46 protein-coding genes and 1 pseudogene (1 of these 47 running past the window's edge) are annotated in these 57,671 nt (G+C 29.8%); 37 read left to right on the top strand and 10 right to left on the bottom strand.

Going from position 1 to position 57,671, the window contains the following annotated elements; translation table 11 throughout:
• The 13 genes from ACREV6_RS21510 to ACREV6_RS21450 form a co-directional block, all read left to right on the top strand.
• Positions 1–167, top strand: the final stretch of a protein-coding gene (locus ACREV6_RS21510; protein ID WP_431580098.1) for a hypothetical protein. It extends 598 nt beyond the left edge of the window; only the last 167 of its 765 coding nucleotides appear in the window; the start codon falls outside the window, past its left edge; the stop codon is at positions 165–167.
• A gap of 422 nt (positions 168–589) precedes the next feature.
• Entirely contained in the window at positions 590–1,693 is a 1,104-nt protein-coding gene (locus ACREV6_RS21505) for a DNA cytosine methyltransferase (protein ID WP_431580097.1), read from the top strand.
• A gap of 47 nt (positions 1,694–1,740) precedes the next feature.
• Positions 1,741–2,529 (top strand): TdeIII family type II restriction endonuclease, encoded by a 789-nt coding sequence (locus ACREV6_RS21500; protein WP_431580096.1) that lies wholly within the window; start codon positions 1,741–1,743, stop codon positions 2,527–2,529.
• A gap of 588 nt (positions 2,530–3,117) precedes the next feature.
• A complete protein-coding gene (locus tag ACREV6_RS21495; protein WP_431580095.1) occupies positions 3,118–3,357 on the top strand; it encodes a methionyl-tRNA formyltransferase in 240 nt (79 codons plus the stop codon).
• Positions 3,358–3,426: 69 nt separating this feature from the next.
• The gene (locus ACREV6_RS21490; RefSeq protein WP_431580111.1) at positions 3,427–3,831 is read left to right on the top strand and encodes an ATP-binding protein; all 405 of its coding nucleotides are present in this window, start codon (positions 3,427–3,429) and stop codon (positions 3,829–3,831) included.
• A 27-nt stretch (positions 3,832–3,858) separates the two neighbouring features.
• The gene (locus tag ACREV6_RS21485; protein ID WP_431580094.1) at positions 3,859–4,173 is read left to right on the top strand and encodes a hypothetical protein; all 315 of its coding nucleotides are present in this window, start codon (positions 3,859–3,861) and stop codon (positions 4,171–4,173) included.
• 291 nt (positions 4,174–4,464) lie between these two features.
• Positions 4,465–6,099, top strand: a complete 1,635-nt coding sequence (locus tag ACREV6_RS21480) for a DNA cytosine methyltransferase (protein WP_431580093.1) — start codon at positions 4,465–4,467, stop codon at positions 6,097–6,099.
• A gap of 18 nt (positions 6,100–6,117) precedes the next feature.
• The gene (locus tag ACREV6_RS21475; RefSeq protein WP_431580092.1) at positions 6,118–7,560 is read left to right on the top strand and encodes an ATP-binding protein; all 1,443 of its coding nucleotides are present in this window, start codon (positions 6,118–6,120) and stop codon (positions 7,558–7,560) included.
• A gap of 10 nt (positions 7,561–7,570) precedes the next feature.
• A complete protein-coding gene (locus tag ACREV6_RS21470; RefSeq protein ID WP_431580091.1) occupies positions 7,571–10,294 on the top strand; it encodes a Z1 domain-containing protein in 2,724 nt (907 codons plus the stop codon).
• The gene (locus ACREV6_RS21465; protein ID WP_431580090.1) at positions 10,294–11,232 is read left to right on the top strand and encodes a PD-(D/E)XK motif protein; all 939 of its coding nucleotides are present in this window, start codon (positions 10,294–10,296) and stop codon (positions 11,230–11,232) included. The genes ACREV6_RS21470 and ACREV6_RS21465 overlap by 1 nt, the downstream gene beginning before the upstream one ends.
• Entirely contained in the window at positions 11,223–13,298 is a 2,076-nt protein-coding gene (locus ACREV6_RS21460; RefSeq protein WP_431580089.1) for an AIPR family protein, read from the top strand. Before ACREV6_RS21465 ends, ACREV6_RS21460 begins: the two co-directional genes overlap by 10 nt.
• A gap of 485 nt (positions 13,299–13,783) precedes the next feature.
• Positions 13,784–15,175 (top strand): McrB family protein, encoded by a 1,392-nt coding sequence (locus ACREV6_RS21455; protein ID WP_431580088.1) that lies wholly within the window; start codon positions 13,784–13,786, stop codon positions 15,173–15,175.
• Complete coding sequence (locus ACREV6_RS21450) at positions 15,144–17,531, top strand: DUF2357 domain-containing protein (RefSeq protein ID WP_431580087.1); 2,388 nt, start codon at positions 15,144–15,146, stop codon at positions 17,529–17,531. The genes ACREV6_RS21455 and ACREV6_RS21450 overlap by 32 nt, the downstream gene beginning before the upstream one ends.
• Positions 17,532–18,040: 509 nt before the next feature.
• Here ACREV6_RS21450 and ACREV6_RS21445 read toward each other — a convergent pair.
• A complete protein-coding gene (locus tag ACREV6_RS21445; RefSeq protein ID WP_431580086.1) occupies positions 18,041–19,237 on the bottom strand; it encodes a hypothetical protein in 1,197 nt (398 codons plus the stop codon).
• Between the two features lie 256 nt (positions 19,238–19,493).
• On the opposite strand from ACREV6_RS21445, the gene ACREV6_RS21440 reads away from it, so the two are divergent.
• Positions 19,494–20,693, top strand: a complete 1,200-nt coding sequence (locus ACREV6_RS21440; protein WP_431580085.1) for a DNA cytosine methyltransferase — start codon at positions 19,494–19,496, stop codon at positions 20,691–20,693.
• Positions 20,694–20,799: 106 nt separating this feature from the next.
• Positions 20,800–21,588 carry a hypothetical protein gene (locus tag ACREV6_RS21435; protein WP_431580084.1) on the top strand — a complete coding sequence of 263 codons (789 nt, stop codon included), beginning with the start codon at positions 20,800–20,802 and terminating at the stop codon, positions 21,586–21,588.
• Between the two features lie 174 nt (positions 21,589–21,762).
• Here the strand turns inward: ACREV6_RS21435 and ACREV6_RS21430 are convergent, their stop codons facing one another.
• Positions 21,763–22,020, bottom strand: a complete 258-nt coding sequence (locus ACREV6_RS21430) for a hypothetical protein (protein WP_431580083.1) — start codon at positions 22,018–22,020, stop codon at positions 21,763–21,765.
• 475 nt (positions 22,021–22,495) lie between these two features.
• Between ACREV6_RS21430 and ACREV6_RS21425 the strand changes: the two genes are divergently transcribed.
• The 3 genes from ACREV6_RS21425 (at position 22,496) to ACREV6_RS21415 (ending at position 23,980) form a co-directional block, all read left to right on the top strand.
• Positions 22,496–22,705: a nitroreductase family protein gene (locus ACREV6_RS21425; protein WP_431580082.1), complete on the top strand. Its 210-nt coding sequence runs from the start codon at positions 22,496–22,498 to the stop codon at positions 22,703–22,705.
• A 395-nt stretch (positions 22,706–23,100) separates the two neighbouring features.
• The gene (locus ACREV6_RS21420; protein ID WP_431580081.1) at positions 23,101–23,280 is read left to right on the top strand and encodes a hypothetical protein; all 180 of its coding nucleotides are present in this window, start codon (positions 23,101–23,103) and stop codon (positions 23,278–23,280) included.
• A gap of 181 nt (positions 23,281–23,461) precedes the next feature.
• The gene (locus ACREV6_RS21415; RefSeq protein ID WP_431580080.1) at positions 23,462–23,980 is read left to right on the top strand and encodes an SF0329 family protein; all 519 of its coding nucleotides are present in this window, start codon (positions 23,462–23,464) and stop codon (positions 23,978–23,980) included.
• A 7-nt stretch (positions 23,981–23,987) separates the two neighbouring features.
• Here the strand turns inward: ACREV6_RS21415 and ACREV6_RS21410 are convergent.
• Positions 23,988–24,173, bottom strand: a pseudogene (locus ACREV6_RS21410) (NUDIX domain-containing protein); the annotation flags it as partial.
• A gap of 73 nt (positions 24,174–24,246) precedes the next feature.
• On the opposite strand from ACREV6_RS21410, the gene ACREV6_RS21405 reads away from it, so the two are divergent.
• Positions 24,247–25,233 (top strand): BtrH N-terminal domain-containing protein, encoded by a 987-nt coding sequence (locus ACREV6_RS21405; protein ID WP_431580079.1) that lies wholly within the window; start codon positions 24,247–24,249, stop codon positions 25,231–25,233.
• A gap of 248 nt (positions 25,234–25,481) precedes the next feature.
• Here the strand turns inward: ACREV6_RS21405 and ACREV6_RS21400 are convergent, their stop codons facing one another.
• The gene (locus tag ACREV6_RS21400; RefSeq protein WP_431580078.1) at positions 25,482–28,232 is read right to left on the bottom strand and encodes a hypothetical protein; all 2,751 of its coding nucleotides are present in this window, start codon (positions 28,230–28,232) and stop codon (positions 25,482–25,484) included.
• Between the two features lie 1,282 nt (positions 28,233–29,514).
• On the opposite strand from ACREV6_RS21400, the gene ACREV6_RS21395 reads away from it, so the two are divergent.
• The 4 genes from ACREV6_RS21395 to ACREV6_RS21380 all read left to right on the top strand — a co-directional run bounded on the left by ACREV6_RS21395 (position 29,515) and on the right by ACREV6_RS21380 (position 33,434).
• On the top strand, positions 29,515–30,393 hold the full coding sequence (locus tag ACREV6_RS21395) for an SPL family radical SAM protein (RefSeq protein ID WP_431580077.1): 879 nt from the start codon (positions 29,515–29,517) through the stop codon (positions 30,391–30,393).
• 165 nt (positions 30,394–30,558) lie between these two features.
• On the top strand, positions 30,559–31,437 hold the full coding sequence (locus ACREV6_RS21390) for a BglG family transcription antiterminator (RefSeq protein ID WP_431580076.1): 879 nt from the start codon (positions 30,559–30,561) through the stop codon (positions 31,435–31,437).
• Between the two features lie 48 nt (positions 31,438–31,485).
• Positions 31,486–31,659, top strand: a complete 174-nt coding sequence (locus ACREV6_RS21385) for a hypothetical protein (RefSeq protein ID WP_431580075.1) — start codon at positions 31,486–31,488, stop codon at positions 31,657–31,659.
• A gap of 116 nt (positions 31,660–31,775) precedes the next feature.
• Positions 31,776–33,434 (top strand): oleate hydratase, encoded by a 1,659-nt coding sequence (locus ACREV6_RS21380; RefSeq protein ID WP_431580074.1) that lies wholly within the window; start codon positions 31,776–31,778, stop codon positions 33,432–33,434.
• Between the two features lie 55 nt (positions 33,435–33,489).
• Here the strand turns inward: ACREV6_RS21380 and dhaS are convergent, their stop codons facing one another.
• On the bottom strand, positions 33,490–34,044 hold the full coding sequence (gene dhaS, locus ACREV6_RS21375) for a dihydroxyacetone kinase transcriptional activator DhaS (protein ID WP_431580073.1): 555 nt from the start codon (positions 34,042–34,044) through the stop codon (positions 33,490–33,492).
• Between the two features lie 300 nt (positions 34,045–34,344).
• Here dhaS and ACREV6_RS21370 point away from each other — a divergent pair, with 300 nt between their 5' ends.
• Positions 34,345–35,085 (top strand): hypothetical protein, encoded by a 741-nt coding sequence (locus ACREV6_RS21370; protein ID WP_431580072.1) that lies wholly within the window; start codon positions 34,345–34,347, stop codon positions 35,083–35,085.
• 190 nt (positions 35,086–35,275) lie between these two features.
• On the opposite strand, the gene ACREV6_RS21365 is transcribed toward ACREV6_RS21370, so the two are convergent.
• Together ACREV6_RS21365 and ACREV6_RS21360 are read right to left on the bottom strand one after the other, a co-directional pair.
• Entirely contained in the window at positions 35,276–36,499 is a 1,224-nt protein-coding gene (locus ACREV6_RS21365; RefSeq protein WP_431580071.1) for a metallophosphoesterase family protein, read from the bottom strand.
• Between the two features lie 276 nt (positions 36,500–36,775).
• Positions 36,776–38,719: an oxidoreductase gene (locus ACREV6_RS21360; RefSeq protein ID WP_431580070.1), complete on the bottom strand. Its 1,944-nt coding sequence runs from the start codon at positions 38,717–38,719 to the stop codon at positions 36,776–36,778.
• Between the two features lie 160 nt (positions 38,720–38,879).
• Between ACREV6_RS21360 and ACREV6_RS21355 the strand changes: the two genes are divergently transcribed.
• The 10 genes from ACREV6_RS21355 (at position 38,880) to ACREV6_RS21310 (ending at position 51,205) form a co-directional block, all read left to right on the top strand.
• Positions 38,880–40,394, top strand: a complete 1,515-nt coding sequence (locus ACREV6_RS21355; protein WP_431580110.1) for a PucR family transcriptional regulator — start codon at positions 38,880–38,882, stop codon at positions 40,392–40,394.
• A 104-nt stretch (positions 40,395–40,498) separates the two neighbouring features.
• Positions 40,499–42,253, top strand: a complete 1,755-nt coding sequence (locus tag ACREV6_RS21350) for an ABC transporter ATP-binding protein (protein WP_431580069.1) — start codon at positions 40,499–40,501, stop codon at positions 42,251–42,253.
• A 142-nt stretch (positions 42,254–42,395) separates the two neighbouring features.
• Positions 42,396–42,581 (top strand): hypothetical protein, encoded by a 186-nt coding sequence (locus tag ACREV6_RS21345; protein ID WP_431580068.1) that lies wholly within the window; start codon positions 42,396–42,398, stop codon positions 42,579–42,581.
• An 80-nt stretch (positions 42,582–42,661) separates the two neighbouring features.
• Positions 42,662–43,315, top strand: coding sequence for a response regulator transcription factor (locus ACREV6_RS21340; protein WP_431580067.1), 654 nt, complete (start codon positions 42,662–42,664; stop codon positions 43,313–43,315).
• Positions 43,316–43,361: 46 nt separating this feature from the next.
• Complete coding sequence (locus ACREV6_RS21335) at positions 43,362–44,780, top strand: sensor histidine kinase (RefSeq protein ID WP_431580066.1); 1,419 nt, start codon at positions 43,362–43,364, stop codon at positions 44,778–44,780.
• Positions 44,781–44,812: 32 nt separating this feature from the next.
• A complete protein-coding gene (locus ACREV6_RS21330) occupies positions 44,813–46,636 on the top strand; it encodes a hypothetical protein (RefSeq protein ID WP_431580065.1) in 1,824 nt (607 codons plus the stop codon).
• 250 nt (positions 46,637–46,886) lie between these two features.
• Positions 46,887–47,792: an N-acetylmuramic acid 6-phosphate etherase gene (gene murQ, locus ACREV6_RS21325; protein ID WP_431580064.1), complete on the top strand. Its 906-nt coding sequence runs from the start codon at positions 46,887–46,889 to the stop codon at positions 47,790–47,792.
• A gap of 16 nt (positions 47,793–47,808) precedes the next feature.
• Positions 47,809–49,170 carry a PTS transporter subunit EIIC gene (locus ACREV6_RS21320; protein WP_431580063.1) on the top strand — a complete coding sequence of 454 codons (1,362 nt, stop codon included), beginning with the start codon at positions 47,809–47,811 and terminating at the stop codon, positions 49,168–49,170.
• Positions 49,171–49,249: 79 nt separating this feature from the next.
• Positions 49,250–50,329, top strand: a complete 1,080-nt coding sequence (locus ACREV6_RS21315; RefSeq protein ID WP_431580062.1) for a MupG family TIM beta-alpha barrel fold protein — start codon at positions 49,250–49,252, stop codon at positions 50,327–50,329.
• A gap of 33 nt (positions 50,330–50,362) precedes the next feature.
• Complete coding sequence (locus ACREV6_RS21310) at positions 50,363–51,205, top strand: MurR/RpiR family transcriptional regulator (protein WP_431580061.1); 843 nt, start codon at positions 50,363–50,365, stop codon at positions 51,203–51,205.
• A gap of 93 nt (positions 51,206–51,298) precedes the next feature.
• Here the strand turns inward: ACREV6_RS21310 and ACREV6_RS21305 are convergent, their stop codons facing one another.
• Positions 51,299–51,424 (bottom strand): hypothetical protein, encoded by a 126-nt coding sequence (locus ACREV6_RS21305; protein ID WP_431580060.1) that lies wholly within the window; start codon positions 51,422–51,424, stop codon positions 51,299–51,301.
• Between the two features lie 927 nt (positions 51,425–52,351).
• Here ACREV6_RS21305 and ACREV6_RS21300 point away from each other — a divergent pair.
• Positions 52,352–53,224 (top strand): CPBP family intramembrane glutamic endopeptidase, encoded by an 873-nt coding sequence (locus ACREV6_RS21300; RefSeq protein WP_431580059.1) that lies wholly within the window; start codon positions 52,352–52,354, stop codon positions 53,222–53,224.
• A gap of 119 nt (positions 53,225–53,343) precedes the next feature.
• On the opposite strand, the gene ACREV6_RS21295 is transcribed toward ACREV6_RS21300, so the two are convergent.
• Together ACREV6_RS21295 and ACREV6_RS21290 are read right to left on the bottom strand one after the other, a co-directional pair.
• Positions 53,344–54,648 (bottom strand): DUF4179 domain-containing protein, encoded by a 1,305-nt coding sequence (locus ACREV6_RS21295; RefSeq protein ID WP_431580058.1) that lies wholly within the window; start codon positions 54,646–54,648, stop codon positions 53,344–53,346.
• Positions 54,641–55,198 (bottom strand): RNA polymerase sigma factor, encoded by a 558-nt coding sequence (locus tag ACREV6_RS21290; RefSeq protein ID WP_431580057.1) that lies wholly within the window; start codon positions 55,196–55,198, stop codon positions 54,641–54,643. The genes ACREV6_RS21295 and ACREV6_RS21290 overlap by 8 nt, the downstream gene beginning before the upstream one ends.
• A gap of 357 nt (positions 55,199–55,555) precedes the next feature.
• Here ACREV6_RS21290 and ACREV6_RS21285 point away from each other — a divergent pair, with 357 nt between their 5' ends.
• A complete protein-coding gene (locus ACREV6_RS21285) occupies positions 55,556–56,296 on the top strand; it encodes a hypothetical protein (RefSeq protein WP_431580056.1) in 741 nt (246 codons plus the stop codon).
• Positions 56,297–56,766: 470 nt separating this feature from the next.
• Positions 56,767–57,099 carry a hypothetical protein gene (locus ACREV6_RS21280; RefSeq protein ID WP_431580055.1) on the top strand — a complete coding sequence of 111 codons (333 nt, stop codon included), beginning with the start codon at positions 56,767–56,769 and terminating at the stop codon, positions 57,097–57,099.
• Positions 57,100–57,671 lie beyond the last annotated feature (572 nt).

The following is a 57,671-nucleotide window of genomic DNA, read 5'->3' as shown; positions in this document are numbered from 1 at the left end:
GAAAAAAATTGATTATAAGATGCAAAGATGCTTTAAATAGTGGACAAGGGTATATTATAGTTCTTTGTGATGATGATATTAAGGAATTATTAAATTATCGACAAAAAAGTGAATTTGAAGGTGTTAATAATTTTTTTAGAGATAGACTTGATGAGCTTATATTATAATGAGATTATTTTCATAATAAGAAAATGTAAATTTGCTAAAAATATTTAATGTGTTGGTAAAGAAGACAAAAGTGATTCCATTGCACTAGATTAGCATAACTGTATTTGTGTAAGGGGCATATGGGTGCGGTGTATTTAAAATTGATCCTAATGATGTATCAATTTATTTCAGAAAACTTCTACTGACTAAAAATATTTTTTCTTAACTACTTATAAAAGTTGAGATATTAGTATATAATATCAATATGAGAACTAATGTTCTATCAATGGACGTTAGAACAAAAAAATGGCAAGATTATAAGAGCCGGAGAAGTATTAGCGATATAGGTTAGGCTAACGGAAAATAAATAGTAGTGGACCTATTAAGAATAAAATGTTATAATAGCTATAGTAATAAATGTACATAAGAAGGGAAGATTTAAATGACAAATACATTAAAAGCAGTATCTTTTTTTACTGGAGCTGGTGGTTTAGATATTGGTATACATAGAGCTGGATTTGATATAAGGTTATGTGTTGAAATAGAGAAAAAGTATTGTGATACTTTAAAATTGAATCACCTTAACTGGAACGTTCGAAATGATAATATTATGAACTATGATAAAAATAGAATTTATGAGGAAGCAGGATTAGCGCTAGGAGACCCAATAGATTTAATGTTTGGTGGCAGCCCTTGTCAGAGTTTTTCGACCGCTGGAAAACGACAAGCCTTCGGAGATGTTCGAGGACAGGCGATGATTAAGTATGTAGAGCTAATTCAAGAGGTGAAACCAAAAGCTTTTTTATTGGAAAATGTTAAAGGTTTGCTTTCTGCAGCACTTAAGCATCGTAAATTAGAACATAGAGGAAATGAATTTGAATCTTTAAGTGATGAAGAAAAGCCAGGCAGTGTATTAGCCTATCTTATGAGTTATTTCAAGGGTTATAATGTAAATATGAAGGTTATTAATGCTGCTGATTATGGAGTAAGTCAAAAGCGTGAAAGAGTTATTTTTGTAGGAATTAGAAAGGATTTAAATAAAAAATTTGAATTTCCAGAGCCTACACATAATTCAGATGGGTCTGAAGGTAAAAGCAAGTGGAGCAGTTTTAAAGAAATTTCTAATAAGTTGCAAGATAAGATAAAAGAGCATCATTATGTAACATACTCGGCAGAAAGACTTAAATATATGAAAATGATACCTAAAGGTGGGGGGAATTGGAGAGATTTACCACTTGATGTTGCTGAAATTGCAATGGGAGGAGCATTTAAATCTGGTGGGGGAAAAGTTGGATTTTTTAGACGTGTAAAATTAGATAAACCTGCACCAACATTATTAACTTCTCCTGCACAAAAGGCTACGAACTTAGGTCATCCTTTAGAAGATAGGCCGTTAAGCATAGAAGAATATTTGATTATACAAGGTTTTCCTATAGATTATAAAATTTCTGGTAGTATCACGGATCAGTACACACAAATAGGAAATGCCGTTCCCGTAGAGCTAGCATATAAATTGGGTAAAGCTATTTTTGAAACATTAAAATAGCTTTACCCTTTTTTTTGTGCAATAATGGTAATGTGGGGGGTGTATAGATGAATATTAAAACGCGAGAAGAAATAAAAAAGTTGCTTTCAGAAATAATGGATAGAATTATTAAAAATAGGACAGTTAATAAGCCTTTCAAGGCTGAGGAAATAGAGTTGCAAAACCCATTTGGTTTTCGACTGGTTCCTATGGAAATTTGGAAAGGGGCGAAATTTGAGCGTTCTTTTGTAACTTCTTTAGGTCAAGGAGTTTTTGAAAAAGTGGCTAAAATCGTCGCTGAGGGTGTTGGCGCTGTTGCAGTAAATCAATACGTTGAAAAATTAACTATTAATACCTGGAGAAAAGAAAAAATCGATGAAATCTTAAGCTACCAGAGAAAGAGCCAAAGAAATCCAAACTGGAACGAAGAAGTAAAAGAGGTATTAAGTCTTAATAATAATAAATACGAAAATTTATCAGTTAGATTTGATTTATATATAAAGAGAAGTAATGGAAAAGAGGAATTTTATAGTATTAAAACGGTAAAGCCAAATTTAGACCAAACTGAAATTGCAAAACGAGACATGCTTTATACAAAGGCAGGTAAAGAATCAAGCGAAACATACTTTGCATTGCCATTTAATCCAGCGGGTGAAGGTAATGACTATAAGAAAGCACACGGTATTCCTTATAAATTATTTAATATGTCTGAGGATGCTTCAATTTTAATTGGAGCAGCTTTCTGGAATAAAATTGGAGAATCTGCAAATACATATAATGAATTATTAGAGATATTTACGGAAGTTGGGGGTGTGTATTCACCTAAGATTAGAAAAGATTACTTAGGATTAGAATAAAATATGACGCATATAAAGAGCTAACTAGATTAATAGCGGATGAAGAAAAAGGAATATTTAGTTTATGTTTGCTAATGTTTACTGAAAAAGATAGTAAGAACTTTGGAAAAAGGTTTTACTATTTTTTTTTGTAGACAAGTAATGGATAAGGAAGTGGAAGTTTAGATTGAGGATAGAATAATGGAATATTAAAGGCAAAATAAAGATTTAATTACAAAATTTGTAGTATAATGAGAAAGTAAAATTTTATATAACGATTGGACTACAATTATTACTTCCGAAAAGAGATGCGAGACTAATGATTATTATTGTTTTAAATAGATTGATAATGTTTAATTGTGAAACTAAGGAAGCACTATCCTGATATTATTCACTTTAACTAATTGCTTTAATCATACCGGTAGAAACATTGTAAAACAAATTATTAGCAATTTGTTAATTAACATAAGGGTTTATAGTGAGAAAAATGACTAAGTTTGTGAATTATTTGGTTGTAGATACATTTATACACTTCGAGATTTCATAAAATCATCAAAATTGGAGCTTTCATTATGTAATTAATAATTTTAAGAAGGAAAGGTCATAATTATGGCTTTAATAAAAGTAAATGAATTAAAGAAAATGGACAAGACTAGGAATAATGTTCACAAGGTTACCAATGGTACTTATACAGTATTTTTAGATGGGGGGAATAAATACTTTCAGCTAGATACATATGGTTCGGAAAACAGAGAAATGACTGAAAAGATAAGTCAGTCATTTCAATTTGATAGTGAAACAGCAAGGTTCTTAGTAAATCTACTAGTAAAAGAATTTAATATTCGTTAGAGGAGGTGTAATATGAGCACTATTAATTTACCACCATATGCACCAACGCTTATCTAGTCTACAAGAGCAATTGGATATTCTCTTGAAGCTACTATTTCAGATATTATCGATAACAGCATTACAGCACAAGCAACGACAATTACAATTAAATTTTTTCCGGTGGGACAACCATATATTTTAATTTTGGATGATGGGGCTGGTATGACAGGAAACGAACTTAACATAGCTATGCAATATGGAAGTAAAAATCCAAATAAAAAAAGGGAACCAAATGATCTTGGAAGATTTGGACTTGGTCTGAAAACAGCATCATTATCTCAAAGTAGGACATTGAAGGTTATTAGCTTGAAAAACGGTGAATTGTCAGGAAGAAGATGGGATATGGATTTTATATTGCAAACTGGAGAATGGTCATTAGCAAAACAAATTGTGTTCACAATTTGTTCACGATCCTCGGGCGTGTTTATGAGCTAAGCGAATTTGCTAAAACTCCCAAAGGGAATGAAATATACCGGTATGGGTACTATGGAAAGCGGTATTCATAATGTTTTAGCAGGTAGAATGAAACATAATGGAACCAGTTGGAGTAAAAACGGCGCAGAAAATATGGCAAAACTTTTAGCACTGAAACATGAAGGCAGATTGGAAGAAGTTCTAAAAAATTTATATAAAGATATAGAAGAAATTTCTATCAAGGAAAGTATAAGTGAAATGCTAAAGCAAAAATATAATGAAGCTGAATCTGCAATAAAAGAGGCTTTAAAAGGTTCAAAAAAGAAACCTAAAATATACAAGTGCAAAAAAACACATATATAATGTAAGAATTATAAGAAAATAGTTCTTCAATCTGTTTTGAAATCGCTATTTGGGATTAAGCCATTTTCACATTTAGGCTATCGTTAATTAAAAAAAATGGCTTTAAAATACCCTGTATTATTTCGGTCATTTCTAATAATGTAAAATTAAGGAATAGATTGCCTGTAAAATTAAGACAGTAACATTTATGTTGATATTTAACAATATAAAGTATTAAAAATGATATACTTATATTATATTATAATTATAATTATAGTTATAAAAATTTAAAATAGAATAGGATTGATACAAATGAGGAGATATAAATTAGTAGATTTGTTTGCAGGTGCAGGTGGTCTAAGTTATGGATTTTTGCAAACAGGTAAATTTAAAATAGAAATGGCTGTAGAGATAAATGAAAGTGCAAAAGAAACATATAGAAAAAATCATAATAATGAAAATGTTGATATAAGAGGAAATATTTTAGAAGTTGATTTTAATCAGGTGAAAGAAAAATATGGTGATATAGATTTTGTTATTGGTGGACCACCATGTCAAGGATTTTCAAATGCTAATAGGCAGAAATCTACGCTTATATCAAACAATAATAAATTAGTTAAAGAGTATATCAAAGCAATAGATGTATTAAGGCCAAAAGGCTTTGTTTTAGAGAATGTCAAAACAATGGACTCTGAAACTCATAAGTTTTATTTAGCTAAAGAAGATGTCAATGACAATATAATAAACAATCTTAATAAAAAAAATGAGAAAGTTCAAGTTGCAAATAATAGTGAGATTATAAAAGGTGCAAAAGATCTACTATTAGATATTTATAAGGGGAATAAAAACATTAATTTATATTTATTAAATGAAAATGTATTAACATTTATTAAAAATATATCTAAGACAAAACAAATAGATTCTTATATAAATAATAACAAAGGTATATGGAAAGTTACTAAAGAAAATTGGAATAAATATCATAGTACTTTTATAAGCGATAAATATGAAGAACTATTTAATAAGTTATATGACCAATTAAATAGTAACTCTTATAGTGAAGTAGTTGCAATTAGTAATGATATATCAAATCTTCAAAAGTTACTTTCCAAGTTAAAAGAAATTATTGATAATAAGATTATAATTAATAATTTAGATTTAGATGGAGAAAACGTAATATTTGAAATGTTAAGTTATAATATTTTCAATTATGTAAAGAAAAAGTTAATCTCATTAGGTTATGTGGTTGATGACTTTATTCTTAATGCAGCAGATTACGGGGTAGCCCAACAACGTAATAGGCTTATAGTAATAGGTATTAGAGAAGAATTACTGAATGGACAAGAAATTAAAGCGCCTAATGTTATATATACAAAAGACCAATATATGAAAATAGGTGATGCAATTATGGACTTAGAGGATTATGAAGTTTCATTTACAATAGATGAAAGTAGTAAGGTTACAAAATCTAAAAAATTAGGTTATGGAACGTTAAATGGATATTTAGCAGATACAGAAATAATTCCTAATATGACAATTACTGAAACTACAAAAGTCGCAATGAATAGATTTAAAGTTTTAAAACCAGGAGAGAATTTTCATAGTCTTGATGAATCACTAAAGACTACATATGCTCAGCCAGGTAGAACTCAAAGTTCAATATATAAAAGATTAGACTATGACACAACCTGTGGAACAGTTACAAACGTAAGAAAATCAATGTGGATCCATCCTAAAAAAGATAGAGCGATATCTATTAGAGAAGCAGCTAGACTACAATCATTTCCAGATAGCTTTGAATTTGTAGGAACTAAAGATCAACAATATCAGCAAATAGGAAATGCGGTTCCACCTATGCTAGCAAGGGTAATAGCTGAAAGGGTATTGAATCTTATTGGAGATAATGCAATTCAAAGTCTAGAGGAAATATTAAAAGGGGAAAAGTAAAAAAAGGGGTTTTTATTTATGAGAGATATAGAGTTACCACCGTTTGCACCGTTGTTAATGGAGTCAACAAGAGCAATTGGATATAATTTGGAGACAGCAATAGCAGATATACTAGATAATAGTATATCTGCTGAAGCTAGTAAAATAGTAATAAAGTATTCACCATATGATGAGCCATATCTAGCTATATTAGATAATGGGGTAGGAATGGATAAAGAGGAACTAACCAATGCCATGAGATATGGGAGTTATGATTCTACGAAGAAAAGAGAAGAAAAAGACTTAGGTAGGTTTGGGTTAGGACTTAAGACAGCATCATTATCCCAATGTAGACGATTAACTTTGGTTAGTAAGAAAAATAGTATTTTAAATTCATGCAGTTGGGATTTGGATTATATAAACAAAACGGGAAAGTGGAGCTTATTAATTTTAGATGATAGTGAAATCAATCAATTGCCAATGATAGAGGAATTAAACTCAAATTCTAATGGAACAGTAGTTATTTGGCAAGCTATCGATAAAATTAGTATAGATTCAAATTCTTTAAGTGATGTGATGATAGATAGAATGGAAGATGTAAGAAAGCATTTATCATTAGTTTTTCATAGATATTTGGAGGGTGAGAAAGGGATTAAAAAAATAAGTATAACTATTAATGGAAATAAATTAATACCTATTGACCCGTTTTTATCTGAAAAAAGTAATCAGTTATTTAGAGAAGAGGAAATAAAGATAGGGGAACATAAAATTGTTGTTACACCATTTTTATTACCTCATATTAATAGTTTGACAACATCTGAAATAGAATTATTAGGTGGCAAAGATGGATTAAGAAAAAATCAAGGATTCTATATATATAGGAATAAAAGATTATTGATATGGGGGGATTGGTTTAGATTAACGCGAAAAGATGATTTAAGTAAACTAGCAAGGGTAAAAGTAGACATTCCAAATACCTTAGATTCAGAGTGGACCTTAGATGTTAAGAAATCAACTGCGACACCACCATATGTAATCAGAAAGAATTTATCAGCAATTACAGATAAGATATGTAATTCTAGCAAAAATACTTGGAACTTTAGAGGTAAAAAAGAGACAAGCGATGATATAGTACATGTTTGGACTAGATGCGTTAGTAGAGAGGGGATTTACTATGAGGTTAATCAAGAACATCCTTTAATTCAAGAGATAATTGAAACAAGTGATTATAGGAAAACTTTCTTGGAAGTAATCAGAATATTGGGAAGATATTTACCTATGAATCAGATATACTCAGATTTAACACATGATAAAAAAATAAATCAAATTAGTATAAGTGATGAAGAACAAAGTGTTGAGTTATTTTTAAATGATATAGTATCAACTTACGATAGAGAGATAGCTAACAGTTATTTAGATTCATTGATGAGTGTAGAACCATTTTGTAGATATTGTAGTAAAATAGAAAAGTTTAAAAAGTAGGGGTGTTATTATGGTTAATAACAACAATGTTAAGGCGTTTGAAAGTATTATAAAAGGTCAAATTCTACATTTATATAAGGAGAATTCAATTACAGAAGCTCAAGTGTTAGAGATAGCAAATAGAAGTAGAATTATAATTCAAGTAAGTGATGAAGAATTTGAACAAGCAATAAAAAATATACATTCAAATATGTCAATAACAATGGATGAAGGGGTATTGATAAAAGGTGATGAAGAGTATATTGAGTGGTATGATTCAAGAAGAGCAGATATAGAACTTAAATTTTGGGACAGATATAAAGAATATTTAACTATTAAAAAGGGGTGGAGTGAAGGGGTCATAAATACAATTGATAAGGTTTCAAATGATATAGTAGCACTTTTAGGGGATCCAAAGGCGGAAGGTTCTTGGAAAAGAAGAGGGCTTGTAATAGGAGATGTTCAGTCAGGTAAAACTGCAAATTTTACAGCGATATGTAATAAAGCTACTGATGTTGGATATGATGCTATTATAATTTTGACAGGGACAATTGAAAGCTTAAGAAAACAAACTCAAGAGAGACAAGATACTGATTTGGTAGGGTTTGATAGTTTTAAACTTTTAAATGATAAAGGCGTGGCAAATCGAAGAATTGGCGTAGGAGAAATTAATAAGCAAATAAGATTAAATACATTTACTTCAACGAGAAGTGATTTTAGGAGTGCAATTGTTGACAATGTTGGATGGTCATTGGATCAAAATGGGAATACAGCTTTGTTTGTTGTGAAAAAGAATAAGAGAATATTAGAAAATTTGGAGAGATGGTTAAAGCATCATAATGCAGATGAAAATGGCATGATAAATAATTCGGTATTAATTATAGATGATGAATCAGATAATGCTTCAGTAAATACTAAAGAGGAAGAAGATCCAGCAGCTATAAATAAGTGCATAAGAAACTTATTAAAATGTTTTAATAGGCAATCTTATGTAGCAGTTACAGCAACCCCATATGCAAATATATTTATTAATGATGAGTCTTCAGAGAGTGTTGAAGATATTTTTGGGCAGGATTTATTTCCAAAAGATTTTATTTGTTGCTTAGCACCTCCATCTAACTATATAGGAGCGAAAGATATATTTTTGAGTGATGGTAAGTATTATGATTCATTGGAAGTAATAGATGATGCGGAAGAAATAATACCAATTAAGCATAAAAGCAGTTTTCAGATAAGTGACATACCAGACAGTTTAAGAGATGCAGTATATTACTTCATATTAGTTAATGCTGTAAGAGATAAAGATGGAGATACCAATTCTCATAGATCAATGCTGGTAAATGTAAGTAGATTTACAAATGTTCAAAATCAACTTGCAGATTATTTAGGCGATTGGCTTGAGTTAATAAGAAGAAACTTAAATGGATTTGCGTGCTTACCTATTAAAGAGAGTATAAAAAATCAATATATTAAGGACATATATGAAATTTGGGAAAAATACGATTTCGGAAAAAATAGTAGATATAAATGGGAAGAAATAAGAGGCAAATATTTAATAAAGTCTATCTTTACAATAAAAGTTCAAGCTGTGAATCAAAGTACACGAGCAATGAGTTTAGATTATAGTCAATATAAAAATGAGGGATTAAGAGTAATTGCGGTAGGTGGAAATAGTTTATCAAGAGGACTTACCTTGGAAGGGCTATGTACAACTTATTTTTATAGAAATTCACAAGCATATGACACATTAATGCAAATGGGAAGATGGTTTGGATATAGACCAGGGTATGATCATTTATTTAGAATATGGATGACGCCTACTGCTATTGAATGGTATGGAACTATTTGTAGTGCAACTGAAGAGTTAAAGAGAGAAATAAAAAAGATGAACAGGAGAAAATTCACACCAAAAGAATTTGGGCTTAGAGTTAAGGAAAATCCGGCATCGCTTATAGTAACAGCTAGAAATAAGATGAGACACACACAAGTAATAGTACAGGATATAGATATAAGTGGAAGAGTTATAGAAAGTGTAAATATAGAAGCTAAAACAAAGGTGTTAAAGCAAAACTTTAATACAATAAAAGGCTTTTTATCAGAAATTAACGGGAAAAAAATTGAACAAGAGAAGGCAGTCGATTTAATTATTCTGAGGGATGTTGATAAAAGATTAGTTGAAGATTTAATATTTAAACTAATCACTCCGGATGCTAATTTGAATAATCTTGCTTATAATAAGAATACATTAATAGACTATATTGATAACTCTACTCATTTAGGTAAATGGGATATAGTAATTCCTAAAGGAACTAAAAGTGAATTGGAAATAAATATAGATAATAAAAGTTTTTATATTAAAAAGGAAAAAAGAGCACTGACTGAGGAAGGTAAGTTTATTAGTGTTTATAAAAAGAATGGTCGTATCATAACTGGTGGCAGTTTAACTGCAGGATTAAGTGATGATGTTAAAGAACGAATTGAAAATCAGGTTAAGGCAAATGATCCTGAAGAAAAGGTTACAGATAGTGATTACTTATATATAGGTAGAAATCCACTGTTATTTATTCATTTTATAGATACAGCTGATTTTGTAAACAAATCTAGTGATATTGAATTTGAGAAAGATACATTTGCAGCAATTAGTTTAGCTTTCCCTATGACAAGTGAGTATGATAAACAGAAAGCTATTGCTAGATATAGAATTAATACTGTAGCTATTAAGCAACAATTTAGTTATGAGGAGGATGACGAATAATGGATTACAACCATTTTGTTGTAAAGTGGAAATCAGCCTCAATTGATCATATAAGGATAGATAATATGCATCCTCTAGACTTCTATTTATCAAAAGGTGTACATGGCGAAAGTAGATTAGTATTTATAGGAGGATATAGAAAAGTAAAAATTAAGGACTCAGACATAATAAAAGTTGATATTGGTAAAAGATCTGATAATAGATATTCATATAGTTTTATGCTAATGGATGAAAACTTCTCTGATCAATTTTATAGATTATGTTATGACTTAATAGATTCATCAAGGGGATGCGATAAGAATGAGGAAAGTTATAGGTATGTATTAAATTTATTTTTAAAGTGGAAAAGGATGATGAGAGCTAGCGGTAACACTAAGCTTAGCATAGAAGAAATTAAAGGTTTAATTGGAGAGTTAATGATTTTATATAGAGAGCTTAATCTAGGTCGAGATAGTGAGGAATTAATTAACTCATGGCAGGGGCCAGAGGGATATTACCAAGATTTTATCTTTTCAGATACATGGTATGAGATAAAAGCTATAACTAAAAGAAGTGAAAAAATATCTATCTCTTCCGTAGAGCAGCTGGATGTTAACATTGAAGGTATATTATATACAATTACCTTAGATAAAGTTGATAGTGTTACTAATAATACAATAGATTTAAATTCAATAATAAATATGATAAAAGAGAAATTAAAAGACTACTTAACTCAGTTAGATAAGTTTATAGTTAGATTAGATCTAATGGGATACTCTTATTCAAAGGAGTATGATGAGTATATCTTTGAAATAGGAAAAATAAAATCATATTCAGTAGATGATAATTTTCCAAGGTTAAGAAGAAAAAACCTACCAATTGAAATAGCAAAGGTAAAATATGAAATTATTATTTCCTGTATAAATGATTGGTTAGTGGGGGAAGAAGAATGGAATTAGGGGATTATAGAAAAGAGTTACTTGAAGAAATTAGAGCAACTGCAAGTGCAGAGAATGAATCTAAGGCAAATACGTTTGTGAAAACTTTATGCGACTATTTAGTTGATTTGGAGGTAATAACTTCATATGAGGAATGTTTTATTAGTATAGCAAGCGCTAAAGATAAAAGAAAAACAGTTTCAATGGATTCATATGCTTATGATTCGGTAGATAAATCACTAACACTTATAGCGGCAATATACAACGATAGTGATGATGAAGTTACTTTAAGTAAGGGCGATGCAACTAAACTATTTACTAAGGTAGAAAACTTAATGAAAGAAGTTTTTGATAATCTTTTAAATAAAAAATTTGATATGAGTACCAACCAATATGATTTCATAAATGAATTTTCAAACAAACAAGAAGATATAACAAAGATAAGAATATTGATAATTACAGACTCTATCATAAGTAAATCACTCTCAAAATTAGAAAATGGAAGCTTAAATGGGTTACCTGTAGAATATGGAATTTGGGATATTAGTAGATTTTATAATGTTATTGGAACTGGTGATTATAAAGAAAACTTAGAAGTAGATTTCAAAAAATATACTCTAAAGGGGGTACCATTACTATACGCTAACAATGAAGGCAGTAAATATAAATCATACTTAGGGGTAATACCGGCAGAGGTATTAACAAATGTGTATGATGAATATGGAAGTAGATTATTAGAAGGTAATGTTAGATCGTTTTTAAGTGTGAGAGGTAGCGTAAATAAAAATATAAGAAGAAGTATTTTAAATGAACCGGAAATGTTTTTTGCATATAATAACGGTATTTCTGCAACTGCAACCAATATAGAACTTCAATACGTTGGAAATATTGCATATTTAGTAAAAGCTAAAGACTTTCAGATAGTTAATGGTGGACAAACCACAGCATCCTTATCAACTGCAAAATTTAAAGATAAAGCTGACTTAAGTAAGGTGTTTGTACAAATGAAACTAACAGAAGTTGAAGGGGCAGATGCTCTAAAAATAATACCTCAAATTTCTAGATGTTCTAATAGTCAAAATAAGGTTAATGAAGCTGATTTCTTTGCGACAAGTGGGTTCCATATTAGAATGGAACAAATATCAAGACGTATGTATGCACCTGCAACAGGTGGTAATCAATATGATACACACTGGTTCTATGAAAGAGCAAGAGGACAATACTTACAAGAGCAATTAAAAATGACACCATCACGAAGAAATACATTTACTAATCAGAATCCAAAGAGCCAGTTGATTACAAAAACTGATTTAGCTAAATATATAAATTCTTGGGATGGATTACCACATACTGTTAGTAGAGGCGCTCAGGCTAATTTTTTAGCATTTGCAAGTGAGGTTGATCCTAAGTGGAAAGAAAGCAATGAGATATATAACGAACAATATTTTAAAGACACTATATCCAAAGCTATTTTATTTAAAAACATAGAAAAACTTGTATCATGTCAGACTTGGTATCAAAATTCATATAGGGCTAATATTGTAACATACTCAATTGCATTATTTGCTTATAAAGTAAAAAGTCAACTTATAGGATATAATTTTGATTTTTCTAAAATATGGAACAACCAGGAAGTACCTCAAGATATACTAAAAGTATTTATTGAAATTACAAAAAAGGTATTTGATAGCATTACTGAACCTGGTAGAGCTATATTGAATGTTACACAGTGGTGTAAAAAACAAATATGTTGGGATCATATCAAAGAAATTGAAATTAATTTAGATAACAGTATTTCAAAATACTTGATAGGTGGATTTGAAAAAAGGAAGAAAGTTTCAGAAGGTAAAAAAGAACAAAAATTTATGAATGAAGTAGAAGCACAGACAAAAGTAATATCATTAGGAGAAGTTTACTGGCAAAGAATTCTTAAGTTTGGTAGAGAAAAAGGATTAATTAATAATGAGGATGAGAAAGTGTTAAGTGTAGTAGTAGCGATAAATGCAATAAGAATACCTAATAAAAGACAATGTAATCAACTATTTAATTTAGTAGAAAGGTTGAAGGATGAGGGATTTATTTCATAATTAAGTATTGTTTAGGAAGATTACTGTGCAATAAAAAAACATCCACTAAGTTCAACTTTTAGAATCATCTTGAAATGTTGAAAAAATTGGAAATATAGTGGATAACTTATGTTAGCTAAAGTTAAAAATATTAAAAAATAACTCATAAGGGATAACTTCAAGAGTTATCCCTTATGAGTTATTAACAAGAGCTATATTTCGTTTGCTTGTAATTTTTATTGTTAAGATAATATCTTATGAGTTGATATTTGCCACTATTTTTAAATTTATATACATATGTAATTAGGATGAAAGAGCTGAAAATGATTTAAGCGATAGGATAGTTAATGAATTTACAACTAATAACTATAAAGAACTAAAAGGAGCTTTTTAAAACAGTCAATTTTAAAATTATTGTCTAACAAATAAATTAATAATAAGTTGGCACATATGGGTTAATAGGAGTACATATTAAACAATATATATATATCTAAGGATGGTGTATTATGGCATTAATAAATAAAAACAACCTAACCAGAATCGATAGAAAAACAAATAAAACTCATAGTGAAGTTGCTGGCTCATATACGATCTTTATTAATGAGGATGGTAATCAGTTTTTGCAAATTGACACATTTGGTTCGCCGGATAGAAAAATACAAGAAAAAGTAAGCCAAACAATACAATTTGATAGAGAAACTGGAGAGTTTTTATTAAATTTATTAAGAAATAATGAAAACTTAGTGATTAATAAAATAGATGAGTTGCATGATGTGGAAAATATTGAAAATGAAATAAAAGATATTCGAAATTGCATGAAAAGTAAATCCTTTCTTTATTCCAATAAAGCACTTTCTAATTTCTACCTCTCCCTAAAAACGAAACCCTTCGTTATTCTAGCGGGTACTAGTGGATCGGATAAATCCAAACTTGTAAGATTATTTGCACAAGCAATTGGCGCAACTAAAGAGAATGGAAGATTCAACATGATCTCTGTTAAGCCAGATTGGAATGATAGCACTGAACTTTTAGGTTATAAAAACATAAATGAAGACTTTGTGCCAGGCAAACTTACTAAAATTATTTATGAAGCTTCTAAGGTTGAAAATAAAGACAAGCCCTATTTCATTTGTCTTGATGAAATGAATTTGGCTAGGGTAGAGTATTATTTAAGTGATTATCTAAGCCTTATTGAGTCTCGTGAAGTAACTGATAGTGGTGAAATTAAAACGGATAAATTATTTTCTATAGATTATTTAGGTGAGAATAATTCTTATAGTTATTTTTGCATTCCTGAAAATATTTATATAGTAGGGACTGTAAATATGGATGATACTACTTTCGCTTTTAGTAGAAAGGTTTTGGATAGGGGTAATACTATTGAGTTTTCAGATGTAAATCTACAAAGTCTTGATTTTTCTGATGAAGATGTTCAGTGTAAAGTTTTGAATAATAACTTCTTAAAGACTTTATTTTTAACTATTAAGGATGCTGTAAGGTATGATAAGGATTATGTAAATGAAATTAATAATAAGATTATAGCTATAAATTGTATTTTAAAGATAGGAAACAAGCATTTTGGGTATAGAGTTCGTGATGAGATAGTTTTCTATATGCTTGAAAATAAAATAGCTGGGTTACTTTCAGAGGATAATGCCTTTGATTATCAAATTATGCAGAAGGTGCTACCTATAATTACTGGCAGTGAATACATAGTAAAAGAAATACTTATTCAGCTTTTTAATTTTTGTAGTCCAAGTGGTGAAATAGCTGATGGTACGGAATATTTAGAAGCTGCTGAAAAGTTTAAAGACAATGCTCTATATATTGAAAGTGCAGATAAAATTATAAAGATGTTAAGAGGTTATGAAGATGGTTTCGCTTCTTTCTGGGGATAATGTAAATATAATTTCTATTAAAACAGATGATTTTACACTGAATTTTATGGGTAGTATAAGCAATAAAAAAGCTGAGGCAATTAAGGCCAATTTAAATACTCCAGCTTTTATAAAGGTCATAAGTGATGAGTATTTAGACGTAGAAACAAAAACACTATGCACAAATGGAGAGCTTGAAGTAAATGATGGGTATAATATGTTTCCTTGTTTTTTTGAGGATGGTATTTACCAAATTTGGCTAGAGAAAAATACTGAAAGTAATATTGAGATATATCACATTAGCAGTGATATAAGAAAGAAAATTACTCCTATTGGAAATAATCTTATAGGGGCATTCTCATTCAGTGGAGAGATTGGGTATTCTACTTTTAAAATTAAAAAGCAGGGCAGAATAGTCTTAGAGCTTACCATTGAAGTTTTTCCAACAAAAATGGATTATAGAAAAGATTATTTTGAAATAATGAATGATGTAAATGAGGAGATTGCTTCTTTAGCTTTTGAATTCCTAGGTAAAACCTATCATAGTTCGGGCCTTTCTGATGTTAAACATCAAACAGCAGCGGAGTTTGTTAATATCTTAAAGATTATATTTAAAAATTTAGAGAAAGCTTTGATTCGTATTGAGAGAAATCCCAAGCATATTATGTTAAATAGCGATGTGGTTAATAAATTTGAGAAAGCTAAGAAACCATCTAGAAATTCATTGAATTATTTAAGGAAGCATCCTCATGTATTAGCGAAAATTAGTAGGGGTTTTATAAATATTAATGAGGATAAATATATACCTACGAAGTTACTAGAAAATAAGAAGATCACCACCATAGACATATTTGAGAATAGGTATGTAAAATATATTTTAAAATCTATAATAAAAAGGCTCTCTATAATTAGAAATACTGTGCAAGTAAGTTATGGAGTAGATAATGAATATTATATTTTAATATGTGATTTGAAAAAGAAGTTAGAGTTTCATTTGAATTCATTTTTCAGGAATATAGGTGAGTTAACTGGAAGAAAGAGTATGAGCTTAGTATTTCAGATGGCTCCTGGATATAAACAGGTTTATTATAATTATACACTTTTGAAAAAAGGGCTTACTCTAAGTGAGGATATTTATAATATAACTCCTAAAAAGCTTTGGAAGCTTTATGAAATATGGTGTTATATGAAGCTACATAATATTTTAAAGAATATTGGCTATGGAGTAGAAAACTATGGAATTATTAGAGTAACAGATAATGGATTGTCTCTTTCTCTAATTCAAGATAAAGAAGCTGGCATGACTTATTCTAATAATGAAGGAAAGAAAATAGAACTATGGTACAACAAAAGCTATTCAAAGCTACCAACTGCAAGCCAAAGACCGGATACGGTTTTGTGTCTTAAAAGTTCAGACAATGATGAAAGAATTTATATATTTGATGCTAAATATAGGCTGTGTGTAGAGAGTAATGGTGATATAGGACCTATGGAGGACGACATTAATGTAATGCATAGATATAGAGATGCAATTGTTGAAGAATTGGGTGAAACTATGCAATTTAAATATAAAACCTTTGGTGCTTATGTTATGTTTCCATATAGTGATGAGAGTAAATTTTCTCATCATAAATATTATGAAAGCATTGAAAGTGTCAATATAGGTGCTTTCCCCATGCTTCCAGGTAGCACAAATTTAATTAGAAAGCATTTAGAGAAAATATTATGTCTATCAACCATTGAAGCAAAGCAGGAAAGAGTTGCAGTTGATGAATTTGATGATTATGCAAAGTTTAAGCTTGAAAATGTTATGGTGGTTAATGTGAAGGATGAAGAGCATTTAAAGGCTTATGTTGAAAATAAGTTTTACCATATCCCTGCAATTAGATTGTCTAATGTTAGGCTAGGCGTTGCGTATTTAGCGTTTTATGAATCTAAAAAATCCTTTAGTGAAAGTAGCGGCATAAATTTTTATGGCAAAATAAAAGAAGTTAAAAGATATAAACGCGCTATGTGCACGGAAATTCCAGTTAAAAGAGGTAATGAGGAAGAAGATTATTTAAGGTTTGAATTAGAAGAATTAATTGAAATTAAGAATATTAAACCTGTGGAGTATGGAACGCAGCTCATTACATATACAACACTTTATTTGCTTAAAAATGCAGGGAATATACATGAGCTTAAACTTAAAAACAGGGATGAAATTGAACTTTATAAACTTTTGAAGAAAATATCAAAGGAAAAGGGACTGAAACTTTTGAGAAAAACGGACTGCTATGTTTTAGATGGGAGAGTTATTGAGATGCTTTTGCATGGGGAAGTTAGAGTTGATGGGAGGATAGTTGAGGCCGGGGAGATTGAGAGGGAATGTCTATAACAAATTAGAATACAACTTTGAAAGCATATGCATTTAAAAATAGAGATTAAATTGCTGAAATTTATTATGTATCATAGGTATGCACCCTAAGATAATATAGAATTTAACAAAATAGTGGAAGAATAGAAAATTGTCATATTGGTGACGGTTTTCTTTTTCTATTCACTGCAAAACCTTAAATAAATTTGAAGTAGAACCTCATCCTATACCTTGATAGATATTGTTCCGTTTCAGAGAAATGCAAATTCCTACATTAGTACATAATCGAATGACAAGAGATATGACAAAATAATGTAAAAATAAATATATTGCTTGGGAAATAAAGTAACAGAACAAACTATAATGATAGTATGTGAAAACTTTGCAGTATTTTAATTAGAAAATAAGAAAGTTAAGAGACTCCAATTATGAGAAATCTCTATTGAATTGAGTACCTAAGTATTTCAGTACTTCTATAGTAATTAATTTTTAAGAAAGCTTTTATTTATTGCTGAAAATATATAATGTTACTATTTGATTTTATACTTCGATAAATCAATATCTTGTTTCTTCCCAGGGACTCTTAATGTAAAGTTACCATTTCTGTTATATATTAAAATATGCCAGTATGTTGTAGGACCTTTCGTCGTAGTAGTCATATAGGGAAGTATCTCTTGTATTAGTTTATAGTTTATTAAATATATATTAAGATTCAAACCGCAACCAAAAGCAACAAATGACTTAGGTAATTCATTTAGAAAATTAACATGCTGTGGATATATAGAAAACCAAAACTTCTCACTTCCAGTTTTCATAGTATAACTTTTAGACAAGGTTAGGATAATACCGGTACTATTATCGGAAGTTATATAGGATGCCTTTGTTTGTTTTATTAAATTATTGTTAAGGTATGAATTAAGTCTATTTATAGATTCATCATAAAAATCTATTGGAAATGTTAAGTTCATTTTTATTAAAGCTTCACTTTGAAAATCTATAGAACTCTTATCTTTTAGAAATAAATCATTTTGACTTATTTCTAGATCTTTTGCAGTGGTAGTAATTAAGTCAACAAGTTTATCAATTTTTGTATATTCCATAGGTCTTAATATGGAATTAATTTGTTGAAAGGTTTTAGCATCATTTAAGTTTTCTTTAAGATATAGAAGGTTTATTAGAGCATTTACGCTAATTAGCCTTATATCTCTAGAATGTCGTGAGCCAATAATTTGATCCTCTAGATCGCCTGTATCAAATCTTCCAACAATAATTAATATAGATGAGTTTTCAAGTGCAAAATTCTTTTGTTGAATATATTTATGTCTATATTTGGTGATATCATCAAGATTAATTCTATAAGCATCCGTTGTTTTTACTTCAACTACAATATTATATTGATCTTTGGAAACCCATATACCATCATAGCCTATTGCATTCTTAACACCTCTATATCTCCCATATTGTATTTCAAATCCTAGTCTAGATCCGATTTGATTAACTATATCTTGAAGTACATATCCACTACCCAGAAATTTATCTAAGAGGCATTCATTTGCATACTCATCTAGTAATTTAGATGGTATTTTAGATAATAAATCACGAAATTCCAATGAAGTTTTATTTCCATCTTTAAGGGTACCTTCACCAGTAATAGCTATAATTTGTTGAACTTTTTTTGACCTGAAAAATTCATTATTAGTATCCCATAAAGAAGAGATGGATACCATACAATCACCCCGAATCAGAAATTTTATTATTTAAAATAATTATATATAACTTTCTTACAAATAATAGAAGTTAGAATTAAAATATTCCTTCAAACATTAATAGTTTGGTCAAATAGCAATATATTAATCATTTTGATATAAATCTTAGTAGTTTCCATATTGATGTTTATTTCAAAGTTCGGGTAAATCATAAAATTACTTAACTTCGGATAGTGGATAGTTCAGTCTGAATTAAATATTAGTATCATATAATTTAATGTTAACAATATTATGTGAGGTAGTTTATATAAATGTCGGGGCAATCCATTCATATATTTCATTATTTAGTAGTGCAGGGATAGGATGCTATGGTTTTAAAGAAGAAGGGTTTGAATGCATAGCAACTAATGAATTACTTGAGAAAAGACTTAAAATACAGAAGTATAACTTGAAATGTAGGTATGATAGTGGTTATATATGCGGAGATATAAAGGATAAGGATATATTCAATAAAATATTATCAGAGATAAATCTTTGGAAAGAAGTTCATAAAATAAATAATATTGATGTTATAATTGCTACACCACCATGTCAGGGAATTTCAATAGCTAATCATAAAAAAAATAGTGATGAGATTATAAGAAATTCGCTTGTTATTGAGTCACTAAAGGCTATAAAAATAATTTCACCTAAGTTATTTATTTTAGAAAATGTTCGCTCATTTTTAAAGGCAATTTGTACAGATATAGACGGAAAAGAAAAAAAGATTAAAGAAGCCATAGAAAGCAATCTTTCAAAAATATATGATATATCTTATAATGCTATGAACTTTAAATCTTATGGATGTCCTTCGAGTAGAACAAGAACGCTTATAATAGGGGTAAGAAGGGATTTAGCGTATATTAAACCTTACGAACTTTTACCTAATGAGTCAAGAGAAATTACTTTAAAAGAAACTATAGGGCATCTTCCTTTACTAAAAACTATGGGGGAATTCGCTCCAAATGATATATACCATAATTATAAAAATTATGATAAAAGAATGATACCGTGGATAGAAAATTTGATAGAAGGTCAATCAGCGTTTGAGAATAAGGAGATAATTAGAATACCTCATACTATTAAAGATGGGAATATAGTGTACAATAAAAATAAAAATGGAGATAAATATAGAAGGCAATATTGGAATAAGGTAGCCCCTTGTATTCATACTCGAAATGATATACTATCAAGTCAGAATACAGTGCACCCTATTGATAATAGGGTTTTTAGTATAAGAGAACTTATGCTAATGATGTCTATACCGTGTAACTTTAGATGGACAGATTTATCTGATAAGCAAATGCTTCAATTTACAGTAGAAGAGAAAAAAAAGTTTTTAAAGAGGGAAGAAATAAATATAAGGCAATCAATAGGTGAGGCAGTCCCAACAATAATATTTAGACAAATAGCACACAAAATAAGAAAAATCATATGATGTATATGTAAGTAATGTTAGGAGTTGTACTAATACGGATGATTATATTCGTAAGCATTTAAGTAAAAATAATCTAAACATAAAAATAACAAATGATGCAAGGTTTATGGACCAAAAGGTTACTCCAGATGTAGTTTGTTTTATTGCAGATACAGTAGTAAATTATTTGCATAAAAAGAATGATAAAAACCTAGAATTTACAGTAAAAGATATTTGGGATTATGATTATTTTAATAATAATGTAAAAATATTATTTTCTAAACCTGATGTTAATGAGAAAAGCGCGCAACACGAATACGATAAGCTTATACAGCAACCATTGAAGATGCTAAGCTATGGGAAAATACTAAAATGTGAAAAAAGAGAAAATAGAAACTATTTTCAGGTGAATGAATACGATATACTTGAGTATATATCATTGAAGGAAATAAATGCATATAATTTTTTAATTATATATTTAAATAAAGTTTTAAAAGATAGTGAAGTAATAACATACTTTAATAAGTTTAGAGATAATAACACAAAAGAAGAATTTCAAGAATTAAAGGAAATATTTATTGATTTTATAATTAACTACACCAATATAAATGGAAGACAAGAAGCTAGTAGAATTTTGACAAAAATTATTAATCCATATGCAGTATTTTATAGAATACATGGAACAGAAAGAGGCCATTTTTCAGCAAATATAATTGAGCACTCCGATTTAATATATAATAGAAGAAATTGGAGGGACAAAGGCAAGGATAAACAGGAAACAAGGCAAACTTACGCACAAGAAAATTGTGAAACAAGAGAAGAGTACAAAAATTATTATATTGAAAATGCAAAGCAAACAATTAGAAGACTACATAAATGTAGTGAGGTTATGGACGATTGTTTTACAGCACGTTAGCAACTACCTGGGGTTTAATTACAATTAAACGATAAATTTTATTGAGCTAGTTGAAGTGATATTGAGTCACTAAAACTAGCTTTTAAATTTGTAAGATTAGATATTAACGTAGATGAATTAGAAAGTGGAATAACTCATGATGCCTTTTGATAAGATGATAAACAAAAGAGAATATCAGTCACCTTTTTTAGTTAAACCCATTAATTCTTTAAATGTATATTCAGCGCCATCTAGTTCTAGGATTTTTATGTTATTATCAATTGCAGCTTTTAATAGAGAGTATATAAGGGAGTTTCTTGTTATCTGAATAGTTTTATCATATTTCTTAATATTCTCTAAGACTTTTGTAATGTTAATTAGGTGGTTTTTATTTATCTTTAGATTTACATACTTAAACTTTTGACATTCGAATGCTGGTAATTTCTCTGACATTTTATACACCTCATAAATTGTTTATATAAACATAATATGCTGATGTGTGATTTTTGCCACAGGCTTTTGCATGGGAATATATATCACTTTTTACATATGTATTAGTATAATCTAGCGTGTGATATTTTACATAATGCTAAATAGAAAGTGTAGCACTGATTATCAATGTAGAAATAAAAACCCCACACAGAAGCCGGTAAAACCACGATGTAGAGAATAAATGATAGAAAGTAATTCCGTTTCATAATATCCTATAAAAAAATTACAAATAAAACAATAAATGTTCCAGTATATTTAACGTTATGGCGTTTTCTAGATAGGTTTTTAAATTTGATGGGTATCTGTAAGAAACAAACCTTAAACCATAGATGAAATGCATGCTATAGAGATGTTTTAGAAATATTAATAATAATACAATAAAATCAAATAAAGTTATAAATGTAATATAAAGAATAGTATTATATAGTAGTAACTAATGAAAAAATTATCTTCCATTACTGTATACCATAATTGGGTGGTAGATGCCCCGTGTTTGATAGCAGTCTTTCTATATAACAAATTTTTAGACGATAAAGTGCCAAGTATTTACTTGAAACATGCTCAATCAATCGGAGCTGCAATACAAAACATACTACTTGCTGCACATGAACTTGGTTTAGGTACTTGCTGGATTGAGAAATTTTAAAAAATGAAGATAAAGTACGAGAATTAAATTACCCTACAATTCTTAGAGTTCATGATGAAAGGCCATATTTAGCATATAGAGAAGTGCCAACTAGCGGATATATTAAAGTATACAGGGGTGGAAGATAGAGTTAACTTCAACTCAGGGTAAAGTTAATAGAATGGGAACTTATTATTGGTATTTACTTGGTGTTTACTTTGCTAAGGTTTATATAAGTTTACTGTAGAGTGCTACAATGCAATATTATATAAGCGCTGATATACAAGGGTTTTAAAAATATAGTTTAGTTTTAAATAGGCTAACTACCTGACTCATAATCAGAGGCTGTAGATAAAACTTTGAAAAGAAGGCACATGGTGATTTAAAAAGAAAATATTATTTTTGAAGAAGACTTTATGAAAGATGTGAATAGAATTAAAATGTGGAAAGCTTTTTTAAGAAAGATAAATTCAGTCAATATTGAGTTTGATGAAGTTATGAGAGAAATTATAATATTTATTAAAACTATTTATGATGTAATTGTTCATGAAGAAGAATTTTTGAGACACCATTGTGTTATTCTTATGAGGGATTAGCAAAAGAAATTAAAACACATATAACACTTAGTGGTGACATATAATCACGCTATATGTTTAGAGAAGATATAAACTATAATTAAAACATTACTATAGACGATATTGAAAACAATAGCTTGAAATATAAGGAAGACCATTTATATGAATATCAAAGTGAAAATGTAGCATCTAGGAGGTTTATATGCAAAGAAAATGGAGTAAAGTTAAGAAAAATTTAGAAAGTTTTATATGTGAGGCACTTAAAGACAGGGTGAACTTTTTTGTTGTAAATTACAACAAAGCACATGATGGGTTAGGAAGAGCATATATAACTGTTGATAAAAAAGAAATATTAAATATGTGTACATATATAGCAGAGGGGAAGCAGCATATCAAATATAATGAATTAAGATTTTCAGATGCCAATTATAATATGGATAACTATGATGAAAACAGAAGAATTTCAGATGAAGCACATGAATTACTTAAAAAAGAAGGCGTTTTTGGACAATATGATTTCTTTGACGCATTAGAAATCTATTTTAGTGCATCAATTGAACAATCGCTAAATTCAGACAATATGCTTATTAAAATTTTTGCACTAATTGATAGGCGAACAGGAAAAAGAACATTAGAGAACTTAAAAGACTTAATTAAAAACGAGTCAGAACTTGTTAACTATTTCTATAAGTTAAGATGTGAAGCCGAGGGGATAGTATAAAAGTAAGACAAGCAAGCTCTTCTTTTATTTCTCTTTCAATAGCTTCTTTTAAAGTCTCACTACCTTCTATTTTACCACCAGGAAATTCCCACATGTTTGGAATGACCATTTTTGGAGAACGAAGAGCACATAAGATTTCATTATTTTCATTTTCTATAATAGCTCCTACAACTTTAATAATTATTCGTAACATGACATGCTGTTGTCATATTATACTTGGTATAATAAGTAAAAAGAATTTACATTATTAGAAGAAAGGAGATATTATGACACATTTAATTAAGAGTATTAAACCATTTATCGGCCTGCATTGTGAAACAACTGCGACCGGATCATTGCTAACCCAAATCGGAGTTCAGCTCTCTGAACCCATGATTTTTGGTATAGGAGAGGGACTTGGTTTCATATTTTGGAATATGAAGATAATGGATTTACCTTTTATTGGTGGAAGAATTAAGCCGGATGCTTTAACTCAAAATATTGCAAGAAACTTAAATTTAGAATTAGAAGTTGAGGAAACGGCATCATCAAAAAAGGCTTGGGAAAATGCTAAAAATAAAATTGATAAAAATATTCCCGTTGGGCTCAAACTTGATTGCTATCATTTGGATTATTTTACAAATAAAATACATTTTGCAGGGCATTATGTAACCATGTATGGGTATGATGAAATGTTTGCTTATTTAGTAGATACCAAACAACAAGGTAGTAAAGTAAAAACTTCGCTTAAAAGCCTTGAGTTGGCAAGAAAAGAAAAAGGTCCGATGTCTTCAAAAAATTTAAGTTATACAATACAAAGTGTGAATAAAGATTATGACCTAAAAAAAGCAATTATGGTTGCTATAAGGAATAATGCTAAAGACTATCTAAACCCACCTATAAAAAATATCGGATATAAAGGAGTGCTAAAAGCCAGTGAAGAAATAAAACAATGGTTTAGAAATAGCAAGAACATTGAAAGTGATTTTAAAACAACGGCAATGTTGATGGAAAAAGCTGGAACTGGTGGCGCTCTTTTCAGAAATTTATACCGAGATTTCTTAAAAGAAAGTTATGATTTACTAAAAATAGAAAAACTAAATGATGCGTACAGAATGTTTGTAGAAATAGCACTTTTGTGGACAAAGGTTTCTGATTTATTTGAAAAGACCTCAGAAATGAAAAACATCGATTATATAAATCAAGCGTCCGAAATTTTGATTGATTTGTCCCAAAAGGAAAAAAGCGCGATGGAATTATTATTAGAAATATAAAGTAATACATATGTATATTTAAGTTCCGAGGTAGAAACCTTAAGGGTTTGTGTGAATTACAAGCGGGGGTAATAAATTGAAATATATTATTAGGGGACGGTAATTAGTATTAATGTGCTAAACCATATTGCTGACGTCAGCAATATGGTTGAATTAGGTTCTGGTGCTCAAAGAAATGAGCATAAAGCAAATAGATGTTGAGATACAAATACTACCCACAGATTACATGGCAGAACGTACCATTTTCTTCAATCTACCACACTATCATCTACCATAAAATCTACATCAACATTCTTCTCCCGAAGCTTACTAATATAAAGCACTGCACATCTAAAAGTCTTTTTATTCTTTGGATTTTCTTGTATCACTGAAAAATTTACAGGCTTATTGTAGCATTTACAATACTGCATATTACTTAATTGTTTTTTGAAACTACTCAGTGGCAACACCTCATGAGTCACATTATGCTCTCTGCAGTACTTTACAAACCTATCATAAAAGCATGTGTAATTAAGGCGAAGCACAAAATCTCCATCTAAATCCACCACTGCATCATAGTCTATATTTCTTAAAAGTTCATTATTAGCTGCCATACGATTTATAGTTTCGAAATTTTGTTCTATAACTGTTTTATTGGAAGAGCCGCCATCTAATAAGTCCTCATAAGCACCTCTTTCTATTGATGAAATAATGTCCTTCATAGTAAAACCTGTGCACCACTCCATATTTAAATCTAAATCCTCAAATACCTTTTTAAGTAAAGCTATACCAATCATACAGTTAGCTATGGAGTTTTTAACTCTGTCATTTTTAATATCATTGCCAATGGCTTTTTCAAAAATTGAACTATGAATTTCTTTGATTTTTTCCTCTTCCATTTTTAAGCCCTCCTTCAAAAGACTCGCTCCAAGTTTATTAAGTAAAATAGAATTTCCCTTTAACTTTTCTAGACTTTCTTTAGTTACTTCATCAAAATAAGAAGTTGCAAATATAACTCTAAGGCTCCTCCCTATGTTAGCTGTTTCCTCAATGCCTACCTCTCCAGACAAAATCACTGAAGCTCTAGGAATAAAACTTCTATTTTTATCTAAGGTGGCTACCCCTTTTATTCCTTTGTAGTTATCATAGGAATTTCTCATAACCCCTGATATTAAATCAACCTTATACTTACCTATTATGTGAGGCTTGTACTCTTCTAAAATAAGAGGTATAAAATTACTACTACTGGCAGTTTTGTTTAAGGCAAAGTCTGTACACTGTGCCGCATTTAATATTCCATCTTCCATGCACAGTATAGGCGTAATAATATACTTTACAGCACTACTTTTACCACTACTACTTTCACCTTCTATTAAGAGGTGGTTATATTGAATTTTACTTTGTTTAAGCTTTTCTTTCAGAAATAAACCACATACATAACCTAATATGGCTGCAGTATTTTTAAGTATACTAAATTTAAATAAATATGGTGCAACTTCTAAAAGCTCTTCTTTTGTTATTGCATTATTTTTTAGAATGCTGGTATTAAGCTCTGCATATTGACTTTGCATAGCTACATCTAGCGTGGCGACTCCTTCAGAATTTAAAGCCCCATGCTCAGTGGCGAAGCACCACTGATTATTGATTTTATGAAAACCACTGAAAGTAACACCCTTACGAGTATCGCGAGTTTTACTTGAAATAATAAATCTTATATATTGAAGGTCCTCTATTCGTCCTATATAGAAAGTCTTAAAGCTGTTTAGTGATCTTCTAAAAGATAATATATCATCAAAATCAGAGGTTTTAAATGTTCTCTCGCCTATAACTCCTTCCTCTGTAACAATATCTCCTATAATTTGAGTATCCCCTTCATTTTCAATATAATATTTAGGACTAATAACAAAATTAGAAATATTAATTATCTGATCCTTATAATATTTGTAGTAACAAAACTCACCTTCATAAATATTTCCTATAGGTTTATCCTGCACTGTGCTACTATCTACAAATGTTTCCTCTGAAGCATTAACTAAAGTAATTAATGCTTCAAGGGTGCCTCCATTTCCTACCCAATCTACTATATCCTCCTTAAGCTTTAAGCCTGGAAGCTCTATTACTTTTATAGATTTAGCCACATTCTTCATTGCATTTAGAATATCATTTGCATAAGCCCGACCACTTTCATCATTATCTGGTAGGATTACTATATTAGCCCCTCTTAGTGAAGCAACATAAGCTGCACTATAAGCGGAAAATCCCCTAGCTCCAAAAGCAGTGGTAGTTCCAACTTGTCCTAACCTTAGAATCTCATCTGCACATTTCTCTCCTTCTACAAAGAAAATAGTCTTATCATTTTTAATGCCTTCTAAAACCTTAGGTAGCTTATAAATAACATGTCTTGCAGCTTTAATTCCAAAGCTCCAACTACTATTATCTTTAGTATAAGCAATGAAATCCTTCTTTCTTTTTCCATTATCCATCCACTCTCGTCTACAAATCTTATATAACACATTCCCAAGTTCATCCTCATAATAATAATTAGCTGTAATATCCTTGCGATAATTTAATGGATCTCTTTTACCGCTATTTATCAAATCATCATCCACAACATTGCATGTATCATTATAAATTTTGTTTTTATTTTTAGCATAAGAGCTACTCATATATTGTTTTGGTTCAAAGTCATGTTTTTCGGAAGATTCAGGGTCTTCAGTTTCAATTTCAATATTATATTTTGCACTTAAAAATTTCACACCATTATGGAATCCCTCGATACCTTCGTTATACTTAACTGCAGTTAAAATATCACCTTTAGCTCCACAACTAAAGCAGTTCCAATACCTTCCACTGCTTCCTGGCACTATGGCTGCGCTTGGATCAGCATCTTTATGGCTATGTGCATTTTTATTAAAACAAGTGAATTTTCTATTTTTATTTTTACTGCTATGCTCCATTACGTAATCTTTTAAATGATTTTGTAGTTCACTTATACATCTTTCTGTAATTTTACCTCTCATAAATTTTCTAGCCCCCTAATTACTTTTGTACGGCTTATCTCTAAGCATTATTTCACTTGGAACATTTCAAAACACTTATACTTTCTTACTTTTGTACGGCTTAGATCACTAAGCATTATATCTAAGATAAATCCCTGGGAAATAACAAGCATTGCTTAACATTACACTTTCAGTAAACATATATGCTCTTGTCCGGAGTTTTGCAGTAAAATGGTTAAATTATTAGGTCAAATTTTTAATTATAGTAATCTTGTAACTAAATATGAGATATGTAATTAGCTTAGTTCATTGATATATAAGGCTTTATCATTAATTCGCTTATTGCATTACAAATTTATCAGGGGGGTATGCACTATATTAATATTTTTTAAAGTTCAATGTTCACTTATGTAGTCAATTTTTATACTTATATTAATAAGGTGTTTTTGTTTTTTTGTAATATATATGTATATATAAGTTTAAAGGTAGATATCTTAAGGGTTTGTGTGGATTACAAGAGGGAGTAATAAATTGAAATAAATTGTTATGAGGTGGTAATTAGTATGGTTGGTAGTTTTTTTCACGCATAAGTATATGATAAAATGAAGATTAGATATCTTTGTTTTATAATTTATAAATGTAGGTGATAAAATGGGAAAAGAATATTACTGTCCGGAGTGTAATTCAAAATTAGAAAAAATAGAAGGCTGTGGATCAATAAGCTGTTCCTTTGATTTACTATGCATTTACCAAAACAACTATTAGCCAACACGAAAATAATATCAAATGGCGTTTATATTATTTGTGGCTTAGTAAAAAGAGAAACAGAGTAGCTATGATAAGGTAGTACACATTTAATTTGTGGACAAGTACGCTATTTTATCATATATTGTGGATGAAATGGTTTAAATTTTAAATATATAGATTAAGAGGATGATTTCTGTATTGTGAACAGGAGTCAAGTATTCCACCCATGAACCCTTTTAATTATTCAGTTGACCATGCAAGGTGCCATGCAAGCCACCATGCAAGATCCCGCAAGCTAATGAAGAAGTAAAAGACTATTTTATGTACTCAAAGGATTTCCGATGAATAGTCCTATTAGTGCCTTAGGTATGTTTGTCCGATAATAGATAATGGCACAACATTTAGTTAAAAGGATAACTTTATCCTTTTTAATTTTCATAACATGTCGTATAATATAATATATGAGAACGTACGTTTGAAAGAATGCAATGTGTAAATAATATCAAAGTCGATATTATTATGCAACAAAAAGTATTTCAACAACAAGGAGAACATTATGCATGAAACAGAGGTAAAAGGCATCTTATCAGCTCAAAATGGAATAAATATATATCGTGGCTGTACTCATGGCTGCATTTATTGTGATTCAAGAAGCAATTGCTATCAGATGCATCATGACTTTGAAGATATAGAGGTAAAGCTTAATGCACCGAAGGTTTTAGAAGATGGCCTCCGAAGAAAAAGAAAGAAATGTATGATAGGCACTGGGGCAATGAGTGATCCATACATTCACCTAGAAGAAAAACTGGGCAATACCAGAAAGTGTATTGAACTTATTCATTCCTATGGATTTGGACTTGCCATACAAACCAAGTCTGCAAGGATTTTAAGGGATTTGGATTTACTCAAAAAAATCAATGAGAACACAAAGTGTGTAGTTCAGATGACCCTTACGACTTTTGATGAAGCACTGTGTAAAATTATAGAACCCAATGTCAGCACTACAAGAGAACGTTTTGAGGTGTTAAAGATAATGCGTGATAACGGAATCCCAACGGTAGTTTGGCTCAGTCCTATTTTGCCATTTATCAATGATACAGAGGAAAATATTCGTGGAATTCTGGATTATTGTATAGAAGCGAAGGTACATGGCATTATTTGTTTTGGCATGGGATTAACCTTAAGAGAAGGAAACAGGGAATATTTCTATAAAATGCTGGATGAGCATTTTCCAGGAATGAAGGCTCGATATATAGAAAGATATAACTATGCATATCAGTTACCAAGTCCTAGTAACGACAGGTTGATGAATATTTTTAAAACAACTTGTAAATCTTATGGTATATTGTGTGATGTTGATGAATGCTTCAATTATCTTCATAAATTTGAGGAGAAAAATGAGCATGAGCAGTTAATGCTGCCTGGACTAGATTAGCTGAAAGGGTTATCAGATCGGAGGGGGTTACTTGGCCTGCACAGCGATTTTTATACTTATATTAAAGGTGGTATAATGGTATAGAGTTGGATTTTAGAAATCATACAGTTTTCTAATTCTATGTTGTATATACGAATTTTCCATAAAATATGGGGGGTAAAACTAATGAAAATTGCAACTTCAGATTTTAATGTGATTGAAGTGTTTAATAACAATATTGTTTTAGTTTACCAAGCAAATGTAGAAAAAATTCTTTGTGAAAAAGGAATAGGAATTGGAAAGCATTCAGGTGATAGTATATCTAAGAATGCATCAATTGAAAAAACATTTTTTGTTGAAAATAAAATTAATATAGTTAATTTTCATGAACTGGTAAATAGTGTTGACGCAGAAGTGATTGGGCTTTGTGAGGAAATAATATATATGATTTCCAAAGAACTAAATGAAGATTTACATGAAAAAATTCATATATCACTAATTGACCATATAGCGTTTACTTTAAAGAGACTTAAAAACGGTGATAATATAGAGAATCCATTTTTAGATGAAATTGGGACGCTTTTTCCAAGAGAATTTGAACTAGCCAAAAAAGCGGCAACTATAATTGAGGATAAAACAAAGATTCACTTTCCAGATGATGAAATTGGGTTTATAACTCTGCATATATATGCTGCAAGAAATGAGGGAGGATTGGCTAATACAATAAAATATGCATTTGTATCAAATACCATTATAAAAATGATTGAAGATGAATTAAATGTTAAAATAGATAGAAAGTCGCTTGATTATGCTAGATTTATTACTCATATTCGCTTTGCTATTCAAAGAATTTTAGGAAGTATTCCTGTTGAAAATAAGTTGGTAAATAATATAAAACGTAAATATAATCCTTGCTTTAAGCTGGCACAAAAAATTTCTAAATTTATTGAAGAAGAGTTTGAGCTAAAAGTTGTTGAAGATGAAACTGCATATTTAGCTATACATATTCAGAGATTTAAAAGTAATAGATTAAAAAAACGGAAAAAAAGTTATTTTTTAAAGTAGGATAGCATCAGGGGGACATGAATTCAGTTAATGTTGGGGATAAAAAATATGAATGATATTACAATTAAATGTACTATAAATAAAAGACTTACTGTGAAAGGTAAGTCTTTTACTTATAGCTATATATTAAATTTGCAGCAATGCTTATTTATACACTATAAGTCATATGTATGTTTTCTAGACAGTTTTGCAAATCTGATTGTAGAAAATACTTTTGTTTAGATTTATATTAGACCTATAGCAAGTGCTTGCAAATACATGCAAGTGTTTAACTGGGTAAATACAAAATTTCTGTAGGTTAATAACTTATAGCATATTTTCAAACGGAGGTAATAAAAATGAGATTTAATTTTGATCAAACTATTGATGTAGAAAAAACGAATGCCTATATGGTTGGTGCTGGACTTGCATCACTGGCTGCTGCGGTATTTTTAATTAGAGATGGGCATGTTCCAGGAAAAAACATTCATATATATGAGGAATTAAATGTTACAGGTGGAAGCATGGATGGAAGTGGCGATGCTGAGCATGGTTATGTAATCCGTGGTGGAAGGATGTTTGATAGGGAAGCTTATGCTTGTACTTTTGGAATAATGGAAAGCATTCCTTCACTAACTGATCCTAAAGTTTCAATACTTGATGAATTTAATGCTTTCAATAAAGAAATCCATACTCATGCACAAGCAAGACTAATAGATAATGATGCTAAAATAACTGATGTATCAACTTTGGGACTTGTTCGAGCTGATAGAATGGCATTAATGGACATAATGATTAATTCAGAAGATTCACTAGGCACAAAAACTATTAGAGAATGCTTTCCAGAACCATTTTTCAAATCAAACTTCTGGCTTCAGTGGACTACACTCTTTGCATTTGAAACTTGGCATAGTGCTAAGGAACTTAAGAGATATCTTCATAGATTTATTCAAGAATTACCACGTTTAAGTGATTTATCTGGAATACGTCGTACACCATACAATCAATATGATTCAATGTTACTACCTATGACAAAATGGTTAGAAGCGCAAGGGGTTAATTTTGAATTAGACTGTAGAGTAACTGATTTAGAATTTAAACCATCAGATACTGAAACTACAGTTACCGCATTTAAATGTGTTAGTGGCGGAAAAGAAACTAGAATAGAAGTGGGAGAGGGAGACCTTGCTTTTGCTACTATTGGTTCCTTAACAGCTGGGACTAGTCTTGGATCAATGACTACAGCGCCAGTGATTAATGACAAACATGTAGGAGGAGCATGGGATCTTTGGGAAAAGATCGCAAAGGGTCGTCCAGAGTTTGGAAAACCACAGGTTTTTGATGAACGTGTTGAAGAATCAATGTGGGAGTCTTTCACAGTTACCCTTAAAGATCCAACAATGTATAAGCGAATAATAGAATTCTCAGGAAATAAGCCGGGAACTGGTGCACATATGACATTTAGAGATTCTGCATGGCTCATGACAATAGTAGTGCATAATCAACCACATTTCATTAATCAACCTGATAATGTACAAACTTTCTGGGGCTATTCACTGTTCCCATATGCAAAAGGTGATTTCATAAAGAAGAGAATGGTGGATTGTACTGGTGAGGAAATATTAACTGAGCTATTATATCACCTAAACTTCGTCGATGATATGAAGAAGATTATTAAAACATCTAATTGCATACCATGTATATTGCCTTTTACAACAGCACAATTTTTAACTAGAGCAAAGGGTGATAGACCAGAAATTATACCAGAAGGTTCAACTAATTTAGCATTACTTGGACAGTTCTGTGAAATAGAAGATGATGTAGTATTTACTATGGATTATTCTGTAAGAGGTGCACAAATTGCTGTTTATAAATTCCTAAATCTAAATAAAAGACTTACCCCTATTTATAAAGGACAGCATGATATTCGTGTATTAATTAATTCTGCACTTGAAATGATGAAGGATGGTAATCTGCGTGAAGAAATAGGCGCACTTAAATCTATGATATTGAAATAATTTAATAGGACGGTGCTCCAGTTTTTCATAAAAAAAAACTGGAACACCGTCCATATTAATATCTAGATAAAACACCAAGCATACTCCCTTCAACCACATTTTCAATCTTATCTACCATGATTTGTGGTGAGTCTTTCATGCCGGTTTTAATCCACTGAACGAGTACGCCAACAAAAGCATAGGTATAAAAATCAACAATAAATTTTTTATCCACATCAGGAATATTCATACTTAGGGATAAATCATTAACAACTTTCATAATAAGTTCCCAGCTAAAATCAAAGAAATATTCATCAAAAGCATTTTGACCAGGTGTGTTAAGTGCATTAATATAAAAGGAATTATTCTCCATTAGGTAGTACAAGGTTCGGTACATTCCATCAGTCCAATTTTCATAATGGGTGCAGTTAGCGATACAGTCTGTAACTTCAGTTTTATAAATCCAATTCACAAGGTCGAATTTATCTTTAAAATGATAATAAAATGTTTGCCTATTAAGTCCACAGTTGTCCATAATGTTTTGGATGGAAATTTTTGATAGTGGAACTGTTTTCATTAACTGCTTTAAGGATAGTGCAAGAGCCTTTTCTGTTATTGTGGATTCAGACATAATAATCACCTACAAATCTAATTTTAATAGTAATTATACAACATAAATATGTATTTTTTGTTTACAGTATTATTTAATGATTTTTATGCTGCATTTTCTTCCTATAATTATATTATCTTATAGTGGAAATATAGAATAATCAAAATTTTATTCATCGAGTATGATTATAAAAAAATGGCATATTAAATAATTGTGGGTCATATAGCATTTGTTGAACATTTTGCTATAGTAGGTTAAATACATATTAAATCTGAAGAGACACATAATAGATATAATTATTTAAAGTGTGAGGTGTAGTGAATGTCAAATATAAAATCAGCATTAACCAGATTAATTCCTAAAAAGGTACTCTTAATATTGCTTTTTTCAATGAGTCTAAACTGTAGTGTAAATATTGGAGAAATAGTAGAGGCAGCAGTAATTAATACTGAAAGTAGTTTATCAACAATACCTAAAGAGGAAGTAATAAAACTAATAAAGACACAAGGAACTAAAAAACCTCATTATTTCGAGGGACTTTCCTATAAGGTAGCTAATATCGATAAAGATAATGATTTTGAGATTGTTGCAAAAATTGATGGAGGGGTTCATTTAGGTTATTTCTTTATATTTGACAAGAATAGCCAAGGTAAATATTCTCTTGTAGCAGAAAAAGATTGGAAAGTAGAAAAATGGGATCTGGAATACTGGCACAATATTAACGGGGAAAATAAAGCATATGAAATGACAACTCGTGCTGGTGGATCAGGTATGGATGTTTTTTATGGTCATGTATGGTATTTGAAAGATTCCAAGTTCGTTGAGGCATGGATGGGAACGTTAAAGGAAAGAACGGCCTTTCAAGATATTCTCGATTTAAAGATTGGAGGCTATCAAATTAATAGCGATGATTCAAGACTATATGCGTGGACAACGAAATATGATACAAAAATAAGCACAAATACACCAATGACAAAGCCGACAACTATTGTATCAATATTCAAATTCGATGGTGATAAGTATGTCTTGGAAAGTCAAGATACTTGTGAGCATAGTAAGTAAATTCTTTGGACTTTCTAGTCTTAATAAAAAATCAACAGGCTTACTGTAAGCTCCCTTAGTTCATTAAATTATTAATATTCTAGTATTTCCGTTATGCTATACCTGTTTTTTTACAAAGACTTCCGATAGACTGAGCAAAAAGGGTGTAACTGAGTTAAAAACTTTATATGGAAGGCCATATTACACCTCATTACACATTAGTAGTTTCGTTTTTTCTATTTAATGGGATATTCACAAGTACACTTTGTAAATCTCTTTTATTGTGCAATTTTAAAATTTTAGGTGATACCTCACTATAAGCAGTATGTATATTAGTATTTTCATTGTTTTCATTTAAAATTTTGCCACTAGAAAAAATAGTATATAGTCGTCCGTTAAAAAATTGAGTAACTCCATTTTCTACAGCTTCGTGTCCCCTAACTAATAAATCCACGCCTATAATATTTATAAATTCATTAAAATGTTCTTGGTTAAAGTTGAACCTTGATTTTAGCAAAGATTTTTCATTAATTATATCTTTTGGGTCACTCCATAACATATTATGAAATATAGTTTTATTTAATTCATCAACAATGGTTTCATCAGCAAGCTGAGAAAGTGATTTAATATATGAAAAATAAGTGGATTCATTATTAGTGATTTTAGGTCTTGGAATTCCTCCGTGAACAGCAAGTATATTAATATCTTTAAAACCCAATAGAGCTATATTACATAAACTATTAAAGAATTTTACGTAATTATGCACAGTTTCAATACTAAAGCTTGGATTATGTTTTGTTAAATTAAAAACATGATATAGAAAATAGCCTGCTTCACCAACATTCTCCTGTTTTTTAACACATAAGAGCACTTTATCATCAACATAACCACCATCATGATTTCCTTTTAGAAGATAGCAATTATTCGGGAATAAATATTTCAACAGCAATACAAGTTCTATAGTTTTAAGGTGAGATTTTCCTCTATCCACATAATCTCCTAAAAATATTAAACGGATATTTTTAGATTTAGTCATTGTATTAAAAAAATTACAGGCGGTAAGTATTGCTCTAAGGCTTGTTACATCTGAATGTATATCACCAACAAAATAGTATTCATATGTTTCATCATTAAAAGAATAGATGTTAAAAGCTCGTTTGCCGTCTATTAATTTATTTTTTATGTGCTTAAAACTTAAACTATTTTTATAAATTTCTGCATTATGTAAATCCTCTTCTTGTTTGTGTATATTGCAAACTTCTTCTATAAGAAAATTATGGACAATACTTATATTATTCAAATTATCTTCATTGATATTTAAAATACCTTTCCATAAAATATCGCTAATTACATACAATCTTTTTTCTAAATTAATACCTGATGATATTGTATCATTTTCAATATCATTTTTAAGTTTTTTAACTTCATTAATCATTGCTTATCATCTCCAGGTTCAATATATGTTTAACTAACGCCACTAGCATTCCCAAATTCATTAATAGCTTATTTTTACATAATTCGATATAAGTCTATTATTATCCTTCAATATTTGTAGATTACTGTGAATATCTGGAGATATGAACTAAAAAAAATTCTACTTTAACAATATAGATTATATAAATTGCTAAAGTAGAAATTGGGTACCATATATTATAATTTCATTATCAATTTAATTATTTCTTAAAAATAGCTACATTTGGATTATTACCATCTAAAATAGTAACATATAAGCTTTTTCATAGCCTGTTTGTATTGCTTGTCCTATTCTTCCTGGTTTTTCTGCATCACCCAAAACAAATACCTTGTTGAAGTTTTTCTTAAACTCTTGAACAAACTCTTGATCTACTCTTACGCCTAGTGATAAAACAACCGCATCTGCATCTATATTTGTGAAGTTATTATTTAATGTGTTTTGAACACAAATTCCTGTTTCACTTATTTCAGTAAGTCTTAGAGATGGTATCATGCTTACATTATGTTTTTTTAGTCTAGAAGTAACATCGATTAAATTAGGTAAATATGCACCAGGTCCGATTTTGCTTTGCATTTCAATGACGGTAACTTCATTACCGGATTCTGCTAAGTATTCTGCGGTTTCAAGACCGGTTAATCCAGAGCCTACCACAACAACTTTTTTATTCTCTAAAATAACTTTTTTACCTAAAACATCTTCAATAGTGCATACATTCTTTTGATCAAAACCTGGTGCTTTAGGAATATTAGGTTTAGCACCTGGTGCAACAAATACAGCATATGGGTTAAGCTTCTTTAGTTCTTCCACTGTTGCTTTTGTATTTAATTTTATTTCTACACCTAATCTCTTCATTTCATATTCCATGTGATCTAATAAATCATTTAGCTTAGTTTTTAGTGGTGGTTTACTTCCTAGATAAACGCTACCGCCCAATACACTTCTTTCTTCAAATAGAATAGCTTTAAAGCCTCTTTCAGCTAAAGTTATTGCACTTTGCATACCAGCAGGGCCTCCGCCTACTATAGCTACAACATGGTTATTGCCGTCTTTTCTTAAATCATCAAACTCAAGTTCTCTTCCCATTTTAGGATTAACAGCACATTTTACACACTTTCCACCCATTAATTCTTCAATACAATATAAGCAGGATATGCAAGGTCTAATTTCATTTTCTCTACCTTCAAGGGCTTTTTTACCCCATTCTGGATCCGCCAAATGAGCTCTTCCTAAGGCTACGAAATCTAATCCATCCTCTTCTAATAGTTGCTCAGCAAAGTCCGGTGTTCTTATAACGTCACAAGCTATTACAGGAATCTTCACTGCTACCTTTATTGCTTTTGCTAAATGTCTCTTCCAACCTTGTGGATAGGAAATAGGTTCTATTATAGCATTAACTGATTCATAAGTTCCGGAACTTACATTAATAGCATCAACACCAATACTTTCTAGAGATCTAGCTACTTTAACAGCTTCTTCTAGTGTTAAACCACCCTGAACAAATTCATCTCCATCAATTCTCACTGAAATAGGAAAGTCTTTGCCGCAAATATATTTAATTCCTACTATAATCTCTGTGATAAATCTCAATCTATTAGCAAAAGAACCACCATATTTATCTGTTCTTAAATTAGTTAAAGGACTAATAAATTGTCCGATTAAGTATCCATGTGCACCATGTAGTTCAACACCATCTATTCCAGAAATTTGGGCGATTTTTGCTCCCTTAATAAATTTTTTAGTCATTGCTTCTACTTCTTCAGTGGTAAGTTCTCTAGGAATTTCTCCAATAGCAGAGCTTGTTACTGCACTAGGGCCTACAATTTGCTTGCCACCAATTAGTCTGCCATGGGATTGTCTACCCGGATGATGTAATTGAACAAATATCTTAGAATCATATCTATGTACGGCTCTAGCTAATTTTTCTAGTCTAGGTATTTGATATTCATCAGTTACACAAAGTTGACAAGGAGTTCCAACACCGGTTTCATTATCTACTCTTGTAATTTCAGTGATAATTAATCCGCAGCCCCCCTTAGCTCTATCTGAATAATATCTAATTATTTCATCAGAAGCTTCTCCAGTAGAAGATGCTAAAGATGTACCAATAGCAGGCATAACTATTCTGTTTTTTAATGTTAAATTACCAATTTTTCCAGGTGTAAAAAGTTTAGTATATTTCATCACAAATACCTCCAAATTCTTTCGTTGTTAATAATATAACAATGAATCCTATAAATTAACATATGGTTAAAGCACAAAAAATACTTTTTTTATAGTGCACTATGCACTATACTGTAAATATAATGTATAGCTTTAATTTCTAAGGGGTGTGAATGTGAAAATGACTTTTTACCATATATATAAATACTTCAAAGATAGGATAATCTTAAATAACCTTAATGAATCCACAGAGCTAATACCAATGCTTGAAGCAAAACTCTTAGTGAAAAATCAAAAAATATTTAAAAGTAACTTTATTTATGTAGGTACAACTAGTTTTATTATTCAAAATCAAATTAATTTACAATCAGCTAATGCTATTTTAATTGATGATACCTTGGGAAATATTCCTGCACATAATTTAGGAAAATCTAAATATTTAATATTAGGAAGTAACTGTGAGCTTTTTGAGACTTTTAATGAAATAAATGAAGTGTTTACGGAGAACAGTTTGCTAAATGCTTTAAAGAGCTCTGCAGCTTTAGAAAATATTGCAGAAGTAGCTTCCCAAGCTTTAGATAATCCAATAATAATCATAGATCCAAGTTACAGAATTTTAGCTAGTTCAGAAATATCCAAAATAAGCGATAAATTCTGGATGCAAAATGTAAAAAATGGTTATTGCTCCTATGATTTTATTAGCTACGTTAGAAGTATGGAGAGTATAAAAAACTCTTTAAATAATACAACACCATTTAAAGTAATTTGTGATAAAAGCCACATAGAGAGATGGGTAACTAAAATTATTGTTGATGGAAAATTAATAGGATATATTATAACTCTCCTGTCAAACTCACCAATGGAGGAAAATTATAAAAACACATTACTTATGATTTCTAATGTTATTTCCGATAAATTTGAAAAAAATTTAGTTAATAGGAATATGGATAATTTTGATGGTGAAAATTTTCTTATGGATCTTTTGGACGAAAAAATTAAAGATTATAATGTATTAGTGGAAAAACTAAAAACCTATGGCTTAAACTATAAAAGTAATTTTACAGTAATAGTTTTGGATATAGATAAATTTGATGCCAGGGATAAAACACCTAACTATCTATCCTATAAACTAGAAAAGCTTTTTTATAAAAGAACACATACCTATTATGAGAATTATATTGTTGTGCTGTATGACTATGAAAGGGAACCCTTTATTTCTGCAGAACAAAAACAATTAATTGAAAACTTTGCTAATGAAAATCAAATCCTAATAGGTATAAGTAACACTTTTAGTAATTTGCTAAATTGTAGGGAGTACTTTGAACAAGGCATAAGTTCCATTAAAATAAGTGGAAAAATGAATATAACAAAAAATATAAATTATTACAAAAACATTCAAGCTTATGATTTTATAAATAGAGCAAGCCATACTATGGAAATCGAAAGTTTTATTCATCCTAGTTTAAACATACTTAGAGATTATGATGAAGAAAACAATACGGAGCTTTACAAAACATTATATTTGTATTTAAAAAATAATCAAAATTCAGTATTTGCTGCAAAAGAATTATTTATTCATAGAAATACTGTGAAATACAGATTGGATAAAATACTGGAATTAACAGATATAAATTTAAAAAATGAAGATGAGGCATTTCAAGTCCTTTTTTCCTATAAATGCTTGCAATGCAATTAAAATTCTTTTCATTGTGTTTAGTTAAATATTATTGGTATAATATAGTGAATAAAAAAACAAAGATTAAATTAATTTATATTTCATAAAACAGAAAGGGTGAAATCATGGACATTTTTAAAAAATTTATTAATTATTATAAGCCTTACAAGCTTCTTTTTTTTGCAGACATGTTTTGTGCACTAGTAGTATCTGCGGTGGATATATCTTTTCCAGTAATTCTTAGTTATCTTTCGAAAAACTTTTTTACAAAAGATAAACAATTTATTCTTCATAACATAGGCTATATTGGCATAGCATTGGTGTGTATGTATATAATAAAATATTTCTGTCAATATTTTATAGCTACTTGGGGACATATTATGGGGGCTAGAATGGAAAATAATATGAGAAGAGATTTATTTAGTCATCTTCAAAGTTTACCATTTTCATATTATGATGAAAATAATACTGGAGAAATGATGTCTAAGCTAATATCAGATTTGTTTGATATTTCAGAGCTTGCACATCATGGCCCGGAGAATGTACTTATATCAGCTTTAAAAATAATAGGGTCCTTTACAATACTACTATTCATAAATGTTAAAATGACACTTATCTTACTGGGAGTTACTTTAATCATGGTAGTATTTTCAACCTATCAAAATTTGAAAATGCGTAAAATATTCTTGGATAATAGGAAAAAAACAGCAAATATAAACTCTGCAGTGCAGGATAGTTTATCAGGAATTAGAGTTGTAAAATCATTTGCAAATGAAGAAATAGAAAAGAAAAAATTTAATAAAAGAAACAAAGAGTATTTAAATTCTAAGGTACAAAGCTATACTGCAATGGGTAAGTTTATTGCAGGAAATACTTTTTTAGAAGGGATTTTATATGTTGTAATAATAGTAGCTGGATCATTATTTATTACTCAGGGTTCTTTAAAAGTAACAGACCTTGTAGTTTATGCTCTTTATATAAATATATTTATAAATCCTATAGATATATTAATTAATTTTACAGAGCTATTTCAAAAGGGATATGCAGGGTTTCAGAGGTTTAGGGAAGTTATAGAAACAGTGCCTGTTATAGTGGATAAAGACGATGCTGTAACTCTTACCAATGTGAAGGGAAATATAGAATATAAAAATGTAACCTTCAGTTATGGTGATGACCATAATGTTTTAAATGATATAAGCATAAAGATAAAGGCCGGGAGAAACATAGCATTTGTTGGTCCCTCTGGTGGTGGAAAAACTACTATCTGTTCACTTCTTCCAAGATTTTATGACATAACTTCTGGAAGCATTACAATAGATGGAAATGATATAAGAGATCTGACACTTGAATCTCTTAGAAATTCTATAGGTGTTGTACAACAAGATGTATATATGTTTGCAGGTAGCATAAAAGAAAACATTGGATATGGTAAAATTAATGCTTCTGATGAAGAAATTATGGAGGCAGCTAAAAATGCCAATATTCATGACTATATAATGGAGCTTGATGAAGGGTATGATACCTATGTTGGGGAGCGTGGAGTAAAACTTTCTGGTGGACAAAAACAGAGGCTTTCCATAGCAAGAGTATTTTTGAAAAATCCTCCCATTTTAATTTTAGATGAGGCAACTTCAGCATTAGATAATGAAAGCGAGAGATATATACAAAATTCCCTTGAAAAACTTTCAAAGGATAGAACTACTATAGTTATAGCCCATAGGTTAAGTACAATAAAAAAATCAGATGAGATAATAGTTATTAATGATGAGGGTATACAAGAAAGAGGTAGTCATAACCAGCTTCTTAAAAATGAAGGTATGTATTCCTATTATTATAATATGCAATTTGAAGGTTTGGATTCTAGTAGTAAAATCTTTTAGATATAAGGCAGTTACTTCATTATTTGTTGAAGGAGAGTTTGACCTAAAAGTAATATATTGAAAAAACGAAAAAAAGTTAATTTTTAAAGTAGGGACTAGCATTAGGGAGACATGAATTTACTTAATGCTGGGGATAAAAAATATGAATGTAGATACAATTAAAAGACTTACTTTAAAAGGTAAGTCTTTTAATTATATCTACATATTGTGCGTGGACAAGGAAATATGCCACAAAATCACTGAACTTATGAAAATTATTTTAGAATACACCTATTTTGTTACAACTTTGTTACAATTAAGATATTCTTTGTATGAAATAGAATGGTAGTATATAAGTATAAAGTAAAATATAGGTTTAGCCTATTGCAATGCATTGCTATTGTGGAAAAGGAGCTAGATGAGATTAATATGGAAAAAATATTAATAGTAGAAGATGAAGAACCTATTTTAGAACTAATAAAAATGAACCTCTCAATGGTAGGCTATGAAACATTAGAAGCCATGGATGGAGAAAAAGCATTAAACATAATAAAAAAAGAAAACATAGACTTAATAATACTAGACATAATGCTTCCAAAGATAGATGGGTATGAACTTTTACCGCATATATTAAAGAGAAATATTCCTGTAATTCTTTTAACGGCTAGGGATAATATTGTTGATAAGGTTAAAGGTTTAAACTTAGGTGCGGATGATTATTTAACTAAGCCTTTTGATGGTATGGAATTGATTGCAAGAATTAAAGCGCTTATAAGAAGAAGTGGAAAAGGATCTGACATAAAAACCTTTGATGGTATAGAAATTCATATACAAGAAAGAAGGGTGTTTAAAAATTCTAAAGAATTAGAGCTTACCCCTAAGGAGTTTGAACTTCTAATTGTTTTCCTAGAGCATAAAGGTATAGCCTTAACTCGTGAAAAGCTTCTTGAGCTAGTGTGGGATTACAACTTTGAAGGTAACACTCGTACTGTAGACATGCATATAAAGAGGCTAAGAAACAAACTTGATACGCAGAGGTTAAAAACTGTTTTTAAGATAGGTTACAGATTAGAATTAGACTAAAATCACCTAGGGTGATGAAACAGCACAATAATAAGTGAGGAAGAAAATGAAATTTAGATGGAAAATTATATGTATATGTTTAGGAATTTATATTTTTACATTAATGTTAACAGCGTTTTTAGTAACTAAGGATACTTATAATAGCACAGTTACAAGAGAAATAGAGAGAACTTTAGAGGAGCAAAAGAACGTTTATAATAGTATTTATTTATATTTAATTGTTAATGAAAAAATGCAACAGGAGGATCTAAATATTAACGAATATAGCAAAAGAATAATAGAAATGTTCGGCAATGATAAAGATTATATCCAATTAATAGATAAGGAAGGAAAGCTTTTAGCATCAAATACCTCTATGAATTTGAAATTTTCTAAAGATGAAATAGGGGGTTTATTTGGAAATAAAAGAAATTATATTTTAAGAGTAAATAATAATGAACATTACTTGTTTGTAAATCAATTGTTCAAAATAAATAAAGAAGAAATTGTTTTATCTTATATAAAGAAGATTACTCATATAGACATTCAGAAAAAAGAGCAATATATGTTTTTTGTGAAAACTGGAGTAATAGGGCTTATATTTATTGCTATATTATCAAGGATTATAAGTAACCTATTAATAAAACCTATAGAGAATTTAAGTAAAACATCAAAACATATAGCTATTGGAAATTATGAAAATCGAGCACAGGTTATTAGCAAAGATGAAATAGGAACTTTGGCAATTCAATTTAATATTATGGCTGAAGAAATAGAAAAGAAAATACATGAATTACAAGAAGAAGGACAACGTAAACAACGATTTATTGATAATTTAACCCATGAACTTCGAACTCCATTAACGTCCATAATTGGATATTCAGATATATTATCAAGTATAAAATATGACGAAAAAAACTTTAACAAAGGACTTGGATATATTAATTCTGAAGGGAAGAGAATGTTAAACCTAGTAACTACGCTTAAAGACATGATTCTATTTCGTGAAAACACCTTGCCACTAGAAAAGGCCAGTATTAAACCACTGCTTGAGGAAGTTATTAATATAATGGCTATTAAAGCAAAAGAAAAAAATATTGCGCTAGAGCTTGCTGGAGAAAATCTACAATTTTATTTTCATAGAGATATGTTAAAAGGGGTACTTATTAATTTAGTAGACAATGCTTTAACAGCCACAAGTGGTGGTAGCAAAATAATCCTTGGTATAGAGGAGCTTGAAAACACAGTGTGTATTTATATAAAAGACTTTGGCAGAGGAATGATAGAAGAAGACGTTAAAAAAGTACTTGAACCATTTTATCGGGTAGATAAATCACGTTCTAGAAAAGATGGGGGAGTAGGACTTGGACTTTCTATCTGTGATGAAATAATAAAAAGGCATAATGGAAGATTAGAGCTAAATAGTAAACTTGGAGAAGGAACAACGGTTAAGATATATTGCGAAAAGGAGGGGAAAGGCAATTAATATTCGTGCTATTGAGTATTTTGCCATTTTATATGAAGAGTAAAAAATTATTAATAATTATTGCTACAATTACTTTAGCATCAGGGTTAATATCTTGCAGGTCTGCTGGAATAAAAGATAACAAGGTTTATGAAGTAAATGAAACATCTAAATCTAAAGATATAAAAAAAATATCTGAAAGTATAAATACCCAGGGTGTAGATAGTTTTAAAGACAATGCTAAAATGACTAATAGTAACATAACATCTTCTGAAAATATTCTTCTTACAATTTCAAAAGATGAAAAATATTCTTATTTTATGACGCCAATTAAAGAAGCTAAAGATAGTCAAAGGTTTATAAAGGGTGCATCTATAGTAACAGTTAATTTGTTGAAAATAGATAATAAAACTAAAGAGATGAAAGTACTAGCCTCTGAAATTCCATTCATATCAACTGTTAAATGGAATAGTGATAAAACAGTAGTTGCCTTTTGTGGGGGAGAGAGATTGTGCATTTACGATACAAAGGTAAATAAGTTAATGCTTAGTGATGAGTTAAAAAAGGAACCTATAACCTACTTTGGGTTCTCACCTGATGGCAGAAAGGTCTACACAGAACACCCAAGCATTATTAATGGCTCTATTATATATATAGATAGTAGTAAAATAGTACATTCTTATGAGAAAAAGGAGAATTTATATTATAAAGGCATATTAGATAGTAATTATTACTATGCCACTAAAACTGAAGATAGTAATGGTAAATCATCTATAACAATAGTTGATAAAAAAGAATCTGTAGTAAAAGATTTACCTCTTGGGAGATTTAGAGATTCTTATAGAAAAGCTTTATTAAAAACTGGAAAAGAAAACTTTGGTTTGTTTTATATTAAAGATATTAATGAGGAAGAGCAATTTAAAAAGATTACCGATGAATATGTATTGGATGTAAAGTTCATTGAGCATGGTAAATTTATATATACCACGGAAATTAAAGATGTGGAGAAAAATAGCTTTTACCTTCATTTAGTTAATGAGAATGGAGAAGAAGAGAAAAAAATAGAAATTTCAAGTGGAGTTATATCCCTATTGCCTGATGGTGAAAAAGCTTATGTAGGTGGGTATAAACAGGAAGTTATAAATCTAAAAGCCTTCCATATAGAAAAAAGTGTTAATCATGAAACTGGAGAGGAAGAGAATGTATTTAAGGCACTTAGGGGTGCCATGGATGTTTTATATAAATACGAAATAAATGACCTGAAAGATTTTGAAGGATTAAAAAAATACTTTTTAGACACTAAAAATCCTGATCAATGGGCTTATTTTGATATAACTAATATTTTAAAAGAATCTCAAAGGAATACTCTTAGTGGAGCTAATCATAAAACTAGTTTGTACTTAGATAATTTTAAATTATATGATAATGATACTAAAGCTACTGCAAAAGTGAAGGCTTTAGTTCAAAGTTATTCTGGAAGTGGTCTATCTATGGATAACAGTGTAGAACTTAATAAAGTGGATAATAAATGGTATATAACAGGCTTTAGTACATTCCCAAACAGCAAAGAATATAAAACAGTTAAAACTAAGGTTGAATCTTTAATTAATCTAATAAAATCAGGAAACTTAACCCTTCAAAATAATATTCATAGTGAATTAGCAGGTAAAAATATAGAGATAGGTCAAATTCAATTTTGGCAAATGAGCGACCCGCACTTAGCATCAAATGTTGAGTATTCAAACCATTGTAAGGTATATCTTAAGGTTGTGGATAATAATAAAGAAGTAATCTATAAGATGCTACTAACCAAAGCAGGTGAAAATAAGTGGATGCTTGATACAATTACTAAGGATAGATTAAGTTCTCTATATTAAGAATATTAATGGAGGCGATGTGAAGTGTCCAAAAATGTATTAAAAGTGGTGATTATTATTGGTATATTTACTCTTTTAGAGGAGATGTTAAGTTATCTCCTCTCTTTTTTTATGTAGTGGAAAACATAAAATTGAAATGAAATAAAATATTTTACAAAAATACTTGAAACATAATTTCAAACATGTTAATATAAAACTATAAAATAAAACGTTTTCACATACAAATGATGAGCAACGTAGGAGGAAAAATATGGACAATTTAAATTTAAAAAAACTGACAACAGAAAGTAGAAATGAAAATACCATGGACATAGATAAGCTTTCAACTTTAGAAATGGTAAAAGTAATAAATAATGAAGATAAAAAGGTAGCTGAAGCTGTAGAAGTGGAACTTCCTAAAATAGCGCAGGCCATAGATTGTATAGCTTTAAGAATGTATAAAGGTGGAAGATTGATTTATATAGGTGCAGGAACTTCCGGAAGACTTGGAATTTTAGATGCATCGGAATGTCCACCTACTTTTGGAATTTCAGAAGAAGTAGTACAAGGTATTATAGCAGGAGGCACAGAGGCTATATTTAGAGCAAAGGAAGGTGCTGAGGATTCCAGGGAACTGGCAGTAAAAGATTTGAAGAGTAAAAATATTACAGAGAACGATACAATAGTTGGACTTGCAGCATCAGGTAGAACACCATATGTTATAGGGGGTCTGGAGTATGCAAATGAAGTAGGAGCATTAACAATTTCAGTTACTTGTAATGCTGATTCACAAGTTTCAAAGACAGCAAAAATATCAATAGCACCAATTGTAGGAGCAGAAGTTGTAACAGGCTCTACAAGACTTAAATCAGGAACAGCTCAAAAACTAGTATTAAATATGTTATCAACAGGAGCTATGATAAAGCTAGGTAAAGTATATGGCAACCTTATGGTAGATGTAAAATCAACAAATGAAAAATTAACGCAGAGAGCTAAGTTAATAGTTTGCGAGGCAACGGGAATAGCTATTATCGATGCAACACAGGTGTTAAATGAAACAGAATTTGATGTTAAGCTAGCAATATTCATGATATTATCTAAGCTTAATAGAGAGGAAGCGAAAATTAAATTAGATAAAAATAGTGGATATATAGCAAAAGCGCTAAAAAGCATATAAAAAGGGGGCAAATATTATGTCAAATATAGAAATTGCTAAAAATTTAGTGGAACTAGTTGGAGGGAAAAGTAATATAAAATCTGTTACACATTGTATGACCCGTTGTAGACTAGAACTTAAAGATTATTCAAAGGCAAAAATAGCAGAAATAAAAAAATCTGAAGGAGCTCTTGGAGTAGTTGAAGACGGAGGACAGCTACAGGTTATTTATGGACCAGGAAAGGTAAATAAGGTAACTGAAGAAGTAAGTAAAATAATTGGAAAAAATGTACTTATAGGCGAGGATGCAGTAGCAGAAACTAAAAGTAAATTAAAACAAAAAAATAATACTAAGTTTAAAAATATGCTTAGAACAATAGGAAATATATTTATCCCATTAATACCATTATTTGTAGCTTGCGGACTAGTTTTGGCAGTAAATAATATAGCTGGAGTATATTTTGGAGATGCATATAAAACTACAACAGCAGCTGGAATAATAGGACTTATAGGTATGGGTGTATTCTCTATTTTATCAATTTTAGTTGGTGTAAATGCAGCTAAGGAATTCGGTTCACAAATGCCGATGATGGGTGGAGTACTTGGTGGAATTCTTTCATCAGCAGCACTTGCAAAGATAACTCTTTTTGGAAAAGCATTAACTCCAGGACGTGGCGGAATTATTTCAGTAATACTGGTAGTAGTTTTAGCTTGTTATATTGAAAAGGCTTGTAGGAAATTTGTACCAGATGTATTAGATTTATTCGTTACACCACTGGTTACACTTACAATTTCAGTTTTAGTAGCGTTATTTATACTTCAACCATTAGGTGGATTTATTTCAGATAGTATAGGTCTTATAGTAGGACAGACAATAGCATCAAATAATATAATAATATCAGTTATATCTGGAGCAATATCGGGAGGGTTATTCTTACCACTTGTTATGACTGGAATGCACCAAGCGTTAACGCCAATACATGCAGATTTAATAGCTAATGTTGGATTTACAGTATTACTTCCAATACTTGCAACAGCTGGAATGGCACAAGTGGGAGCAACAATCGCAGTACTCAAAAAAACAAAAAATGAAAGATTAAAGAAAGTAGCTAAAAATGGATTAGTACCAGGATTTTTAGGAATAGGAGAACCCTTAATATATGGAGTAACATTACCACTTGGAAAGCCATTTCTTGGAGCTTGCCTTGGAGCTGCATTAGGTGGAGCGGTGATGGCATTATTTAAGGTAGGAGCCGTTGCAATCGGTGTATCAGGATTACCACTAGCATTATTAATTGCAAATGGTAAAATGGGAGTATTTTTAATAGGAGTACTAGTATCATATATAGGTGGATATTTCTTTACTAGCATATTAGGCTTTGAAGATCCAGTGGATTAACAAGCTCAGAGAGTTAAAAAGACCCGCAAGGGTCTTTTTAATAATAAAAATTAATCGATAATTTCAAGGAGGGAATTTTATGAGTTATGGTATTTCAATTTACTTTGGACTAGACAATACAAAGGAAGAAAATATAAAGTTATTAGTGGATGCTAATGAACTTGGCTTTACTAGAATATTTACCTCACTTCATATACCTGAGGCAAATTATAGTATCTTAAAGACTGAGGTACGTGAATTTTTCAGGTTAGCTAAAAAATATAATATGGATATAATAAGTGATATTTCTCCTAACACTTTTAAATTTTTAGACCTTGTGGATATGGATTTGAAGGGACTAGGCGATATGGGGGTCAAGACTATAAGAATAGATTTTGGATATACAGAGGAAGAAATATCTAAAATGACCCATAACCCTTATGGAATCAAAATTCAGTTAAATGCATCTACAATAACTGAAGAGTTTTTTGAAAAACTAGATATATATTTGCCTAACTATGAAAATGTTGATGCATTACATAATTTTTACCCTAGAGTGGGTACAGGTATTTCAGAAAAATGTATGAAAGATAAAAATACTATTTTAAGTAAAAGAGGAATTAAAGCTTGTGCTTTTGTAGGATCAAATAACAGAAAAAGAGGTCCACTGAATGATGGATTGCCTAGCTTAGAAGATCATAGAGGTATAGAGGTACGGGAAGCTGCAAATCATTTGTATACCCTGGGAAATAAATCTGTATTTATTGGAGATTCACTTCCTAGTAAAAGAGAACTCGAGGATTTATCAGAACTAAATCCGGATGCAGTAGAGCTTTGTATAGAATTAAAAGAATATGATAGTGTAACCTTAAGATTACTTTCGGAAACTTACACCAATAGAATAGATGAGGCTAGAGACGCCATAAGAGCTAGTGAAAGTAGATTGCTTCTTAAGGGAGATAAAATAAAATCGTTAAATACAGTAGATAAAGAATATGGAGATGTTACTATAGATAACGAAAATTATATGAGATATATGGGAGAATTACAAATATTAAAAGTGAGTCAAAAGGGTGATGATAGGACAAATGTTGTAGCTTCTGTTTTACAAAAGCATTTTTATCTATTAAAATATATAAATGGTGGTGTGAAATTTTATTTTAATATAGTAAATAAATAAAGCTAAAATCAAATTTAATGGGGCGATGGGATTATGAATGTATTACAGTATATAAAGCAAAATTACGATAGCTTTACAGATAGTGAAAAATTAATAGCAGATTATTTATTAGAAACTAAGGAAAGCATTATAACAATGTCAGCTAAGGAACTAGCAAATAATACAAAAACATCGGCTCCAACAGTTGTTAGATTTGCTAAAAAAATAGGGTTCAATAGCTTAAATGAAATGAAGCTTAAATTATCTATAAGTATAGATAAGATGGAAGCTACTGAGTTTCAATATTTAGATAAAAATTTAGGAACTAAAAATATAATTTATTCAATAAAAAATTCAATAGATGCTATCATGGAGCAGACAGTTAACTTGTTAATTGAAGAAGAACTAGATAAGGCAATAGAGCTACTTATAAATGCAAAAAATATATATATATTTAGTGTAGGAGTATCAGCTTTAGTAGGTCAAGATTTTTATTATAAGTTAAGTAGAATAAATAAGAGATGCATATCACATACAGATACCCATTTGCAAATAACATCATCTATATTAATGCAGCCAGGAGACGTAGCAATAGCAATATCCTATTCAGGTGAAACAAGGGAAGTTATTAAATGTGTAGAGAATGCAAAAAAAAGGAAAGTTCCAGTAATAGCAATAACAAAGGCTAGTGTAAATAATAAGGTAGCTGATCTTTCAGATGTGGTGTTACGTGTGCCAGCAGTAGAAAAATCTTTGAGGGAAGGTGCAATGAACTCGAGAATATCACAGCTAGCAATAATAGACATGTTATTTATAGGAATGGTTAGAAATAATATAAAAGAAGTAGAAGAAAAATTAATTGAAACTAGAAAAGCAGTTAAAGAAATGTATAAATAGAGATTGTCTAATGGGGTTATAAATTATTTTTAAAACCAGCACTTCAAAGTGCTGGTTTTAATTATGCTAATTCATTTATAGAAGTCTTAAACATTAAATGTTTATAGTTTCCCACTGCATATACTTCTGTACCCAGCCGCTTTCAATTAGACCAGGATCTTTGGTATTTATAATACTTCTTGCAGTGGATTCTAACGCAGCATTAAAATCTTTTGACAAACCTTCAGTATATTTTTCTATTATTGAATTGAAACCTTCTTGATATTTTTCAGGTATAAGATTCTTAGATATAAATTTCAGTTCAAAATTCGTCTGGGGAAGTGAGATAGGATATTAAGTATAATAAAAAAGAATTGTCGGAAAGGTGGAACAATTTCGAAGGATTTAAAATACAAAGAGATTGTTATAGCGCATTTCTTATAATGAATATTAAGGATAATTTAGAAGAAATAGATAGAGATTTATGTTTTAAGGAGTTTGATAATTTTAAAGTGCTACACGATAAGGAAATAGTAGCAATATAAAATGGCAACAATAAAGCAATAAGTAGTATGGGATTATAAATTAAGGCTAAAGAGGTTTTGATATGAGCCATATGCTATCGTTAATTCATTCATTGGAATGATTGATAGTGAAAGTTTTAGAGAAGTTAATTAGTTCTTATATGTTGTAATTTATTTGATTTTTAAATAAATGAGAGTATAGGAGAAGTTAATCTATCTAAGAACCCCTTGCCTTTAGGCATGGGAGTATCAGAGACATATTTATCACCATCTCTTTCTAAATTTTAATGTACTTAAAAAAATCGGCTATGGTTTTAGTGAAATTTTATTTTGGGTATAGTTAATATTGTAAAAAATCAATTCTATTAAATATCGAATTATATTTATTTAACTTTAATGTTTTTATTATATAAAATAATATAAAAATTGATATTTGAGTTAAAAATTCTAATAGGGGGTATGTAAAAAAAATTTGCATTTTCTTAATGAAAAGAGGAACTATGCTTTATAATAATTGTAAAATATGTTAATATTATATAGCAGTGTGATTATTAAAGGGTGAATTAGTTCGGCAAACTTAGTGTTAAACAATCAAATAACATATTGAAATATAAAATTAAAGTGAAATATTAGGAGGTGTGAAGTGAAAATAGGTGATTTTCTAAATAACATGAAAGATAAAAGTGCACCCATAATTACAGCATTTTTTCTAAGTTGTTTATGTTGGGTAGTATTGTTAGTTGTAGGGTTAATACACAATTTCTTTGGCATGAATTTGTTAGGACAATTATTTTCAGTAATAGCATTATTAATATTATTTGTATTAATAGGAAAAATATTTTTCAATGTTAACTATAGTGGATTATTTAAAGAGATTAAGCTTAGTAAATGCGATTGTATGGATAATTTACTGATTACAATGTTTTTTTCTTCAGTTTTTGCACTCATTAATATTTTAATATACCACATAAGTTTTATGATTAATCCTGATAAAACAAAATCCATTGGCTATTATATCAAAACTGTAACTTCTGATAGCGCCTATATAAATAGTAGTTTGGATACATTAGCTTTTATAATTATAATGGTTATTGGAGTAGCAGCAGAGGAGATTTTTTTCAGATATACTGCATATAAAATTTTTGTTAAGAAAAAAGAAGATATAAAAATTTTTATTATATTAACCTCAATAGTATTTGGGATTTATCATTTTAGTAGTATATCTCGATTTATTGAAACTCTAGTCCTATCTATTTTTCTATCAATTATATATGTAATGACAAAAAGTGTGGTATATGCTTTCATTTCACATGTTTTATGGAATTATTGCACTATAATATCTTCATATTTTTTAGTGTATTTTAAATATATAAATACGAGTATACTTACTGTTCAATGCATAATTGCAGAAATAATAATAATTTGCCTGTTAGTATTATTAAGCATTTATTCATATTATAAAAGAGGATATATTTTATCGCTAAATATTAGAAATAAAATATATAGCTTTAAGTGATACTTAGACTCAGGCAGAGTTTGCTTATAAGGAATACGATAGTAATCTGAGTCTAAGAAGAATTTATACAGGGGTGTATCAGTCGGTATCTCCCACCTTATTGCTAGCTGCATACTCCCTTATTTTAATGGTATGATTAATTTATTTTGTTCTAATAACTGTATTTGAGGATTTTTAATAGCTGCCACTTTATAATTTTTATTTTTATCAATTTTAGGGAATTCAATTTGGTATTCACGATTGGAAGCATCTACAAGTATTGCTCTTCCTTCAGGTAATATTTTATTTCCAACTTCATCGACTAAAGCGGGACATGGATTAAAAGTATATCCATCAATAGCATAGTTTACAATAGTATTAGTATCATTAATTTTCACACTATTAATGGTAATCAAGCCCTTATTTCCTATATCAATGATTGCTGGGAGTTCACTAAGAGCCTTTGATAGGACAAAGTCATTTGTAGTTGAATATTTAACTGTAAAAGGCAGTAAGGTTATACTATCTATTGGGTCTTTACCCTTAATGAACTCTAAGCACATTTTAAAATTTTTGTTTTCTAATAATTGAGAAAAATCCGCCATTTTTGTTGTTAATACATTGTTATTATTGTCTAACACGAAAAACTCATAGGGTAGCTTAACTAAATCATTCATTGATGTTCCGCTTATGGAAATTGAATTAGAGAAGGGACTCAGTGTGATTGTATTAACAGTGTAGTTCCATATTGGTAATTTACTTGAAACATTTGGAGAATAGACCTTTGTGGCTTTATTGCTGGCTTCTTTAGATACATTAAATTTAAAATTCCAATTTTCTTTTGTAGAACTTATATTGTAAATGTTGAAATCCAAATCAAATTTATCAGGTAGATTATTCTTGGAAATATCCATATTAAACATACCCTTAATTGTGTTATCACCAACATTTTTATCATCCATATCAAAAGATGACCCTATTGGTTTGCCGTTAACAATGACACTTGGAAATTTATCATCATTTATACTAATTTTATTTTTGCCTTGGATAGTGTAACTTATTACAAGAGAATTAATATCACAACTTACTTCGTCTACTGTAAACTTAATTCCATTTTTATCTACACTTTGGTTTATACCCTTAGAATATTTTATATATTCGCTAACTACTTCATTCTGATTATTGTTTAAACCCATAAAATATTGAAAAACTGAACCTATTATAGGTATTCCACTGGCAGTTACAGGAAGTATAGTGCTGGTGGCAATAATAACTGCAGTAATGCTTGCAGCAATTGCTACTTTTTTAAAAAGTGGATTTCTCCTTTTTTTAGTATATAATTTAGAAAGAGTTTCATCTATTCTAGTGTTTACAAGTGGAGAAACAATAATATTCTCATCATCAATCTTCTTTTTCAAGTAATCATTTATAAAATCATTATTCATTAACAATACTCCCTTCCGTTAACAACTCATTTAAATTTTCTCTTGCTCTTGAAAGCCGTGATTTTACAGTGCCTTGTGCTATATTAAGTATTTTTGAAATAGTCTTAATTGAAAAATCCTCGTAATAGTATAAAAGAATTACTACTCGCATATCTTCTGTAAGTAAGTTTACTGTGCTTAATACTTCATTGTTTGAATAGGAATCTTCATAGACTTCATATTCATTTCTTACTTCTTCCATAGGTATAACCTTTGATTTGGAATACCATATTTTATTACATTCATTTATAAGTATTTTAATTAGCCAGGTTTTAAAATACTCCTCTTTTCTTAAATTTTTAATTCCGCAGTAGGTGTTGATTATTGTTTCCTGAATTGCATCGGCAACATCTTCTTCATTTTTTAATATACCTTTAGCAACTCTATATAATGAAAGTCTATTTTCATTAATTAATAATTGAAAGGCTGCGTTATCACCTTTTTTAGCAGCCTTTAAATTATTTATAAGGGCTTTTTCATTTTCAGTAGTTAATGACATATCCAATTTCATCCCCCCCCCCCCCTCTTACATTTTTCTATAATTTCGAAATTACACTTATTAGATGGAATAAAAGCCAAGTTGGTTCCATGTATACTGAAGTTTTATTTTTTGAAAGCTCTTTTCTTGAATTTTTCATAAACTCAGCCATTATAGGAATTTTTGTTGTTGTGTGGCCTCCGCTACAATTTTACGCTATTGCAGAGGATTCGCAAACATAAAGTAGTATTTATATCCAATAGTTTAGTGGAGAGAATTCTAAGATGCAAAGCTATGCTCCAATGGGTAAGCCTAATTTTATTATATTTACATATTAAATCTGCAGAGACACATAATAGATATAATTATTTAAAGTGTGAGGTGTAGTGAATGTCAAATATAAAATCTGCATTAATCAGATTAATCCCTAAAAAGGTACTCTTAATATTGCTTTTTTCAATGAGTCTAAATTGTAGTGTAATTATTGGAGAAATAGTAGAAGCAGCAGTAATTGATACTGAAAGTAGTTTATCAACAATACCTAAAGAGGAAGTAATAAAACTAATAAAGACACAAGGAACTAAAAAACCTCATTATTTCGAGGGACTTTCCTATAAGGTAGCTAATATCGATAAAGATAATGATTTTGAGATTGTTGCAAAAATTGATGGAGGGGTTCATTTAGGTTATTTCTTTATATTTGACAAGAATAGCCAAGGTAAATATTCTCTTGTAGCAGAAAAAGATTGGAAAGTAGAAAAATGGGACCTGGAATACTGGCACAATCTTAATGGAGAAAATAAAGCATATGAAATGACAACTCGTTCCGGTGGATTAGGTATAGATATTTTTTATGGTCATGTATGGTATTTGAAAGATAGCAAGTTCGTTGAGGCATGGATGGGAACGTTAAAGGAAAGAACGGTCTTTCAAGATATTCTCGATTTAAAGATTGGAGGATATCAAATTAATAGTGATGATTCAAGACTATATGCGTGGACAACAAAATATGATACAAAAATAAGCACCAATACACTAATGACAAAGCCGACAACTATTGTATCAATATTCAAATTCGATGGTGTTAAGTATGTCTTGCAAAGTCAAGATACTTGTGATCATAGTAATTAAATTCTAGTAAGGCGATGACATCCACTCATCGCCTAACTCATTTTGGGAAGATGAAATTTTTGAAAAATTAGAGATATGTCCCAAAATTAACTTGTAGCTTTTAACATATGGAATTGGAGTAAAAAGGTGAAATAATGAACATAATTTACATTCCGATTTTTTGAAGCACCTAGAGGGGTACTGACATACGTTGGGGATGTAATGGACAACTTATGGTTGATATGTTGTTATATTAGTAAATTTTCAATCTCATTTGTATTCATATAAGTCTCCTCAAGATTTGTTGAATTTCTAAAATTGGAAATATCCTTCACATTATTTCCCGAGAAACTTATATAATTCAACTTAATTAAATTTTTAAAGGTTTTCAAAAACGTGCTAAAAACACAACTATCAATGAGAAAACTGGGAAAATCAATAAGAAAAAAAGATTCGGTAAATCATTAGCAAATAAAGCACCTAGTAAGTTTTTGGAAATATTAGATAATAAGTTAAGAGCTAAAGGTGGGAAATACTTTGAAATTAGTACAAGGCAAGTGAGAGCTTCGCAATACAACCACCTAAATCAACAATATAATAAAAAGAAGTTATCTCAAAGGTGGAATTATTTTGAGTATAATGTACAACAACTTAAAGTCCAGAGGGATATATATTCGGCATACTTAATTAAAAATGTAAATGATGATTTATGCAGCATACATCTTGATAATTGTAGTAAGGGTTTTAATAAGTTTTTAGAACTTCATAATAAAGAAATTGAAAGATTGCAAGGACTAGATAATTTGAGTAGTATAGGGATTTAGATTTAAAAAAACGTCTTGAAACGGGCGTTATACTATCGCAAATGTGGTCAATGGATTGCTCGGTAGTGAAATTGTTAGGGAAAATAATTAGTGTTAATATTATTTGTGATATTAAAGAAAGTTATTTAGTACCTAAGAACCCCATGCCTTTAGGCGTGGGAGTTTCAGTAGGTTAAAGCTTGTAGATAAATATATATTTATAATACTTAGCCTTGCGTATCGGAATGGGAAATATAGAGAAATTCGTACTTATATGTAGTAATATGAAGCTAATCTAGTTAGAAGACCTATTGGCTATGCTTATGCTTTTATTTATATGATACAATACTCCTTGTCGTCACATGATGGCGAAGCAAATTGGTCTTTGAAAATTAAACAGAGAAATAGGTAAAATAGCGAAATAACATTTCGCTTGACCAGTTAATTACTTTAGATAAAAAAGTATTTTTAGTCGTAAGACTAAAAAGTATGTAATGAGCTTGCGTAACAACTTAACAGTTGTCGCAGATTATTCATTTCAAATAAAAAGTGTAAACTTTTAAATTGAGAGTTTGATCCTGGCTCAGGACGAA

Origin of the sequence: Clostridium sp., from assembly GCF_050717515.1 — a bacterium.
In the GTDB taxonomy this organism is placed as follows: domain Bacteria; phylum Bacillota; class Clostridia; order Clostridiales; family Clostridiaceae; genus Clostridium_AD.
The sequence above is the reverse complement of the archived record's forward strand: the minus strand, read 5'-3'. Positions and strand labels throughout refer to the sequence as shown.

Excerpts from the sequence above, each read along its gene's own strand:
- ACREV6_RS21505 (WP_431580097.1), top strand. The coding sequence starts at position 590 with ATGACAAATACATTAAAAGCAGTATCTTTTTTTACTGGAGCTGGTGGT.
- ACREV6_RS21500 (WP_431580096.1), top strand. The coding sequence starts at position 1,741 with ATGAATATTAAAACGCGAGAAGAAATAAAAAAGTTGCTTTCAGAAATA.
- ACREV6_RS21495 (WP_431580095.1), top strand. The coding sequence starts at position 3,118 with ATGGCTTTAATAAAAGTAAATGAATTAAAGAAAATGGACAAGACTAGG.
- ACREV6_RS21485 (WP_431580094.1), top strand. The coding sequence starts at position 3,859 with ATGAAATATACCGGTATGGGTACTATGGAAAGCGGTATTCATAATGTT.
- ACREV6_RS21480 (WP_431580093.1), top strand. The coding sequence starts at position 4,465 with ATGAGGAGATATAAATTAGTAGATTTGTTTGCAGGTGCAGGTGGTCTA.
- ACREV6_RS21475 (WP_431580092.1), top strand. The coding sequence starts at position 6,118 with ATGAGAGATATAGAGTTACCACCGTTTGCACCGTTGTTAATGGAGTCA.
- ACREV6_RS21470 (WP_431580091.1), top strand. The coding sequence starts at position 7,571 with ATGGTTAATAACAACAATGTTAAGGCGTTTGAAAGTATTATAAAAGGT.
- ACREV6_RS21465 (WP_431580090.1), top strand. The coding sequence starts at position 10,294 with ATGGATTACAACCATTTTGTTGTAAAGTGGAAATCAGCCTCAATTGAT.
- ACREV6_RS21460 (WP_431580089.1), top strand. The coding sequence starts at position 11,223 with ATGGAATTAGGGGATTATAGAAAAGAGTTACTTGAAGAAATTAGAGCA.
- ACREV6_RS21455 (WP_431580088.1), top strand. The coding sequence starts at position 13,784 with ATGGCATTAATAAATAAAAACAACCTAACCAGAATCGATAGAAAAACA.
- ACREV6_RS21450 (WP_431580087.1), top strand. The coding sequence starts at position 15,144 with ATGAAGATGGTTTCGCTTCTTTCTGGGGATAATGTAAATATAATTTCT.
- ACREV6_RS21445 (WP_431580086.1), bottom strand. The coding sequence starts at position 19,237 with ATGGTATCCATCTCTTCTTTATGGGATACTAATAATGAATTTTTCAGG.
- ACREV6_RS21440 (WP_431580085.1), top strand. The coding sequence starts at position 19,494 with ATGTTAACAATATTATGTGAGGTAGTTTATATAAATGTCGGGGCAATC.
- ACREV6_RS21435 (WP_431580084.1), top strand. The coding sequence starts at position 20,800 with ATGGACCAAAAGGTTACTCCAGATGTAGTTTGTTTTATTGCAGATACA.
- ACREV6_RS21430 (WP_431580083.1), bottom strand. The coding sequence starts at position 22,020 with ATGTCAGAGAAATTACCAGCATTCGAATGTCAAAAGTTTAAGTATGTA.
- ACREV6_RS21425 (WP_431580082.1), top strand. The coding sequence starts at position 22,496 with ATGAAAAAATTATCTTCCATTACTGTATACCATAATTGGGTGGTAGAT.
- ACREV6_RS21420 (WP_431580081.1), top strand. The coding sequence starts at position 23,101 with ATGAAAGATGTGAATAGAATTAAAATGTGGAAAGCTTTTTTAAGAAAG.
- ACREV6_RS21415 (WP_431580080.1), top strand. The coding sequence starts at position 23,462 with ATGCAAAGAAAATGGAGTAAAGTTAAGAAAAATTTAGAAAGTTTTATA.
- ACREV6_RS21405 (WP_431580079.1), top strand. The coding sequence starts at position 24,247 with ATGACACATTTAATTAAGAGTATTAAACCATTTATCGGCCTGCATTGT.
- ACREV6_RS21400 (WP_431580078.1), bottom strand. The coding sequence starts at position 28,232 with ATGAGAGGTAAAATTACAGAAAGATGTATAAGTGAACTACAAAATCAT.
- ACREV6_RS21395 (WP_431580077.1), top strand. The coding sequence starts at position 29,515 with ATGCATGAAACAGAGGTAAAAGGCATCTTATCAGCTCAAAATGGAATA.
- ACREV6_RS21390 (WP_431580076.1), top strand. The coding sequence starts at position 30,559 with ATGAAAATTGCAACTTCAGATTTTAATGTGATTGAAGTGTTTAATAAC.
- ACREV6_RS21385 (WP_431580075.1), top strand. The coding sequence starts at position 31,486 with ATGAATGATATTACAATTAAATGTACTATAAATAAAAGACTTACTGTG.
- ACREV6_RS21380 (WP_431580074.1), top strand. The coding sequence starts at position 31,776 with ATGAGATTTAATTTTGATCAAACTATTGATGTAGAAAAAACGAATGCC.
- dhaS (WP_431580073.1), bottom strand. The coding sequence starts at position 34,044 with ATGTCTGAATCCACAATAACAGAAAAGGCTCTTGCACTATCCTTAAAG.
- ACREV6_RS21370 (WP_431580072.1), top strand. The coding sequence starts at position 34,345 with ATGTCAAATATAAAATCAGCATTAACCAGATTAATTCCTAAAAAGGTA.
- ACREV6_RS21365 (WP_431580071.1), bottom strand. The coding sequence starts at position 36,499 with ATGATTAATGAAGTTAAAAAACTTAAAAATGATATTGAAAATGATACA.
- ACREV6_RS21360 (WP_431580070.1), bottom strand. The coding sequence starts at position 38,719 with ATGAAATATACTAAACTTTTTACACCTGGAAAAATTGGTAATTTAACA.
- ACREV6_RS21355 (WP_431580110.1), top strand. The coding sequence starts at position 38,880 with ATGACTTTTTACCATATATATAAATACTTCAAAGATAGGATAATCTTA.
- ACREV6_RS21350 (WP_431580069.1), top strand. The coding sequence starts at position 40,499 with ATGGACATTTTTAAAAAATTTATTAATTATTATAAGCCTTACAAGCTT.
- ACREV6_RS21345 (WP_431580068.1), top strand. The coding sequence starts at position 42,396 with ATGAATGTAGATACAATTAAAAGACTTACTTTAAAAGGTAAGTCTTTT.
- ACREV6_RS21340 (WP_431580067.1), top strand. The coding sequence starts at position 42,662 with ATGGAAAAAATATTAATAGTAGAAGATGAAGAACCTATTTTAGAACTA.
- ACREV6_RS21335 (WP_431580066.1), top strand. The coding sequence starts at position 43,362 with ATGAAATTTAGATGGAAAATTATATGTATATGTTTAGGAATTTATATT.
- ACREV6_RS21330 (WP_431580065.1), top strand. The coding sequence starts at position 44,813 with ATGAAGAGTAAAAAATTATTAATAATTATTGCTACAATTACTTTAGCA.
- murQ (WP_431580064.1), top strand. The coding sequence starts at position 46,887 with ATGGACAATTTAAATTTAAAAAAACTGACAACAGAAAGTAGAAATGAA.
- ACREV6_RS21320 (WP_431580063.1), top strand. The coding sequence starts at position 47,809 with ATGTCAAATATAGAAATTGCTAAAAATTTAGTGGAACTAGTTGGAGGG.
- ACREV6_RS21315 (WP_431580062.1), top strand. The coding sequence starts at position 49,250 with ATGAGTTATGGTATTTCAATTTACTTTGGACTAGACAATACAAAGGAA.
- ACREV6_RS21310 (WP_431580061.1), top strand. The coding sequence starts at position 50,363 with ATGAATGTATTACAGTATATAAAGCAAAATTACGATAGCTTTACAGAT.
- ACREV6_RS21295 (WP_431580058.1), bottom strand. The coding sequence starts at position 54,648 with ATGAATAATGATTTTATAAATGATTACTTGAAAAAGAAGATTGATGAT.
- ACREV6_RS21290 (WP_431580057.1), bottom strand. The coding sequence starts at position 55,198 with ATGAAATTGGATATGTCATTAACTACTGAAAATGAAAAAGCCCTTATA.
- ACREV6_RS21285 (WP_431580056.1), top strand. The coding sequence starts at position 55,556 with ATGTCAAATATAAAATCTGCATTAATCAGATTAATCCCTAAAAAGGTA.